We start from the raw sequence: 57,671 nt of genomic DNA, 5'->3' as shown, positions 1-57,671 counted from the left end.
ACAAGTAGTTAAGCTTGAAACCAAGTTACAAGAGCTAAACCTAAAACGTTTAGATATTGGCCGAAAGTTTAAAAAAGACCACCCTTCGTACCAAGGTATACTTGAGCAAATAGAAGCGGTTGAAAGCCAAAAAAAAGAGCTTGTAGGTGAGGTAGGTAATCTGCCAGAAACTCAGCAAGAGTTATTACGTTTAAAACGCGATGTTGAAGTAAGTAACCAAATTTACACCTTACTGCTTAGTAAAACACAAGAGCTTGATATAGTTCGTGCAGGCACTGTAGGTAACGTACGTATAATTGACTACGCCGAGGTAAACACCAGCAAGCCAGTTAAACCTAAAAAAGCATTAATAGTCGTAATGGCGACTATGCTAGGCGGTATGTTAGCTGTGGCTATAGTGCTTATACAAAAGGCAATGCACAAAGGCGTTGAAGACCCTGCAGAAATTGAAGCACTAGGCTTACCGGTATACGCAAGTGTACCGCACTCAGATTATCAAGATAAACTAAGTGGTTTTGCCGAGCGAGCCCGCAAAAACAAAGTTAATAAACCTAAAAGTATACTCGCGCTCGATAATCCAGCCGACCTAGCAATAGAGGCACTACGTAGTTTGCGTACCAGTTTGCACTTTGCGATGATGGAAGCTAAAAATAACATTATTGCTATATCGGGCCCAAGCCCAAGTGTGGGTAAATCATTTATATCGGTCAACTTAGCTTCAGTACTCGCACAAAGCGGCAAAAAAGTACTGATTATTGATGCCGATATGCGTAAAGGCTACTTACAAACCCAGTTTGGTTTAAAGTGGGATGATGGCTTAAGCGATTACCTATCAGGCCGTTTAAACCTAGAGCAAGTTACTAAACCAACTAAAGTTGAGGGCTTAAGTGTTATTACGCGCGGGCAAATACCACCAAACCCTTCTGAGCTATTAATGCATAGTAACTTTAGTAAATTAGTTGAAGAAGTAAGCGCTGCTTACGACATTATAATTATTGATACTCCTCCAATACTTGCAGTAACCGACCCTGCAATTGTAAGTGCACATTCGGGTACTACCTTACTAGTTGCACGTTTTGGCCAAAACCACATACGTGAAATTGACCTAACCCGTAATCGTTTTGAACAAAACGGCATAGACGTAAAAGGCGTGGTTTTTAACGGTGTTGTTAAAAAAGCAAGTAATGCGTATGGCTATTACGGATACTATAATTACGAGTACAAAAGCGATAAATAATTTATAAGAGGGTCTATTGGTTACTTTTAAATGGAAGTATAAAAACGAGCAATTACAATGATATAGTAATTGCTCGTTTTAATTTAGGAAAGTGTTTAGTACGTATGTGAATAACTTTGATATTAAATTACTAAAACCGGTCTTAGCAGTCGATTGTAGCTACTAACCGTCTGTTATTAGTTTTTATTAAATGCACCTTAGTATGTAGCCATGCAAAATAGCTGTTTTGATGATAAGTAGATGTGGCACTACATTGTCCTAGCCACCAGTTAAGCCATTAATCTGACGTATATGCAGTTTGGAGTTACTATTCTTTAAATAGTAGTAAAGTCATATGTAAAACATTGATGTAAATAGCATTGAATCAGGGGGATGTGATAATGGTTGAGATTGTTAATGAAAAATAATAAAGAAATATTCAAAAATTTACTCAGTTTTGGATCTATTGATGTTTTAGGATTGTTGATTCCTATCATTACGATGCCTATTTTGACAAGGGCTTTACAACCAGCTCTATATGGTGAGCTAATGCTTTTTTTTATGGTGATGATTTTTGGTCACACTATTATTGATTATGGAACGCAGTTTACAGCTGTCAGGGTTTTATCTAAAGCGCGAAAAAAAAAGAAAACTATTAATTTCCTTTATACAAAATACCAAGGTCTGAGACTTTTTTTAGCGGGAGTATATTTTAGTTTAGCGTCGTTATATTGTTTGGTATTTGAACTTGGAAATTTAGCCAATTATATTTACACATTTGGTTTTGTGTATTTGTTAGGTTATGCGCTTACCCCTATTTGGTTTTTTCAAGGTATGGGAGATACTGTGCCTTTATTGAAAGTATCATTGGCAATAAAAGCCATACACCTGCTAGTAATAATTTCATTTGTCAAAACATCAGAAGACATTATTTACCCGGTATTATCTATGACAGTACCGTTGCTTGCAGGTGGGGTTTTACTTGCATTATTTGCGCAGCGTAAATACGGAGTTGGTTGGCCTATATTCAATTATGTTGCTTATGATATTAAAAATGGTAAGGATGTATTTATAGGACTACTAGCGCCAAATTTATATAATTCTCTTCCAACTATAATTTTAGGCACAATCTTTCCACTTGCACAGTTTGCTCAATACGCAATAGCTTCAAAGCTTATATCAGTCATATTTACCGTTCAAAATGTTATATCTAAATCAATTTATTCTACAGTAGCAATGTCCAAAGTAAGTCAAGTAAAAAAGTTACTAACTTTGAACTTCGTTATTTCAATAATACCGATTTTAGGTGTGTTTTTATTCGGAAAAACAATAATCACAGCTTTGTTGGGCGCTGCTTATGAAGATGCTTCTAAGTACTTTGTTGTGTTGAGTATTGGTGCTTTGTTTCTAGGGTTATCAAACGCAATCTCTATTGGTTATTTTTTGCCTAATGGTTTTGATAAAATATACAGAAATATATCAATTCGTGTCTCTTTAATTTCAGCGCTCGTTGCAATTATTGCTATTCATTTTTTTGGTCTAATGGGGGGGGCAGTTTCTTTAACTTTTGCGCGAGCTCTTTTTTTATTAGACTATAGCATCTGCTACATTGCTCTAAAAAGAGAAGATAATAAATTTTAAATTTGCATTGAATAGAGTGAAAGCATGATTAATAAACACACCTCAAGCGAGCCTGACTTTTCATTAAAAGCAGATTTGGCTGGTGAATTCCCGATTTATTTATTTTTATCTGATGATAAAAAGGTACTTTTATACAGTGAATCAGTAAATGCATTGTTTAATGATGGTCAAGTTAAAAAAAATATTAATATATCCAATTGTGGAATTTCTTTTTTACTTCAAAGCGGTGTAATACCTCCGCCGAGAACAGCTTATAAAAATATTTTTATTCTTGGCATTGGCGATAGAGTTAGAGTCACTTCAGTAAATGGAACTATTAACTTAGATTTTGATCACGACTTTCCTTTTATCAACGCAAATCGTTCGACTGAGCAAGATATGTTGCCCAACGAAGACTTAATTCTTGAAATGTTAGCCGAAGCCACAATAAAAAGAATTAACACCTCTAAACCTACCTTCCTGTTTCACAGCGCAGGTAAGGATAGTAATAGTATAGCTTTAGCTTTGGCTGAGGCTGGTTGGCAAAATCGTGTGACGTTAATTACACATAAATCAAAGGGGGAGGTAGATGAGAGTGACGTTAGTGCTGGAATAGCTAAAAAACTCGGTTTTAAACACCGTATATTGTATGAAATAGATCGATTAGAAAATACACATAAGGCTGCTTTAGAAGAATATTTTAGTAATTCCCCATTTCCCTGTACCGATAATGTAGCTTTGGCATATCCTTTATACGCGCATCAATTGCCAGAGCTCAGAGATTCAAACATTATTGATGGCGGTGGTAATGATAGTCATATGATGACACCTCCATCTAAGAGAGAATTAGATATTTTTTTATTATCTAAGTTCCTTCATCATGCAAGCTTTTTAAGGAGTTTTGTTAAATCTGAGAGTTTATTATCTGCACTTCTCAAGACCCCCGCAGAAAGGTGTGGCGTTACAGGGCTAAGTTATTCCGACACAAAGAAGGTGTTTTCAGCGTCGAATAATGTATACCCATACTGGAAGGGGAAAAGTAAGTTGAATAAAAATAGAGATATGATTGATTTCAGAACAAGTGTTCTAACACCAATTTTAGCCTCAGAGTTACATATTAGGAAAGCTAGAAATTTCGCAGACTCAATAAACTCGAATTTAATTTTACCTTTTGCTAACCAGCAAGTGGCAAGATACTTCTCTAACATGCCAGAAAAGTTTTTATTTGACCGCAAAACCTCAAAAAACAAGCTTGTTTTGCGTGAAATGCTAAAAAAACGTGTAGGTCTTGATTCTGATGCATTAGGTAAACTTGGTTTTAGCTATGACTCACAAACACCATTGTTAAATAATTGGGATTGGTTTTTGGCAGAGATTACACGGTGCAGTTTGTGGGAATGTGAAAACTTACTAACTTTGATAGAGCGTCTCAAAGCAAACATGCTTAAGAATAATAAATACTCGGTATTTTCAGGTCGATTGATCTATCAAATATATTTATTGTCTGCTTGGTATAACAGAAATAAGTATTTAAATAGTTAATTTCATTAGCTTAAGTTTCTGTTTTAAGTTTTTCTGATATTTAACTTTGTGTCAAATTCAAGAGAGTCCATATGAATAGTTCGTTACCAAAAGTCTATCATTTTGTTTATAATTATTGGGATTACAGTGGTGCTACAAAGCAGGCTATGAAACTATCTGCAGAGTTAAATATGAACAACTTGTTTGTTAACTCCCAATTTAGAAAAGTACCAAGTCAAAAAAAACATAAAGACATAATTGATTTGCCAATTAATAAATTATTTAGATGTGTTTTTTTATTCTTTTTTTTCGTTTTTAAAGTGAAGAAAAATGATATATGCCACTTCCATGGTTTCCATAGTTTAGCTCTTTTATTGGCTACGGCTTTAAATAAAAAAACGTATTTAAAGTGCACTTTAGAGGGCGTTGATGACTTACCCTCTTTGCTTCGAAGAAAAGTATTATTTGTTGACTTCATATTAAAGCGAGTGAATAAAATAAATTCTTTAAATGTAAAGATAGATAAACTGAATAGGTCTGTAGGTCTATACAACGAGAAGTTGGTATTAATTCCTAATGGCGTTAATTTACCTGAAATAACTAAAAACAATGAGAGAGATAACTTTTTTATTTGCGTTGGTGCGGTAATTTCTAGAAAAAATGTTCTTGGTATTTTAGATTACTATTATACACACTACGAAAAGCTTAGTTCTAAATTATATATTATTGGCCCTAAAGATATTAGTATTAGTGAATTTGAAATGGATTATTACTCAGACTGTAAGGAGTTTATTGTAAAAAGAGGTATGAATAATGTAGAGTTCCTTGGTGTCATGAATGCTATAGAGCTAAGTGATTACTATTCTAGAGCTTTAGGAATGATTTTTTTCTCAGAAAAAGAAGGCACTCCTAATGTGGTTTTAGAGGCGTTAAGCTATAACTGTCCCGTAATTTATAAAAGCTCAGATGAGGTTGTTTCTTGGGTTTTAGATTCAGAACTAAGCGATACTCTATGTTCTTGGAAAGCTCCAACACCAAGAGTTCTAAAATCAATTTCCGAAAGTGGTAAGCTTAGGATGCAAGCAGAAAAATTCGATATCAAAATAATCGCTCAGAAAACACAAGAACTTTATGATTCGTTGTAGTCTGATTAAATTAGCCAGGGGCTGTTATGAGGTTTGAAAAAGGCGATAATCTTAAAAATAGAGTTTATTGTTTCGTTATTTTTGCTTCTATTTTTGCTTCGAGGTTAAATTTTGATATCGGTATATCAATTCAGTTGTTTCATATCATTTTTATATTTTTATTAGCAAGTGCTCTGTATGTTGTACCTAAAAAGCTCCTTGTTGATGAGTTCCTACTCTTAATTTTTTATATTCTCTTTTCATTTACGGGAATTAATGCGATTGAGCCATCACAAACATTGATTATGATTTTAGGCTTAGGGGTAGTAATAAATTATTCATTAATCTCCCGTTGTTTTTTTACTAGATTAAGTTTGGCTAATTTGTTAAATGTTTTTTCTAAGGTTGGAAAACTTATTTTTTGGCTTTCAATTTCACTTTACTTACTAGGCTTTTGTTTCTTTTTCCTTTTTGGTCTAAATGAAGGCGAGAAGTTTTTAGGTGTGATGATAGAAAAAGGTATCGTGAGAGCTATAGGTATAAGTACAGATCCAAATTTTTTATCATTAATATCTTTAGTTTTTGTATTTTATTTTTTAGATTCTAAAGACAAAAGATTGTACGCTTATGGTTTTATAATTCTTATTTTATTATCACTTTCACGAGGTGGTATGGCTTCACTTCTTATCGGTGGGGTGGTATATATTTTAAGAAGCGATTATAAAAAAATAATTTATTTAGCATTAATAGTATCGATATTTTTTATAATATCTAAATGGATACTCGATTTTGATATTATAAATGTAGTGCTAGAAAAAAGGATTTCAGGGTTAGAGAACGGTGGTGGACGTTTTGATATATGGAGCCAAGGTTTGCATATATTTAAAGGTAACGAAATATTTGGAATAGGTATATTTCAATTTAAAACATATAACATATTATACTTTTCAGATATACATTATCTACATAATACGTATTTTGAAGTTTTAATCGAAGGTGGAATAATCGTTTTTTCAATATTCATCTTATCAATCGCATGTTTCTCTAAAAAATTCTTGTTTCTATATTGTTATGATAAAAAGTCACTTTGGATTTTTCCTACCATAATATCCTTTTTTGTTTGTATATTTGGCTTGTCAGCATATTCGAGTCCGATTCTATATACATTTATTGCTTTTATGAACTCCGTATATTTATTAAATACACCAGCGTCAAGATAAAGGAGACCCTTTTGCTTACAATTGCTATATCGACAATGATGAATAATTACAACAAAACGATGGAGAGGCTAATAAAAGTAGCAAATAGCTTTCCTAATATAAACTTTTTAATAATCTCGCAAAATGAAAATAGTAATAGTCAATATAAATATCTTGAGAACTTAAAAGTTATCAAAAGTGATTCAATAGGTTTAAGTCGAAGTAGAAATATAGCACTAGATATCATTAATAAAGGTTGGCTTTGGTTCCAAGACGATGATTTTGAGTTTGATGAAAGTGGCCTAAAGCGTTTGACGAATGAATTATCGCATTGTAAGGATGATATTTTTCTAACACGTATAGGCTCTTTGGAAAATAAAGAAAAGATGTATAAGAGCTATGGACATTATGAACGTCACTCACTGCTAAACTCTGTTAAGGCTTCATCTATAGAGATAATTGTAAATACTTCCTTTATTGAGCAACATCGAATATCGTTCGATATTAGGTTTGGTCTAGGTACCGATTTACCTTGTTGTGAAGAAAATAAGTTTTTACTTGATAGCTTCCGATGCAAAGCTGTTGTTTGTTACTCAAGTTATGTAACTTGTTACCATACAACAATACTTGAAAATAGAAATGTAGATTACTCTAAAAACTTAATAGCAAAAGGTTTTTTTCTGAATTTTTTACCAATATATATATCCTTACCTCTTATGCTCCGCTGGTCACTTAAAATTAAAACAAATTTAAGCTCTTTAAGTAACTTTAAGTTGTTGTGTATTGGATACCTGAAAGCCGAAAAAAATTAATAGGCATTAAAATGAAAATATTGTATCTCCACCAATACTTTGCTACGCCCGAGTCAAATGCTGGAACACGATCTTATGAAATGGCCAAACGATTAGTTAAAAGTGGTCATGATGTTACATTTATTACTAGCTCGGCTTATTTTTCAGATAACTACAATCTAAACCATGGTTGGAACCTTATAAATATTGAAGGTATAAAACTACACGTTCTACATCTAGCATATTCAAATAAAGATAGTTTTTTTAAGCGAATTTTAAAGTTCATCAGATTTTCAGTAAGCTCGACAGTCAAAGCTTTTTCAATAAAAGCTGATGTTGTTTTTGCCACAAGCACCCCCTTAACTATTGCAATTCCCGGAGTGATTTACTCTAAGTTTAAGAAAAAGCCTCTAGTATTTGAGGTTCGTGATCTTTGGCCTGAACTGCCAGTTGCTGCAGGTGTCATAAAAAATAAATTCATAATTAAATTTGCAACATGGTTAGAAAAATATACCTATAAAAACTCAAGCAGGTTGATCGGTCTTTCACCTGGCATGTGCGATGGAATAATAAAACACGGTATTTCGCCTGACAAAGTGACCCTTGCTACCAATAGTTGTGATACGAGTTTGTTTGATGTTAGTGAAGATGTCGGCATTGATTATTTGAAATCTAAGTTAGATTTTGTTGATGGCAGAAAGCTTATTGTATATACCGGCACGTTCGGTTTAATTAATAAAGTAGGATACATAGTACATTTAGCAAAAGCAGCACAAAAGTCTTATCCTAATTTATGTTTTGTTGCAATTGGCGACGGTATGGAAAAAGATAAAGTGATTAACGAAGCAAAATCGCTAGGCGTATACAATGAGAATCTATATTTTCTTGACCCAGTGCCCAAAACAGAAATTGTTAGTTTGTTATCTGCTGCTGATTTATCTTTATCATTATTCGGTCCTGTAAAAGAAATGTGGCATAATTCTGCAAATAAGCTGTTTGATGCATTAGCTTCAAAAACGCCCATCGCTATTAATTACGGTGGTTGGCAAAAAGACTTCATTAAAGAACACAAATGTGGCTTAGTTTTAGAGGCGGATGATTACAAGGCATCCAGTGCGCTTATTAGTGACTTCCTTGACAGTAAATCTGATTACGAAATAGCCGTGAATAGCTGTAAAACACTAGCTTATGAACATTTTTCTAGAGACATGATGGCTACAAGAGTCGAAAAAACGCTACAGGATGCTATTAATGATTAAGTATCTTTTTGACTTAACGGTTTCAATAATTGTATTTTTGATTTTACTTCCAGTTATATTACTGGTTGCTGTGCTAATCAGAATAAAATTAGGTTCACCTATTTTATTTACGCAAAACCGCCCTGGTTTACACGGTAAAGTATTTAAAATGATGAAGTTTAGAAGCATGCTCGATGCCAAAGATAAGCACGGTAACTTGCTTCCAGATAACGAAAGAATGACTAAGTTTGGCGCTTTTTTACGCTCAACTAGTTTAGACGAGCTACCTGGTTTGTTTAATGTTATTAAAGGCGATATGAGCTTAGTTGGGCCTCGGCCACTATTAGTACAATATTTACCGCTGTATAACTCAGAACAAGCTAAACGCCACAATGTAAGACCTGGTATAACAGGTTGGGCACAAGTTAACGGGCGTAATGCAATTGGCTGGGATGAAAAGTTTAAGCTTGATGTATGGTATGTAGAAAATCAAAGCTTCCTACTCGATATGAAAATATTACTGTTAACGGTAAAAAAAGTTTTTATAAGAGAGGGTATCAGTGCTGATGGGCACGTAACTATTGAGCCTTTTAAAGGCTCTAACAATGACTAAGCCAGCTGTAAAAACGTTGGCTATTTTAGGGGCTAGTGGCCACGGTAAAGTAATAGCTGATATTGCAGAGCAACTAGGTTTTAGTGTTAGCTTTTATGATGATGCATATCCTAATAAAAAAAACATAGAGCATTGGCCTGTTATAGGTACATTTTCAGATTTACTTAATGTACCTAGCACCAACATAAATGTTGCTGTTGCTATAGGTCACAATAATACTCGAGAAGTAAAAATAAAAACGCTAGCCAAAAATGGCTATACACTCCCAATCCTAATACACCCAAGTGCAATTATAAGTAAATATGCTCAAATAGATTTAGGGTCTGTTATAGCTGCTAACGCTGTTATTAACGCTTTCGCAGTAATAGGCCGTGGCTGTATAATTAATACTTCAGCTATAATTGAGCATGATTGCAAAATAGATGACTTTACGCATATTTGTCCAGGTACAGCATTAGCTGGCGGAGTTAGTGTTGGACGAAGTAGCTGGGTAGGTATTGGAAGTAAAGTAAAACAACTTATTAATATTGGCGACGATACATTAATTGGTGCAGGTAGCTTAGTTGTCAAAGATATACCATCTGGTGTAATTGCTTATGGCTCTCCTTGCACTAAAGTTTCAGATAATAGTTAAGCTTTTTTTAAATCTTATAGGAATTGCATGTTAAATACCCCATTTTCCCCATGGCCTAGCTTTACACAAGAAGAAGCCGATGCAGTTAGCCGCGTTATTTTATCTAACAAAGTAAATTATTGGACGGGCACTGAAGGCCGTGAATTTGAAAAAGAATTTGCAGCATGGGCTGATAGTGAATATGCCATAGCGCTTGGTAATGGCACTTTAGCACTTGATTTAGCACTTAAAGCCTTAGATGTAGGCGCTGACGATGAAGTAATAACTACGCCTCGTACATTTTTAGCATCTGCGTCAAGCATTGTTACTGCGGGCGCAGCACCGGTATTTGCTGATGTTGATTTAAATAGCCAAGCAATTACAGCCGCTAGTATTAAAGCAGTACTTACACCGAAAACAAAAGCGGTTATTGTTGTGCATTTAGCAGGTATGCCTGCTGAAATGGACGAGATAATGTCATTGAGTAAAGAGCATGGTTTTTATGTGATAGAAGATTGTGCCCAAGCTCATGGTGCTAAATATAAAGGTAAGTCTGTTGGCAGTATTGGGCATGTTGGTGCATGGAGTTTTTGTCAAGATAAAATAATGACCACTGGCGGCGAAGGCGGCATGGTAACCACTAACTCAAAAGAGTTATGGTCAACTATGTGGAGCTATAAAGATCACGGTAAAAGCTTTGATGCTATTTATAACCGTGAGCACCCACCAGGATTTAGATGGTTGCACGAAAGCTTTGGCACCAACTGGCGCATGACTGAAATGCAAGCTGTGCTTGGTCGCATACAATTAACACGTATGAGTGATTGGACAGCAAAACGCCAAGCATATGGTGCTCAGCTAGACGAAGCCGCAAGAGGCTTTAGTAGTATTCGCTTAGTGACAGTGCCAGAGCATAGCGAGCACGCAGAATATAAACATTATATGTTTGTTAAACCTGAGCAATTAGCAAAAGGTTGGAACCGTGACCGTATTGTTAATGCGATTGTAGAGCGCGGTGTACCTTGTTTTCAGGGCAGTTGTTCTGAGGTGTATCTTGAAAAAGCATTTGACAACACACCATGGCGCCCAGAAAAACGTTTACCTAATGCTGTTGAACTAGGTGAAACGTCAATCATGTTTTTAGTACACCCAACGCTTACTGATGCCGAAATAGCCAAAACAACCCAAGTAATCGAAGAAGTCCTTAGTCTCGCAACAAAATAGGTTTGCATATAGTTAGTTAAATAAAATGCCCACTAACAAGTAAAGAGGTCGCTACGCTTTAGAAATTAAAGCGGTTTAGCGGCCTTTCATTTACTCTTGTTTGCTGCTTTTTATGTTGTATATTATTTTGGCTAATAGCTGAAGATTACTCGCCATAACTATTATTTGTGAAACCTAGCACCTTAATTATAAAAGGAACTGTCAGTGGATAGCTTTATACGCTCTATTTTAAATGCATCTCGTGCTAAAAAACGCCTTATTACTTTGTTTATCGATACGTTATTTATTGTAATCGCTTTTTGGTTAGCCCTTATTGTAAGGCTTGATAGCTTTGAACCACTGCAGCGTTTAGATAATTGGCTTTTATTAGCAGTGTTGATACCTGTAAGTTTATATACATTTATAAGTTTAGGTTTGTACCGTGCAGTACTTAGGTACATGAACTCTCAAGCCATTTGGGCAATAGTATTAGGTACAATTATAACTACAGTTAGTTTGGTTTTAATTGCCTTTTTGATAGGTACAGATATACCCCGTACTATGCCGTTTATATTTGCTTGGCTTTGTTTACTAACCGTAGGTGGTGCCCGTGTATTGGTGCGTGCAATTATAGGTAAAATGACTACGAATAAAAAAGAGTCTGTTATCATTTATGGAGCAGGCTCTGCAGGGCGACAACTAGCCACGGCTTTAGGTGCTGGCCCTGAGTATTTTGTTAGTGCATTTATTGACGACGATGCTACTAAACATGGCTCAATAATTCAGGGTATACCTGTCGTATGTTTTAAAGGTATTTATGAACTGATAAATAAACGTAAAGTTAGTAAAGTTTTATTAGCATTACCTAGCGCAACACGTGCCCGCCGTAAAGAAATACTAGCCCAATTAGAGCCATTAACAATTAAGGTACTTTCAATGCCAGGAATGGCTGATGTTGTAGAGGGCAAAGCTAAGCTTGCTGAAATAACAGAGGTAGGTGTTGAAGATTTACTAGGTCGAGATCCCGTAGCCCCTAAAATGGATTTAATGACGGCTAATATTACTAAAAAAGTGGTTATGGTAACTGGTGCAGGGGGTTCTATTGGCTCAGAGCTTTGTAGACAAATAGTTAAACTAAAACCTACTAAATTAATTTTATTTGAACAAAGTGAGTTTGCTTTATATTCAATAGAAAAAGAACTCAACGAGTATATTTGTAATAATGCTTTAGAATTAGAGTTAATTCCTATAATGGGTTCTGTTCAGCGCATTAACCGTCTTGAAACAGTAATGAAAACCTTTGGCGTGCATACCGTTTATCATGCAGCGGCTTATAAGCATGTACCGTTAGTTGAGCATAACGTTGTTGAAGGTGTACGTAATAATGTGTTTGGTACTTATTATAGCGCCAAAGCAGCAGTTAATGCTGGCGTAGAAAATTTTGTACTTATATCTACCGATAAAGCAGTTCGTCCTACTAATGTAATGGGGGCGACTAAACGTATGGCTGAATTAGTACTGCAGGGCTTAACGCAAGAGCAAGGTGTTAAGCACAAAACACGTTTTTGTATGGTGCGCTTCGGTAATGTACTTGGTTCGAGTGGCTCTGTTGTGCCGCTATTTCGCAGGCAAATAAAAGAGGGCGGCCCAATAACGCTCACACACCCAGATATAACACGCTTTTTTATGACTATTCCAGAAGCTGCTCAACTAGTAATACAAGCAGGCGCTATGGGTAAAGGTGGTGATGTATTTGTGCTTGATATGGGCGACCCCGTTAAAATTAAAGATCTTGCGACTAAAATGGTCCGACTTTCTGGTTTTGAAGTTAAAAGCGACACTAATCCACATGGTGATATCGAGATTAAGTGTACGGGCTTGCGCCCTGGCGAAAAGCTCTACGAAGAACTATTAATTGGTAATAACGTAGGTGAAACAACACACGAGCGCATAATGACAGCCACTGAAGTTATGCTGCCGTTAGCAGAGCTTAACGTGTTTATAGAAGCGTTAGATATTGCGTGTCATAACTTTGATCATGAAACAATCCGTCAATTGCTGTTAGATGCACCCACTGGTTTTAACCCAACTGATGGTATATGTGATTTAGTTTGGAATGCTAAGGCTAAAAAGTTAGTTGAGGATGTCGCAAAAGGTAATATAGTTAACATAAACAGTTAATAATATAAACAGTACAAGTGCGAAATAAGCCCCATCTAAAGTTTACGTATTTTGTAGGTGAGGTTTTATACCTCGCTTTTAATGAGGTTAAATAACATAAGAATGAGGAAATTAGCATCTACTACTTGGTGTATATTTCAATATGTTCATCCTGCTCTTACTTATATTATTCTGCAAAAAATATTTAGTAATACATTCGATATTACATTCTAGCTAAAGTCTTTTAGCTAGAGCCTAATTTATAACTCTGATAGAATCATTTTATTACTTATTAACTAACCTTAAAGGATTAATATGAAAATTGCCGTAGTAGGTACAGGCTATGTAGGCCTTTCTAACGCTATGTTGCTAGCACAACACAATGAAGTGGTTGCATTAGATATAGACGAACAAAAAATAGCGCTATTGAATGATAAAAAATCTCCAATAGTTGATACCGAAATTAGTGAGTTTTTAACTCGCAGCGACTTAAATTTTACAGCGACTACCGACAAAGTAGCAGCCTATAAAAATGCAGATTTTGTAATTATTGCCACACCCACTGATTACGATGTTGAAAATAACTACTTTAATACAAACTCTGTAGAGGCTGTAATTAAAGATGCCACAGCGCATAACCCAAATGCAGTTATGGTCATTAAATCGACGGTACCTGTTAGCTTTACGCAAGGTATAAAAGAAAAACTCGGCATTAATAACTTAATATTTTCGCCAGAATTTTTACGTGAAGGCAAAGCGCTACACGATAACTTATACCCATCACGTATTGTTGTTGGTGAGCAAAGTGAGCGCGCAACTGTGTTTGCAAGCTTACTTAAGCAAGGCGCTATCAAAGAAGATATTGAAGTACTTTTTACCGACTCAACAGAAGCCGAAGCTATTAAGTTATTTTCTAACACTTATTTAGCAATGCGTGTCGCTTATTTTAATGAGCTTGATAGCTACGCTGAAGCACATGGCTTAAACTCTAAGCAAATTATACAGGGTGTTAGCTTAGACCCTCGCATTGGTAGCCATTACAACAATCCATCGTTTGGTTACGGTGGTTACTGTTTGCCAAAAGACACTAAGCAACTGCGTGCAAATTATGCAAATGTACCTAATAACATTATAGGTGCAATTGTTGATGCTAATACGACACGTAAAGACTTTATTGCAGACTCAATAATAAAGCGCAGCCCTAAAGTGGTTGGTGTGTATCGTTTAGTAATGAAAACTGGGTCTGATAACTTTAGAGCCTCTGCCATCCAAGGCATTATGAAGCGCATTAAAGCTAAAGGTATTGAGGTAGTAGTTTACGAACCAGTACTAGAAGAAAGCGAATTTTACCACTCTCGCGTAATTAAAGACCTAAATGAATTTAAGCAAATATCTGACGTTGTTGTGTCTAACCGCATGGTTGAAGAGCTCAGTGATATTGCTGACAAAGTCTATACTCGCGACTTATTTGGTAGCGATTAATAAACAAAGTTTAAAGGCTAAAGATTAAAGGTTAAAGATTAAAGATTGAAGATTAAAGACTAAGTTATAAGTTAAAAACTTAAGCAGATTTATATTGGGGGCGTTGTGCAGTTTGAGAACTTAAATGTATGGCAACGCTCTGCCGATTTAGCTTGTGAAGTTTTTATTTATTTTAAGGCAAGTAAGCAATTTGGTTTAAAAGATCAAATTACACGCTCTGCATTATCAATTTCATCAAATATTGCTGACAAAATTGCAGGAGCAAATTTTGAACGCACTTGTGCGGCCTCGTAGAGGTGAGATGAAGGGATTCATCGAATAACGTTATGAGAGAAAGACAGCTAAAGATTACTGCCGTTTTCTCTCTTACTCTAAAGGTAGTTGTGGTGAGCTTCGCTCACAAATATATATTGCCTTAAAAATTGGAGAGGTTGATACAAAAACAGCAGAAATCTGGATAGAAGAGTCTAGGCAGTTATCAAAAATGATATCTGCCTTAATGAAAACTATTGAAACTTGGGATTAGGCTTTTAGTCTTCAACTTTCAACTTTCAACTTTCAACTTTATCAGCTTAAAAATTAGGAAATTATGAAATATTTAGTAACGGGTGCTGCTGGTTTTATTGGCGCGGCAACATGCCAAAAATTGTTAGCGGCTGGCCATGTAGTAGTCGGCATTGATAACCTTAATGACTATTACGATGTAAATTTAAAACTAGCTCGTTTAGCGCAGTTTGAAAGCCATGAAGCATTCACATTAATTAAGCTTGATATAAGTGAACGCCCAGCAATGAGCGAGCTATTTAAAATACAGCAGTTTGATAAAGTAATACATTTGGCAGCGCAAGCAGGTGTTAGGTATTCAATAGAAAACCCTGATGCTTATGCTGATTCTAATTTAGTAGGGCATTTAAATGTACTTGAAGGGTGTCGTAATAATAAAGTTAAGCACTTGGTTTATGCTTCATCTAGCTCTGTATATGGCTTAAACGAAAAAACACCATTTGAAACGACTGATAGTGTTGATCACCCAGTGTCGTTTTATGCTGCTACTAAAAAAGCGAATGAGCTAATGGCGCATAGCTATTCTCATTTATATAGCTTACCTACAACAGGCTTACGCTTTTTTACCGTTTATGGCCCTTGGGGTCGTCCAGATATGGCACCATATATTTTTACTAAAAAAATACTTGCCGGCGACACTATTGATATAAACAACAATGGCGATATGTGGCGTGACTTTACTTACATTGATGACATAGTCGAAGGCGTTGTTCGTGCTGCTGATGTTATACCTGTTGCAAATCCTGATTGGAGGGTTGAAACAGGTTCGCCAGCTTCTAGCTCTGCTCCGTATGCGGTTTATAATATTGGTCACGGTAGCCCAATAAACCTAATGAAGTTTATTGAAGCCATTGAGGCTGAATTAGGCACTGAAGCTAAAAAGAACTTCCGTGAAATGCAAGCCGGCGATGTTTATAAAACTTACGCTGATACTACAGATTTATTTAATGCAACAGGCTACAAAGCGCAGGTTGGTGTTAAGCAAGGTGTGAGTGAGCTTATTAAGTGGTATAAAGACTTTTATAAATAAAGGTTACAACTTGTAAGTCATTTAAAAACACTGTTTCAATTTGAGACAGTGTTTTTTTTTGCTTAAATAAAGTTAAGTGAGATAAGCGCGAAGTAAATTCGCATCTACAGTGTGTACATATTTTGTAGGTGAGGTTTTATACCTCGCTTTTGGTAAAGTTAGGTTAGATGAGTGCGAAGTAAATTCGCACCTACAGGGGGCATATATTGTAGGTGAGGTTTTATACCTCGCTTTTGGTAAAGTTAGGTTAAATAAGCGCGAAGTAAATTCGCACCTATAGGGTATTAAAAATTAGCAAATACACCTAACCTAGCAAATGTTTCCCCGTATACATCCTTTCCTTGATACAGTTCAGCTCCCCAACTTTTTGCGCCCATTATTGGTTTACTCAACTTATGCGTGTATGCCGTTTGTAGTTCGTAACTTGTTTTATAACTATCGCTCTTATTTTCAAGCATGCGAATAGTGGTATTTAAGCTTTCTATATTATTTAATTGCCAATGCCAATTTACGCTCATAGATTTAGCTGGAGTGTAGTCTGTGTAGTCGTGCTCATCACCCGCCCAGTGGCCAATTACATTGCCAGAATTACGGTTACCATCTAAGTAAATGCTATTCTTGTACCAGCCTTTTTGCCAGTTACTGTGCTCAAAACGTAAGCTGTGGTTGTTAGCAATAAAAGGTAAATAAATACCAAAGCTATATGCATTATTGCGAGAGCCACCTAATGTGTCTTCAAGTGCTACTTCACCGTATAACTCATAAGGCAGTGCATAAATACTGTTATTATAAGCAAAAGTAATTGAGCCTAGTTGATCCCCAAGCTCAAAGTCTGCATCAACTTCATCCGCATCAGAGCGAGTTATATTATCTTTGCTCCCAGGAGTAAAAAAACCTTCAGCAAAGTCTTTTAAAGTAACTGTTCGGGGGCCTCCGCCAAACTGCATTAAACGGCTTAAGCCTATTGTTAAATTATCGGTTGCAGCAAAACTCGTATGTAAACCAAATAAGTAAGGCTTACCTGGTTTGTACTCGCGAATAACGCCTGTCTGCTTAGTGCTTTCAAGAATTCCACGTTGCTCTGTCATTTTACTAATAAACATATCGTAACGAATATTAAAGCTGGTTATTGGCTCTACATTACTAAGCGTTATAGAAGGCGTTGTTTTAGCTTGTGTACTTAATAGCATGGCACTGTCGTTAAATGGTGAGTACCAATGCTCTCGGTAACCTACATCTAACTGCGCGTATTTATTACCAAGGTAAAAAAAGCTTTGTGTAGGTAATATTTCGTCTTCGTTGGCTATGCCTACAACACTTACACCAAAGTAACGCCCGAAGTTAGCGTAAGCGCCGCCTTCAACAATTAAGTTGGTTTTAGTAGTTTGGCCGCGTTGGTTAGGCAGTGTTTTATCTTTTGTGCCAGCAGCAAGTGTTACTTTTGCAAATGTGCCCGCATCGCTTTGAATATAGGGGCTAAGTTGGTACGAAAGTGTTTGATATAGTTCTGGGTATGTATGCCTTACTGTTTGCAGTACTCTATAAATATCGTGAGCTTTATAAGGCTTGCTCATAATATGGGTGTTTTTACTTACGGCTAAAAGTCGTTGTACTTGGTGCTCAAGTTCTGGGGCTTGATTTAAAGGTAAGTAAGGAGACACGCCACCTTTAGCAACAGCATTTGCACTGATTGCCATCCCGATAAACAGTGATATTTTTTTGAGCATAATTATTCCGTTAGCAAAAATTTGTTTAAGTAAAAACGTTAACGCGAGGTTAGCAATAAACGCCTAAGTAAGGAAGAAAAAAGCGATATATTAGTGGGGATATATAGGAGCAAGCTATCATTCGCGAGTGATAGACTATTCGTTAAATTCGAGCGCATTCTTGCATGTAGTGTTTTGCTATAAAGCAGGCGGTGAACGCATTTAATAAGTTATACCTACAAAAAATAGATTTATAAGTTATTTATTCACAAAGAGGTTAAGAGGGCGCTGCGCTTTAGAGAAGTAAAAATACATAATTACTATTGTTTTAATGTTTTCTCATTTACTCCTCTTTTGCTTCTCTTTGTGCAATAGGGTTTTAAGTAATTTATTCACAACAAAGAGGCTAAGAGGGCGCTTCGCTTTAGAGAAGTAAAAATACATAATTACTATTATTTTAATGTCTTCTCATTTACTTCTCTTTGTGCAATAGGGTTTTAAGTAATTTATTCACAAAGAGGTTAAGAGGGCGCTGCACTTTAGTGAAGGCAAAAGTAGGTAATATAAATGTTTAAAATTGCGTTTTTACGTGAGTAAGAGCGGCGCTTACCGGTAAGGTTTTATACCTCACTTTAAAGCCTTAATAAACAAAAAAAACCGATGGTGCATAGTACCATCGGGGTTTTTTTAATCGTTTTAGTAAACTTAAACTTTAAATTCGTCTACCGACAAGCGAAGTTCTTCAGCAAGTTTTGCTACTTCTGAACTTGAGATATTAGTTTGGTTTGCGCCTTCGGCTGTTTGCTCTGCAATGGCTACAATCGACTCAAGGCGTTCGCTAATTTCTTGTGCTACTTGTTGTTGCTCAAGTGCTGCAGTCGAAATTTCTTCACTTACGTCGTGGGCTTGCGAAACCGCAAATGTAATCGAATCAAGTGCGCTACTTGCTAGGTCGGTTTGCTCAACACACGATACCGCACGTTGCTTACCTTTGCTCATTGCCGTTACGGCAGCTTCAGCGCCTGTTTGTAGCGATTCAATCATTGATTGTATCTCTTGGGTTGACTCTTGAGTTTTACTTGCTAGAGAGCGTACTTCATCAGCTACAACAGCAAAGCCTCGGCCATATTCACCAGCTCGCGCAGCTTCAATTGCGGCATTTAGTGCAAGTAGGTTAGTTTGATCCGCTATTCCGCGTATTACATCTAAAATGCTGCCTATTGATGCGCTATCTTGATGCAGTTTATTAATGACTTGTGAGGCGTCGTCTACTTCACGTGCTAGCTGTTCAATCGTAGCTTTATTGTTATTCGAAATACCTTTAACGCGTTCAGCTTCTTTATCAGCATTTTTAATTTCGCTAAGCGCTTGTTGAGCGCTGTTACTAACTGTTTGCGATGTACTGCTCATTTCGGTTGTTGCAGTAGCTGCTTGTTCAACTTGTGCTTGCTGGTTACGAATTGCTTGGCTTGATTCTGAGGTAATGGCCGATGTTTGCTCTGATGCTGCTGCAAGCTGAGTAGAGCGCGAAATAATACCTTTAATTAGGCTGCGTAGGCTGTCAATTAGTGTATTACAACTTTTAGATAGTTCGCCAAACTCGTCTTTAGCGCTGTCATCTAAACGTTGTGTCATGTCGCCACTGGCAACAATATCTAAAATGCGATTAACTTCGGCAAGTGGTTTAGTAATACGGCTAACAGTAATAATGGCAATCACAATTGCTAAAAGAGTGGCTATAACCATGCCAACCCACGTCCATAAATTAGCTGAGTCTACATCGCTGCGCACACCTTGTTGCAATTTAAACGCAACGTCACTCGCTTGATTAACTAGCTCGTCAATTTGGTTAAGTGCCATTTTGGTGGCTTGCTCTGACTGTGCAAGCTCTGATTGCGTAAGCGTAATCGAATCAATTAAACGTTTTTTGTTTGCTGCTAAGCTGTTACTGCCCTTTATGTTATTTTCTAAAATATCAACATATTCTTTTAGGCTTGAATATAAGTCGCTATGCGTTTGCTCTATTGCTGGCTTAATTAAATCAACGGTGCGTACTACTTCTTCAAGGTAATACGTTTGCTCGTTTTTAACAATATCGAGAGTGTTAAGCGTTTTAACAGTTAGCATGTCGGTGCTGTTACTAACTACCGACATAAAGTTGTTTTCTAAATTATTTGCAGCTTGATAAGCGCGAGGGTGGTTTTGTTCAAATCCGTCAATGTCGATAATATCGAGTACAACAGAGTTAGCATCTTCTGCACTTAGTTCTATGTTTTCTAATTGTGCTTTTAATGCTTTATTTAATGCTAGTTGCTTGCCTTTATCTGCTAATAAATTTTCAACGGTGCTTAAAAAGCTTAAATAAGTTTTTTCTACATTTTGGCTGCTTTGATTAAGTGCAGCATCGTTTTTTACTACGTCTTGAAGTTCACGGTGCAGCGTGTTGAATTGCTGTTTTTGCTCAAGGACTTGTGCTTTTATTGGCGCAAGCTCATTGGCTGATGTCGTGTAAAAGCTCGCTTGTGCGGCTTTACTCATTAAAATAAATTCAGCTTGTAGCTCAGAGCTTTTATTTAATGCTGGGAGTGATAGTTGGTTCACTTTTTGAGTGGAACGGTCAATATTTGCAATTTTTATTAAGGAATTACCACCAATTATTAATAATAATAGTGTGATAAATATAAAACCACCCCAAATACGCTGGCTTACTGTCAGGTTCATAAGATTTCCACTCAAAAAGTACTTCAATTAAGACTTATCGGCGTTTGTACCAATAAGTTAAGTAATTAAAATCAATTACTTTAATTAATTTTAACTATTAATTGATAAATCTAACAGATGTATTGTTTTTTTTCAGTTTATTTAGACGAAAGGTGGGAATTTTCTACAATTACTTTTTTAGTACTCAGCTCCATTAGGCTCATGGTGTTACCCCATACGCAGCCTGTATCTAGGGCGTGAACCCGTGAATTACCTGTTCTACCTTCAAGTGCGGCCCAGTGGCCAAAAATAATATCGTGTTTAGATTTAGCTATATTGGGGTGGTTAAACCAAGGCGTGAGAGTTTCGCTGTCGGTTATTGCACCCTTTGCATTAAGCTCGAGTTTGTTATCACTTGTTAAAAAACGCATGCGGGTAAAGTAATTAACTATGTATCTAAACTTTGCAAAGTCATCAAGGGTGTTAGACCACCTAGCGGGGTGAGCCTGGTACATGTGTTCAAAAAACGCTTTTGCGTTACTTGATTGATAACAGCTTTGTGCAAATTGAGCTTGTTTTAGCGCATCTTCAACAGACCAATCAGGGTTTAACCCCGCGTGAGATATAAAGCAGTTATGTTTTATAAGCTCTAATGCCAATGGCTGGGTTTGTAAAAAAGCGATGTAGTTAGCCAATTTAGGGCTTTCAAATATTGGGTTTAATTTATCTTTTGGATTAGTGGGTTTGTTAAGAAAGTAGCAGGCAACCATGTGAAGGTCGTGATTGCCTAAAGTAATGGTCATGCTATTTTGATGTTGGTAAATATAGTCTAAGCAGGCTAGGGAGTCAGGCCCGCGAGCAACTATGTCGCCAACTAAATATAGGTGATCTTTACTTGGGTTAAAATCAACCCGTTGTAAAAGGGTGTTAAATTCACTAAAACACCCTTGTAAATCACCTATCGCATAATCTGCCATCTAAGTGCTTAATGCAAAATGTTAGGGCAAGCCAAACGAAACACATTAATAGGCGCCTGAAACTCAGAGCCAAACTCGTTGCGTAACGTGTAATGGCCTTGCATAGTGCCTACAGGTGTATCTAAAATTGCACCGCTGGTGTATTTATAGCTTTCGCCTGGGCCAATATCTGGCATTTCGCCAACAACGCCTTCGCCTTCAACTTCTACTTGTTTGCCATTTGCATCGGTAATTAACCAATAGCGGCTCAGTAATTTTGCACTGCATAAACTATGGTTTTTAATTGTTACCGAGTAAGCAAATACGTATTTTTCAAGCTCAGGTTGAGATTGGCCTTCTACGTAAAATGTTTCTACAGATACCTTTACAGGCGATCCAATGTTACTGCTTGTTGTCATAAATCCAGTTAGCTATATCAATAAATTGTTGTAAAGATAAGCGCTCAGCACGCAGCGTTATATCAATGCCAATGCTAGTTAGTTCTTCTGCGGTAAGTAAATTACCTAAACTATTACGTAGCGTTTTGCGGCGCTGGTTAAATGCTTCTAAACACACGGTGTTTAAAATTTTAACGCTTTTTGCTGTACGTTGCTCTGGCTTTTTAGGTATTAAACGAATAACAGCAGAGTCAACTTTTGGCGCTGGTTTAAAGCACTCAGGTGGTACTTCAACAACCGGCATTGCATTACAGTAGTATTGAGTCATTACGCTTAAGCGGCCAAATGTTTTACTACCTGGGCCTGCTACCATGCGTTTTACTACTTCTTTTTGAAGCATAAAGTGCATGTGCTCAATATGATCTGAAAATTCAAAAAGGTGAAACAATAACGGTGTCGAAATATTGTAAGGTAAGTTACCAAACACTTTTAATTTTTTGTCATCGCGAACCAAGCTTGCAAAGTCAAACGTCATTGCATCGCCTTGGTTAACGGTTAATTTAGGACCCAAAAATGGGTGTTCAATTAATCGTTGTGCTAAGTCTTTATCTAATTCAACAACCGTTAAATGGCCGCTTAAGTCGGCTACTGGCTCAGTAATTGCGCCAAGGCCGGGGCCAATTTCTACTAAGTTGTCTTCTGGTTTAGGATCAATCGCAGAGACTATTTTATCGATGATAGATTCATCAAATAAAAAGTTTTGCCCAAAACGCTTACGAGCGCGGTGTCCTAAATGTACTTTATCGGTCATTGATTTTGTGCTTTTTCTTGGGCGAGCTTAATTGCTTCGCGGATCGCTAATTCAAAACTGCCAACGTCAGCTGTACCAGTCCCTGCTAAATCGAGAGCAGTACCGTGGTCAACTGAGGTGCGGATAAATGGTAAGCCAAGGGTAATATTTACCGATTTACCAAATCCTTTGTATTTTAGCACAGGTAATCCCTGATCGTGATACATAGCAAGTACTGCATCTGCTTCAGATAGGTATTTATGTTGAAATAAGGTATCGGCCGGTAGTGGGCCAATTAAATTCATCCCTTCGCTTCTAAGTATTTCAAGCGTTGGGGTGATTGTTTCTATTTCTTCACGGCCTAAATGGCCATCTTCACCTGCATGTGGGTTTAAGCCACACACTAAAATACGTGGTTTTTCTATCCCAAACTTAGTTTGTAAGTCGTGATTTAAAATACCCGCTACTTTAGTTAAGCGCTCAGGAGTAATGGCACGCGACACATACGCAAGTGGAATATGCGTGGTTACAAGTGCAACGCGTAAACCTTCAGTTGCAAGCATCATAACCACATCTGCAGTATTTGATTGCTGCGCAAAATACTCAGTGTGTCCGCTAAATGAAATGCCCGCTTTGTTAATAATGCCTTTGTGAACAGGGCCCGTAACAACCGCATCGAACGTGCCATCCATGTTTTTTTCGCTTGCTATACGCAAGGTATCTAACACGTATTGGCCGTTACCGTCGTTTAGTACGCCAAGCTCTACATCCGCACCTAAATCAACCTGATGAATATACAAACTGCCCGCAGGTGCTGCTATGGCGGGGGCATTATCATCAAATTCAATTAAATTTATTGTTAAGCCTAAATGCTTTGCACGCTCTTTTAATAGTTTGCCATCAGCAATCGCTATAAGTTGAGCGTCCCACGCTTGCTGAGCAAGCGTGAGTAGCAAATCTGGGCCAATACCGGCTGGTTCACCCGGTGTAATAGCAATTCTTAGAGTCATATTTATTGGTCTATAGGGAAAATTTCAACGTGAGCTTGCTCGCGCATTTCTTGCTGCCAGTTAAAACTTTCTTCCTTAAATTTACGGTTAAACAACATGCCATGAGCACGGTTACGTTTAGCTAGTTCAGTTTTATCAGCTACACGTTTGCCAAGTAACTGCACAATATGCCAACCAAACTGTGTTCTAAACGGTTCGCTTATTTCATTTTCTTTAAGAGAAAGTAATGTATCTTTAAACGCAGGTACGTAGGTAGTTGGATCTGTCCAATCGTACTCGCCACCTTTAAGTGCAGAGCCAGGATCTTCTGAGTACTCTTTAGCAAGTTCACCAAAGTCGGCTGTTCCTGCACGTAAGTCTTTCGCAAAGCCTGCAAGCATTGAGCGTGCTTTTTCTTCACTTAAAATAATTGAAGGTTTAATAAGTATATGGCGTGAACGTACTTCAGTTGTTTCTACAACTTGTAGACCACGAACGTCTTGTACTTTAATGATATGAAAACCAGCACCAGAGCGAAGTGGGCCAACAATAGCGCCTTTCTTTTGGCCTTTTACTGCTTCAGCAAAAAGCGATGGCATTTCGTTAATGCCCATGTAACCAAGTTGCCCACCTTCAAGTGCTTTAGAGCCGCTTGATGATGAAATAGCAATACGCTTAAACTCTTGGCCATCGTTTAATAGCTCAATAACTTTATCTGCACGTGTTTTTGCATCAGCAATTTCGTCAGCTGTCGCATCGTTAGGGATATCTATTAAAATATGACCAATGTCGTACTCTTCAGCACTTTGACCTTGGGTTTCCATAATTTTTAAAAGGTTATCAACTTCTTGTTCGCTAATATAAATACGACGATCAACACTTGCACGTGTTACTTGCTGCGTTGTGATTTCTTTACGAATTTCTTCACGGTAAGCTTGAAAGCTTTCGCCCGAACCTTCAATAGTGCGGCGTAAGTCGGCGATTGTTCCGCCTTGCTCTTTTGCCATGTTAGCGAGAGTTTGATCGAGTTGGCTGTCTGAGATTTGTAACCCCATACGATCAGCCATTTGCATCATAAGCGCTTGATTAACTAAACGCTCTACAGCTTGTACACGAAGTGTTTCATCTTTTGGTAATTGCTGGCCTTGTTCTTGTGCTTGCTTTTTAACACGATCAATTATGGTGTCTACTTCGCTTTTTAAAATTACGCCTTGGTTTACAACGCCAATAACTTTATCTATTTCTACTGGTGCAGCCATTACACTTTGACAAAGGCTGGCACTTAAAACTGCTGATGTTAATAATTTTTTTAAATTCATATTCTTTTTACTACTCTTGCTGATAGTACTCTAGTTACTAAGAAAATACGGTCTACGATAGCCAAAAATACCTTGTTGTAATAATTTTTGTGCATCATAACGGCTTTTACTGCCAAGTCCTTTTAATACAAAATTCAAACTAATACCTGAATCAAAAGTTGCTTGTTCTTGTCCTATTGACTGATTTAAATCAGTTTCAATTTGGCGATGGCCAGTAATTTGGATAGCCCAACAGCATGATTCATACTGTAATCCGCTCAATACTTCGATACTTCTGTTGTTTTCAAGATCTCGATGATAGCTCGCAATAAATTGCCATTCGTCGCTAATAGGAATACTTGTAAATACACCTGCTTGCTCGATTGTATTTCCTGAGACATCATTTGCATAGCGATGGTTCAATTGTACTAGCTGATTATTATCACCTTTATAATCAAGCGTTACATTTGACTGTACCATTTGCTTGCCATCTGTATCATATTGAATACCTCCAGCGAGGTACCAACGGCGGTGCCAATGTAACATGGTTTGAGCTGCAAATAGTGCATTATAATTAGTGTCTGAGTTTAAGCCTTGCTCTGTTGGCTTGGCATCGTCACTTAAATAAAATATTTGGCCCGCACTAAAGTTAAACACTTCTTCTTGTTTTTTATCAAATAAGCGCGTTGTAGCACCTAAAGTAAACTGATTAGCAGCTGCTATACGGTCAACACCCGAAAAGCGCACGTCTCTAAATAAACCATAATAATCATCTTGCAGTTTGGTTGTATCAAACAAGCCAATATCTGACTGATCTTTATTAGGTGTATATAAATACTGAATTTGCGGTTCTAGTGTTTGTATACCATCTTCAAAAAAGTAAGATGCGTCACGCTCAAAATTAAGCTGAGAGTACAAACGTACTTTTGGGATAGTACGCGATACAGTATCGCTGTATTGCGTGCCGGTTAAGTTTCCGCTTTGCTTATAATTAGTTTGTAATAAGCTTACTTCAGACAAAAATGACCACGCATGCGTAGCGTAGTTGTAGCGTGCTTTTGGCTCTACGTGTACACGAGTTGCGCTGTCTATGGCCACTTCTGATGAATCATTAGTAAAATGACTAATCTCGCCCGACACACTAAAGTCAAAATTATCAAAACGCCAAGGCGCTGTTTGCGTAAAATTAACTTGCGGTATAGCAGTGTAAGACTCTAAGTGATCGCCCAGTACTTCAAAGTTTTGTACTTTAATATCGGTGCGCCATGTTTCACCCAAATGAGTAAGTGAACCGGTACGATACAACTGAGTATCGGTTTTACTTGCGTAATTTGAGCTTAAATCGGTGATGTAGTTATCATCGCTTACATTGGTTACATCAACGTTTGCGCGCCAGTTTTCACCTAGGTAGCTTTGTTGTTGCCAATGAAACATGTAGCGTTCATTCAAATCTGGCTCAGAATCATCACTATCTAAGTATTCAATCCCTATTAAGCCTTCGTGTTGCTCTGTTAGGTATCTAAATTCGGTTTGTAATTGCAGCCCTTTGTTAGACATATAACGAGGCGTAATAGTGGCATCAAAATTAGGTGCAATATTTAAATAGTACGGCGTAATTGTTTCAAGACCGTATTTGTCAGAGCTTGAAATAGTCGGGGTAAGTAAACCTGATTTACGGCGTTCATCCAGCGGAAATGTAAAATAAGGTAAATACAAAACCGGTGTATCGAGAATGCGTAATACGGCGTTATATGTTTCGCCCCAGCCTTCTTCGCGTGAAAGGTTTATTTCGTCAGCTTCAATTTCCCACACTGGAGTGTCACTTGGGCAAGTAGTAAAGCTTGCATTCATGAGTAATAGGCCAGACTGATTAACAGTGAGCTTTTCAGCGCCGCCTTTACCTTGTTGTTCGGTTAGGCTGTAGTCGGCGCCTAACAAACTGACTTCTGAATTATTTAAATCGGCATTTAATCCGGTGCTGTTTACTTTACTTACGTAGTCTTGATAAGTAATTGGCCCCGTTGCATTTAATAAACCACGCTGTTTGTCTATCAACGCAGTTTGTGCGGACAAACTCATCTTAAGGGTGTTAATATCAACATTGCCGGTAAATTCAGCGCTTTGAGTGCCAAGTAGCTCAACATCATCAGCTTGGATATCAACTTCACCAAGGTTAAGGCCTTCAAGTGGTTGCCAAGCTCTGGTTTGCATTGAAATGCCACAAAGGTTGTGTGCCAGTTCAGTTTCGGCAAGCGATGGTGCGCTAACTACGCTTAGCATCAATATGCCCCAGGTTTTGCTCATTTATCGACCTTAATACTTTGTGTTTAATATAATATACACATAATAAAGGAAAATAATGGCAATTACAGTAATTGACCTATAAAAATAGATATCTAATAAAATGACACGCTTTGAGAATTTACAACAATTTATAAACACACACCTTAATGCCAAGTCGCATACTTTAAACGCGATCACGGGGGATGCTAGCTTTCGCCGTTATTATCGTTTAAATCACGATAATAAACATTTAATAGTGATGGACTCAGATCCAAAAAAAGTGAATAACGAACCTTACATTTCGCTAAACCAGGTGTTTGTTGAGCAAGGTTTTTTACTTCCCACTATTATTGCAAGCGATGAGAAACAGGGCTTTTTTATTCTCAGTGATTTAGGCAGTACGCACCTAGCTGACATGCTTGATGATGCAAATCGCACCGAGCATTATCAAGCATTAATTAGTTTAAGTGCTCAGTGGGCAAAAACGCCCACAGCTTCTGCTATGCAAGCGTATAACGAAGATTTTATAAAGCTAGAGCTTGATATATTTAGCCAGTGGTTAGTAAGCGACTTTATTAATGAGCCACTCAGTGCAGAACAAAAAATAATGTGGCAAACAAGTTCAGAGCTATTAATAAAGGCGATGCTTGAGCAACCTACGGTTACCGTTCATCGTGATTACCATAGCCGTAACATTATGAACAGTAACGACCAGTGGGCCATTATAGATTATCAAGATGCTGTACGCGGGCCGCTTTGCTACGATTTAGTATCGCTACTGCGCGATTGCTACTTTAAATTGCCAGAGCAAGAATTAACAAGTTTACTTGATTTTGCTTATCAAGAATTTACAGTTCAAAATTTACTGACTAACACTTCATTCGATGAGTTTAAATATTGGTTTGATTTAACCGGATTACAGCGCCACTTAAAAGCTGCGGGTATATTTTGTCGATTGTATTTACGCGATGGTAAAACAGGTTATTTAGATAATATTTTACCGACGCTTGATTACATTATTGAAGTAGCAGCAAATTACCCAGAGCTTAAAGCATTGAGTGAGTGGACAAAAAATACCATAGTGCCAAAAGTGACTGAAAAGTTAGCAAAGGAGCGCTCATGAAAGCGATGATTTTAGCTGCAGGGCGCGGGCAAAGAATGATGCCGCTTACGCAAAATATGCCAAAGCCAATGTTAAAAGTGGCAGAAAAACCACTTATTGAGCATCATATAAATAACCTTAAAGCAGCCGGCATCACCGATATTGTAATAAACCTTGCGTGGCAGGGTGATAAAATAAAAGACTACTTTAAAGATGGCAGTCAATTTGGCGTAAATATACTTTATAGCCAAGAAGTTGAAGGTGGCCTTGAAACGGCCGGCGGTATTATTGAAGCGTTACCGCTGTTGGGCGACTCGTTCATTGTAATAAATGGCGATGTATACACCGACTATGATGTAAGTGCGCTAATGCAACTTCATTTACAACCCGGTGAGGCGCACATAGTGCTTATAGAAAACCCGCCACACAACCCAGATGGCGACTTTGCATTGAGCCATTTGCCGGGCGAGAGTCAAAAATATACCTTTTCGGGGATTGGCCGGTATCAGGCTGATTTTTTTAAAGGATTAACGCAAGGTATTCGCCCTTTAGGGCCTATTTTACGTGAAAAGCTAAATGAACATTTAGTCTCTACTGAGCTCTATATAGGGCAGTGGGATGACATTGGTACACCAGAGCGTTTAAACCAATTAAACACGCGCCTTGAGGCGTAATAACTCAATTTTTAAGAAGGCAGTATTATAGATGTGGGGAAAAATTCTCGGTTTTTGTTTTGGCTTTATGTTTGGCAAAATATTTGGTGCTATTTTAGGTTTATACCTAGGACATTTATTTGATAAAAGCTTAAAAAATAACTTTGATAAAGCAGGCGGCTTTTCTAGCTTATTTAGTGGTGACGATGTTAACGAGCGCCAAGCTTTATTCTTTTCAAGCTGCTTTGCTGTAATGGGGCACATTGCCAAGTCGAATGGCCGAGTGAGCGAAATACACATAAAAGCGGCTAACTTGTTCATGGATGAAATGGGCTTAAAGGGGGAAGAGCGCCGCGAAGCACAACATGCATTTCAGTCAGGTAAAGAGAGCGACTTTTCACTTAAAGAAACAGTACATGATTTTAAAGAACGCTTCGCTAAACGAAACGATCTAATACAGTTGTTTTTAGAAATACAAATTCAAATGGCGTTTTCTGACGGGGTATTAGCCGAACAAGAAAAGCAATTATTAGCAGAAGTAAGTAAACAGCTAGGCATTTCTAAAACACACTTTGCATTTGTATTAAAACGTTATCAAGCTGAGTTTAACTTTAGAAAGCAACAACAGCGCTTTAATCAGCAGCAACAAAGCCAAGGTCAAAGTAGTAGCTACCGTGAGGGTTCTGGCCATCATGTACCGCCAAATAATAATATGAATCGTGCGCAAGCATTGGCGTTATTAGGCTTAAATAGCGATGCAACGCAGCGTGATATAAAAGTAGCGTACCGCAAACTTATGTCGCAACATCATCCAGATAAATTAGTATCGCAAGGCTTACCAAAGCATATGATGGAATTGGCAGTTAAAAAGAGCCAAGATATTCAAGCCGCTTATGAGTATTTAAAAAAGTCGGCGTAAAAACCCGTCTATTTCTTTTGTCAGGCGTGCGTGTTGATCGGGTTGATCGCGCAGGCCAAACAATTGGCGTTGGCGGTAATCAAATTTTGCATTTCGGTTAACCCAGCGCTGACGATTTTTAAGGCTCATTAAAATGTCTGTGCTGTCATTTGCGTAGTAAATATCAAGCAAGGCGGGTGTAACAAGTGACGCTGTTTGGCTCAAATTTTCGTTACGTTTAGTATTAGGTAGATAACTGCTTAAACTTATAAACGCATCTAGTCTCTCATCTGGAAAATCTGCATAGTACTCCAACAACACACCCGCACTTGTGCCTTGTGCAATAACCACTATATTACTCGAATCTTCCATAGCGGTTTGATACAGCGCATTAAACCGAGAAATGAGATTTATTTTATAGTCATCAAGTATGTCGTCAGTTACTTTTTCAATTGCATTAACGTAATGAGGCTCATCTTTGATTTTTGCAGGCTGTGATTGTGCGTTTGTTGCTGTGTCGGGTGATGCAGGCTCATCGGCTTTACTAGGCGCTGTTTCTGCTTCATTAGGCGTAGCTTTGGCCATTTTACTTGCTTGCCAATCAATGTCGGGCACTGTCATTGCGTAGGTGCTGTAACCTAAATTATTAAGCTCTTTGCGCAAGTAGTCCATACCTGAGTTATTGGTAGGTGAAGAATGCCAGTCGGGTATAAGTATTACGATACCTCTAAAATTACTACTCATATATTCGCTGTAAAGGCTTAAAAATTCCGTTTCACCCGCTAATATTGGCTTTATTTCATCACTTGGAAGTAGTCGCTCAATATCGCTATTTTCAATACTTGATAAACTAGGTGGGGCAATATGTTCAGCCGCGCTGATGGGGTTAGCTAAAAGTAGCGCACAGCTGAGCTGTATATAAAAAGCTGCCTTTAAAAACCGTGAAAATAGCATAACGCACCTAACTAATGACAATTAGTTAGGTATCGGCAAGGTTATCTAAAAGTTTAATAATTTACGAAGTATTTGCGCCGGTTAAAATTCTGGCTCAGCTTCAAAAGTAAGTACTTGCTCAGTTACGGGGTGCTTTAATTGCAGTATTTGTGCATGTAACTGTAAGCGAGGAGCCGCAGCAAGTGCCTCTTTATGGGCGTAAAGTCTATCACCTAAAATAGGATGACCAAGGCTTGACATATGCACACGTAGTTGATGCGAGCGACCAGTGATGGGGGTTAGTTCTACACGGGTTGCATCTTCTTCACGCTCAAGTATTTTAAAATGCGTAAGTGAAGGTTTACCTCTGTCGTGATCAACCATTTGTTTAGGGCGATTAGGCCAATCACAAATAAGGGGTAAATCTACTGACCCTGTTTCAGCTTCAAGGTGTCCGTATATACGTGCTATGTAACGTTTAGCTGTTTCGCGCTCTTGAAACTGCATACTTAAATGTCTGTGCGCGGCTTTATTCATGGCAAGGCACAGTATGCCAGAAGTCGCCATATCTAAGCGGTGCACTATTCTCGCTGTTGGAAAAACACGATTAACACGATTAATTAAGCTGTCGGCATGTTTAGGATCTTTACCTGGGACAGTTAATAACTCACTTGGTTTATTAACTATCAGTAAGTCGTCATCCTGAAAAAGTATTGTTAAATACGGACTCATAGGGGGATTGTAGTTAACTAACACGGCCGACCTTAGTAATTTTGAAGGGCGCTATTTTAGTAGAGCAAGCCAACAGGCTCAAGTAAAAGTTTGGCTATATTGTTTTAGTTAGGGCGTGTTGAACGTTGGTGGTTGAATTTGCAGTAGTATGTTTGGTTTTTAGGCAAGACAGAGCCTATGTAGTGTGGTTATTCCCCATCATTAGGCGATAACGCAGCATAAATGCCAAACATGCTCTGCCCTTTGGGTTCTTTCTAGGGGCGATTAACTCTTTGTTGCTCGATTTTTACTTAGCCCACTAGGTTACAAACCTCGCGCCGCGATTAAATCGCCCCTAGATTGAACAAATTTCAATCCACAAAGTTCAACACGCCCTAGTATATCCAAACTTAGGCTCCTTTGAAGCGCTTTTATAACTTAATTTCTTCGGGTGTTAATAATCGATATTCACCACTGGCCAAGTTTTCATCTAGGGTAATCCCCGCAATCTGCTCGCGATGTAGCTCAACTACTTTGTTATCTACCGCGTAAAGCATACGCTTAACTTGATGATACTTTCCTTCACTTATTGATAAACGCAGTCCGTAATTAGCAAGTCGTTCGGCAATTGCTGGGCGGGTTAAATCTTTTTCGTTATGCAGCATGACACCTGTACGTAATTGCTCAAGTGCTTCATCGGTAATCGGCTCTTGAGTTTCTACTAGGTAGGTTTTAAATTTATTGCTTTTAGGCGACGTAATTTTATGTGACCAATCGCCATCATTAGTAATAATAACTAACCCTGTAGTATCTATATCAAGACGACCTGCCACGTGAAAGTCGCTCATATTTGGCTCATCAAGTAAGTCAAAAACGGTTTTATGTAGCTCATCGCTGTTAGCGCATACATAGCCAACAGGTTTATTTAGCATGTAATAGCGCTTACCTAAAAATATCAAAGGCGTACCTTGGTGCAGTACTTCATCTTGTTGGGCTAGCTGAAAATTATGTGATGTGATTATTTCGCCATTCACGCTTACTTCTTTTCGCTTAATACTAGCACGAGCTTGGGTGCGCGGTATTTCAGCTAAGTGGCTAATAAATTTATCTAAGCGGCAAGGGAATTTCATTTTGGTTCACATTTTTAGTCGGCTACAATGGGCGCGATTATAGCCGATAGTGAAATACCATGACAGTGCACAGCACACAAATTTTAAGCCTTTACCAAGCAAAAATAGACACAGGTGAACTGTGTTTTGATGCTGCGCAGCAAAATGCGGTGGAAGCTTTAAATACGCTAAGCGAGCAACTTCAAGCTCACACATCATGGTGGCAAAAAGCGCCCTTAATAAAAGGCATTTATTTATACGGACCCGTAGGGCGTGGTAAATCCATGTTAATGGATTTATTTTATAAAAACCTACCTATTGAGCAAAAGCAGCGGCTGCATTTTCATCATTTTATAGCACAAGTGCATACCCAACTTTCGCAGCTACAAGGTCAAAAAAATCCACTTATTCTAATTGCAAAACAGTGGGCTAAAAATATTCGAGCACTGTGTTTTGACGAGTTTTTTGTGAGCGACATTGGCGATGCCATGATTATGTCCAGATTGTTCAATGCGTTGTTTGAACAAGGTGTTGTGCTGGTGGCCACATCGAACGCAAAGCCAGAGCAGCTTTATTACAACGGCCTGCAACGAGTGCGATTTTTACCTACGATTGATTTAATTAATAGTCATTGTCATATAATTAACGTGGCAGGGGAGGACGATCACCGCTTTAGATATGGTAAAAACAGCCGTCACTATTTTATTAATTTACCTAAACACGATTTTAAAAATGAGTTTTTAGCTTCGTATCCAGTAGTAACATGTAGCAATACAATTACTGTGCATGGCCGCGATTTACCCTATTTATTAAAAGCAGATAATGCCTTGATGATTGATTTTATGGCGTTATGCTCAGGCCCGCGTAGTGCTAACGATTATATGTTTTTAGCAACCAAATTTGATGTGTTATATGTATCGAACGTGCCGCAAATGGGTGCTAAAGCAACGGGTAAAGTTATTGTTCACGGTATAGAAGATAGTTACCAACGCGAAAAACAAACACTTGATGAGCACACATTTGACGACGAAGCACGGCGGTTTATTGCCTTAGTAGATGAATTTTACGATTGCCATAAATTGCTGGTAATAAATGCGCAAACCGACATTGAACATTTGTACAAAGGTAAAAAGTTGAGCTTTGAATATGCACGCACGCAATCACGCATAGTCGAAATGCAAAATTGGTAACGCTTTAATATATATTGTAAACGAGCTTGCTCACGCGAAAAGCGCAGCGCCTTCTCAACCTCTTTGTGAATAAATTACTTAAGATCTTATTGCACAAAGAGAAGTAAAAGAGGAGTAAATGAGAAGACATCAAAACATAGTAATTATGTATTTTTACTTCTCTAAAGCGCAGCGCCCTCTAAACCTCTTTGTGAATAAATCACTTAAGATCTTATTGCACAAAGAGAAGTAAAAGAGGAGTAAATGAGAAAACATAAAACAATAGTAATTATGTATTTTTACTTCTCTAAAGCGCAGCGCCCTCTAAACCTCTTTGTGAATAAATTACTTAAGATCTTATTGCACAAAGAGAAGTAAAAGAGGAGTAAATGAGAAAACATAAAACAATAGTAATTATGTATTTTTACTTCTCTAAAGCGCAGCGCCTTCTCAACCTCTTTGTGAATAAATCACTTAAGATCTTATTGCACAAAGAGAAGCAAAAGAGGAGTAAATGAGAAGACATAAAACAATAGTAATTATGTATTTTTACTTCTCTAAAGCGCAGCGCCTTCTCAACCTCTTTGTGAATAAATCACTTAAGATCTTATTGCACAAAGAGAAGTAAATGAGAAGACATAAAACAATAGTAATTATGTATTTTTACTTCTCTAAAGCGCAGCGCCCTCTTAGCCTCTTTGTGAATAAATCACTTAAAACCTTATTGCACAAAGAGAAGTAAAAGAGGAGTAAATGAGAAGACATAAAACAATAGTAATTATGTATTTTTACTTCTCTAAAGCGCAGCGCCCTCTAAACCTCTTTGTGAATAAATTACTTAAAACCTTATTGCACAAAGAGGGGTAAATGAGAAAACATCAAAGCATAGAAATTACGAGCTTTGCTCGTCACAGCCAGCAAGCTGTGCTTATACAAGTAAATTTAACCACGGTGTTAAACTTACCCTTCTTGGCGCACTATATTCTCAAGGGCGCGAATATTAGTAATTAAGTCCTGGCGTTGTGGGTTGGCTTGTAATGCTTTTCTAAGATGCTTTAGCGCACTCGGGTAGTCTTTAGAATCGATCGCTATTTGCGATAATCCAAGCCACGCCGATAGTTGGTAATCAGGCAGAGCTTGTGCACGAACATACATAAGTTTAGCTTGGGTGAGTTGGCCTTTACTACGATATATACTTGCTAAACTAAGTAGGGCATCACCTAAATTCGGGTTTATTTTAAGTGCGTTATTTAAGCTTTTAAGAGCACGTTTAGTATTACCCTGTTGCATAGCAATTTGTGCGCTGTATACAGAAAACTGCGCTTGTTCATCACGGGGTAGCTGCTTAGTTAATCTTTTTGCGCTGCCTATTAGCTCTTTAGCTAAATCCCATTTTTGTTGAGATACAAGCCAGCCTAAAGTTTGCATCGTGGTATTAATAACCTCAACTTGCTGCTGTTTAGTGGCGTGTTTTAAACCTTGCTTTAATAAACTCACAGCGCGTTCAGTGCTGCCTTCACTTAAATGCAGCTGGGCTGCTAAAAGCTGGTTGCTGGTATCTTTAGGGTTGAGTTTTAAGGCCACTTCAATAGCAGCAAGCGCTTGCTTTTTTTGATCAAGCTGTAATGCTATTTGTGCACGTTGCAGCCAAAGTTCAGCTTTATCAGGGCTTTTATTAAGTAATTCTTTTAGTAATGCACTTGCCTGACTTAAATCACCCGATTCAATTAACGCAAACAATAGACCTTGTTGATATTGGCTTGTTTCTGGCGCTAGCATTAGCGCTTGGCGGTAGGCCGCTACTGCGCTCCAAGGTTGGCTGTGCTGCACGTGTATATAAGCAAGTTGCGCATAACTTTGTGCGTCAGCTTGGCCAAGTTCAATACTGTGAACTAGGTGTGTTTGTGCTTTGTCATACTTTGCTTGTTGCATGTATAAAAGGCTCAAACCTTGGTGTGCTTTTACTAAATCAGGTGAGGCTTTTAAACACGCTAAGTAAGCTAGTTCAGCGTTATTAAAGTCTTTTGTTGAAAGCAGTACTTGTGCACGTAATAAGTTTAAAGCAGTGCTATCTTCGCTTATATCACGGCCTTTAAATAGCGCCGCAACTTCACTGTAATTACCTGCTTGTAAAAGTGGTTGCACTTGGCGAGCAAAACCGCGCTCGGTCGGTTCAATAAGGACCTCTGTAGGGCCTAGTAATTTATTATTTATAGCCAACTGCCATGTTGGATCGCTAGGCGATAACGTTACTTTTAGTGGCGCACTTTTTAATGGCGTACTAGCAGCGCTTGCATGCACGCTACTTACACCTAATAAAGGGAGTGAGCACATTAAAGTAGTGATAACTGCGCGAGTTAATGGTTTTAGCGTTTTAAATATATTCATATTTTTCATTTTAATAGGCTTAAGGTTTAAATTCGATTGGCCAAATAAAGCGAGCGCGTACGGTTTCACCTTCTTTTTTAGGTGCACTAAAGCGGCTTTGTTTAATAATTTTGTCGATAGCTGGTTTAAGTTCAGGGTATGGGTTTTGTACTACCTCAATTAAACTTAACTTGCCACTTTCATCAATAAATACATCGAGTTTTACAGTAAATACATCAACACCTCGGCGGGTTAAGCTTTTTGGTAAAACGGCCTTGACGGGAGTAAGTAAAGTGGGGAGACCATCGAGTTGATTTAAGCTAAATGCATCCCAATTTACACTCATTGATTGCCATTGTGGCGCGCTTACTTTTACGTTGGGTGTATCGGGTTTTACAATACTTAAATCACTCTTTATCTTAATTTTTACGGCTTGAATTGACGCGCCTGCACCTTCTACCGCTAAGCTTTGCATTGGCTCACTTGTTTGCTGTTGTGATATTGATGGAGGTGGCGGAGGTGGCAGTGCCACCATGGCAATCTCACGTACAACCACTTTGTCTTGTATATGCTGTTCAGCAAGTTGCCCAAGCCATAAAAGCAGTAATGCAGCACTAAGCACAATGAGGCTAAGGCCAAATGCAAACAGCGGATGGCGATTGTTTTTTGTTTTTTGAAGCGAGTTAATCGTGTGCATACTATTGCTTGGTCGCTAAGTTAACTTGCGCCGCGCCTGCCAGCTTTGCTTCGTCAATTACTTGAACAAGTAACTCAGTAGGTACTGTTTTATCAGCTTGAATAACCACAGGACGTTGTTGCTGTTTTAACATTTGCTCGACACTACTACGCACACCAGCAACACCAATTTGGCTGCCATCAAAAAATACTTGTTGGTTGTCGGTTATTGCTAAAAATATAACTTGCTGCTCAAGACGACTAGCCGATACGGCTTGTGGTTTATCAACCTCAACGCCGCTTTCGCGTACAAATACGGTTGTAACAATAAAAAATATTAGCAATATAAATACCACATCAAGTAGCGGCGACATATCGATATGTTGCCCCGCTTCTTGCTCTAGCTTGTGCTTTAAACGTGATTGCATAGTGTTACCCTAACTGCTTACTTAACGTATGTAATTTAGGATTACGCTGTGAATACGCTAAATACGCTTGCATTAACCACGCAGGAATAGCGCACACAAGACCCAATTGAGTTGTTAGTAATGCGTCACCAATGGCGTCACTCATTAACTCATTATGGCCCAGCGCCATTACTTTAAATGTATCAAGCAAACCAACAATGGTGCCTAATAAACCAAGTAGCGGAAGCGCTGCAGTTAAAATAGAGCTAACTTCTTGCCAATAACCTTTGCGCTGCGCTTGGTATTGTTTAAGGTGCAGTAAGTCATGAAAAATCAGCTGGTATACAAATAAAGCGAGTAAAAGAATACACCAGCAAATAGGGTTACTAACGATTTTCTCAAACATTGGTTTCTCCTTTCTCTAGTTGACTTAGCTGTAATGCAAAGCCTTCTAGTTGGCTGTAGTACGCTTTTGCTTTACGCGATAACAGTGCATTTAATACCAATGCAGGGATGGCAACGACTAAACCCAATTCGGTTGTTATAAGTGCTTGTGCAATACCGCCCGATACAACTTCTGGGTCGCCTGAGCCAAACAAAGTCATCATTTTAAATGTTTCGATCATGCCGCTAACAGTGCCTAATAACCCAAGTAGTGGGGCTACTGCAGCCGTAACGGCAATAGCGCCAATAAAGTTATCGAGTTTATGCTTATCATGAATTAACTGATTAAATAATTGATCGTCTCGTACTTGGCCTTTTTCGCTTTGCAGCGTTAAGTTAAATAGCTGCTGCTGCATGCCTGCAAATTCACTGCTATTTTCAGCTTTAAAAAATTGCTGTAATTGCATTTGAGAGTGCATTTTAATTTTACTTAAACGCAGTAGTTGTGCGGCTTTTAATAGCGCAATGGTTAGTGCAAAGCAGGCAAATAAAATAATAGGGATAGCCCATAAACCGCCTTTTTCTAGGTGTTCAAGCGGACTTTCTTGTTGGGCTTGGCTAGTTACTAAGTGCGTTAAACTAGGGTCGAAAGTAAGTAATGTAGAGCCTACACCGTTTTGCTTTAAAGTATTATCGAGTGGGTTATCGTCACTTGTTGATTGTACTAACGCTACTTTTAATGCATTAGATTCATCATCTAAATTTAATAAACCCATAAGTTTAGGTGTTTGCGTACTAAACCATGCAACAGGCCCGACTTGAAGGGTATTAGCTTGGCTTAATTCGCCATTACTTAGCACAACCGATTGTTTTTTTAACTGTGGATAAAGTGCCTGCTCTTGATTATTAATTAGCGATACAACACGGCTTAATAACTCGTTTTGGCTATTAGCCGACTCGTTGCTGCTAGCACTATTGCTGGTATTTTGGCGTACAAAACGGCTAAGTAAGTTTAATTGATATTGCTGCTGCTGTTGCCAAGTGTCTAATCGGGTTTGTAACTGATCAAGGCTTAATGTGTTTTCGTCAGCTAGGCGGCGATTAACGGCTGCTTGTTCGCGTAATTTACTGAGCGATTGCTGCTTGGTAAAAATTTGCTTTGCAAGGATTGCTTGCTCTTTTGAAATGCTATTTTGAGTTTTATTTAGAGTACGCTGCGCTGTTTTAATATCACTTAAAATACTTTGCTTAGCATCATCACTGCTAGCTGCAAAAGATATGTTTGCACTAAAAAGTAAAACTGTGGCGCTAAATACTTTAATTATGCTGTTAGTCGCCATTATTTAGCCCCTTGCTGGTTTTTATTTACATAACTTAATATAGGGAGTGTTACCCAATCAGCAGCGCGCTTTTTTTGCTGTACAGCAATACCCAGTGCAACTTGTTCTGCATTAATGCTTGGATCAAACTCCCACTGCCAACCTAAATCACTTGGAAAACCAATACCTACATAACTTAAGTCTTCGCTTACAAACCATGCTTGAGCTGCACCTAAATAAAGCTGCTTAACCCATACTTCTTGCCCGTCAGGGTGTTTAATAGCCATTTCGTGAATAGAAATACGTTGTTGAAAATCATTAAGTAGAGTCAGCATTTTTAGTGCTGTTTGTAGTCTGTCAGTTGTACTGAGTTTTGAATCGCTTAAATCACCGGCGTTTTTCCAACTACTCAAAAGTGGCGGGGGGAGTTGCACTTGTAATGAAAGTAATTGCCCAGAAATACGTGCTAGTTGATCATTTAATTGCTGTTGATCATTTTCAAGCTCTGATTGCTGAGTTACAAGCTGTTCGCGTTTTTGGGCAAGCTCACTGGTGCTTTTTTTTCTACGCTGATTAAGCTCGCTAAGTTGCTGCTGCTCGGCATTAAGAAGCGTTAAGGTTTGCTCCATACTGCTTTTTTGTTCAAGCCAATGAGTATTTAATTCTGTGTTTTGATTTTCTATTTGTAGCCATTTATTAACGAGTTGTTCTAGCTCACTAACAGTGTCGGCTTTTACTGCCATAGTGCTACAAAGCGCGATAACTACGCTAATTGGTTTAATTAAGCTTCGCATTACTTAACAACAATCCTGAAAGTTACGACAAGCAATTACAAGGACGTAATTACTGTTAATTTTTAAGTGTGTATACAATATAGGAATTCACATAACAATGCAATTGATAACAGTTATCGTTTACATTGCTTTGTTTGAGTGGTAGGATTTCGCCGAAATTAAATATGTACCTTAAATTAACAATAGTTAAGTGCTTAATAAAAACTACGGAGTAACCATGAGTAAGCCATCGAATAAAGGAAATGCGTACGTGAAGCCAATTGCAGCGGTTGTTACAGCTACGCTTTCAACTTGGGCAAGTGCACAGGATGTTCAAGAACTATCGGTAACCAAAGCAGAAACTAAAACTGAGTCTAGTTATGTTGTAGAAAAATCAACCTCGCATAAATACACTCAACCGCTACTCGATACAGCTAAAACGGTAACAGTAATCAACCAAGCGGTAATGAAAGACAGAAACGTAGATAGCCTACGTGATGCTTTGCGTAATGTTTCAGGTATTTCTTTAGCAGCAGGTGAGGGTGGCTCACCTACTGGCGATAGCATGTCGATTCGTGGTTTTAGTGCAACAAATGATATTTTTGTTGATGGTATTCGCGATGTTGCAGGTTACACACGTGATATTTACAACATTGAAGCCGTTGAAGTTGCAAAAGGCCCAGGCTCTGCAGTTTCTGGTCGTGGCGCAACAGGTGGTAGTGTTAATTTAGAAAGTAAAAAGGCGAAGTTAGACAACTTTAACGACGTTTCGCTACGTTTAGGTACAGAAAACGATTACCGTGGTCGTTTTGATACTAACATTCAAGTAAACGACACAAGCGCACTACGTATTAACCTTCTTACTGATAAAGGTGATGTTGCAGGTCGCGATCATGTTGAAAACGAAACAAATGCTGTTGCGTTTGCATTTGCAACAGGGCTTGGTACAAACAGCCGTTTTGATTTAAACCTAGAGTATCAACGCCAAGACAATTTACCAGATTATGGTATTCCTTGGGTTTACAGTGATACGCCAGTAGCTGAACTTGCAGATAGTGCACGCTCACCTTCTCCTGTCGACTTTGATAACTTTTACGGTAATATTTACCGTGATTACGAAGATATTGAAGCTTACTCAACAACAGCTCGTTATGAGTATGATTTTTCTCAAAATACTACGTTACGTGTGCAAGGTCGTTTAGGTAAAGTTAAGCGTGAGTCAGTAACAACTGCACCGCGTTATTTCTCGGTTACAACAGACACTGATATTACCTTTGCAGATGAAAAAACACGTGATACTGAAAATTCACTTGCTGCACTTCAAGTTGATTTAATTGGTAACTATGAATTTGCTGGCTTTACTCACGACGTAGTAGTGGGTGTTGAACTTGCAAACGAAACGTTTACACGCCATAACTTTGTTGCAACTACGCCTGATAACCTAATTGAAGATGGAATACGTAACGACTTATACAACCCTGATGCAACAATTGCATTTACGGGTGTGTACGGCCGTGATGGTACAAGCATTGAAGCTAAAGCTAAAAACCAAGCTATTTATGCATTTGATACAGTGACACTTAACAAGCAATGGGAAGTTACAGGTGGAATTCGCTTTGATAGCTTCACTACGGATTATCACAACGATTACAATGACCCAAGCGCTTTAATTTCTACAAGTGACGATTTATTTAGCTGGAATGCCGCTGTAGTTTATAAACCTACAGAAAATGGCAGTGTATATTTAGGCGCAGGTAATTCATTTAACCCATCGGCTGAAAGCCTAACGGTATCTACGCGTTCAAATGCAGCTGATTTAGACGCAGAAGAAAGCCGTAGTTATGAATTAGGAACTAAATGGAGCCTAATGGATGGCCGCCTGCAAACTAATGCTGCACTTTTCCGTACTGAAAAAACCAATGCCCGTACTGATGACCCATTTGCAGATAGCTCAAGTGACGAAATACTTGGTGGTGAACAGCGCGTTCAAGGTTTAGAGCTTTCAGCAACGGGCCTAATTACTAAAGAGTGGACTGTAATTGCTTCATACACTTACCAAGATAGCGAAGTAACAGAAGCATTAGGCGACGACGCAACTCAAGTTGGTAACGAGCTTGCGCGTACGCCTAAAAATAGCGCAAGTGTTTGGACTACGTACGATATGTCGGATAAGTTATCGTTTGGTTTAGGTGCGCAGTATGTAGGTGAGCGTTACAACGGCACTACGTCAACACGCTCTCGTGCGCCAGGTTATACTATTTTTGACCTGATGGTTGCGTATGACATATCAAAAGATTTGAGCCTGCAGCTTAATGGTGAAAACCTAGGTGATAAAGATTACGTTGATCAGTTAGGTGGTGGACACTTTGTACCAGGTGATGGTCGTAAGTTTAGTTTAACAGCGAGCTACTCTTTTTAATTTTAAAAGAAATTAAAAAATAAAAGTAAGCATAAGGGCAGGCCTATTACCTGCCCTTAATTATTTGATGAAAATGTGAGAGGGCGCACATGATAGTTAAAATTCCAGAGCTATTAACGAAAGAAGAAGTGGCGTATTGCCATGAGGTTTTGCTTAAAGCACAGTGGGCCGATGGCAGTATTACCGCAGGTCATCAATCAACCAAAGCAAAAAATAACTTACAGCTACCTGAAAATAGTCCTGAATGCCAAGAGCTTGGCGATATTATTATGGCAGCACTTGCGCGTAGTAATTTGTTTATGTCGGCAGCGCTTCCTGCAAAAATTTTTCCTCCGTTATTTAATTGCTATCAAGGCGGGCAATCGTTTGGTGTGCATGTAGATAATGCAATTAGACAAGTGCCGGGTACGCCAGTAAAAATTCGTACAGATGTATCAATGACGTTATTTATTAATGACCCTGAAGACTATGAGGGCGGTGAACTTGTTATTGAAGACACTTATGGCTCACACAGTGTAAAGCTGCCCGCAGGCAGTATGGTGTTATACCCTTCAACGAGTTTACATCGTGTAATGCCTGTAACGAGTGGGCGCAGATTAGCCTCATTTTTTTGGCTGCAAAGCATGGTAAACAGCGATGAAAAACGCGGGTTATTGTTTGATTTAGATATGTCGATTCAAAGTTTGCGCAGCAAAGTAGAAGATAGCCCAGAGATTATTCAATTAACAGGTGTATACCATAACTTACTAAGACAGTGGGCACAGACATAACGAATATACTCGTTATTAAATATTGGGTATAAGTATTTAAATATAAGTAATTAAAAGCTGCGCTTTTCGCGTGGTAAGCGCTACGCTTACAGCCAAAACTTAACGCTGTAGTTAAATTACCTGTAGACGCGCAGCTTGCTGGCGTGACGAGCGAAGCTCGTAATTTCTAGGTTTTGGTTTCTTCTCATTTATTCCTCTTTTACTTCTCTTTGTGCAATAAGGTTTTAAGTGATTTATTCACAAAGAGGCTAAGAGGTCGCTGCGCTTTAGAGAAGTAAAAATACATAATTACTATGTTTTATGTCTTCTCATTTACTCCTCTTTTACTTCTCTTTGTGCAATAAGATTTTAAGTGATTTATTCACAAAGAGGCTAAGAGGGCGCTGCGCTTTAGAGAACCCAAAATACATAATTACTATTGTTTTATGTCTTCTCATTTTCTCCTCTTTTACTTCTCTTTGTGCAATAAGGTTTTAAGTGATTTATTCACAAAGAGGCTAAGAGGACGCTGCGCTTTAGATAAGCAAAACTACATAATTTCTATGTTTTCTCACTTGCCGTTTTTACTTAACCCTTATAACCGTTAGGGTTATTTGACTGCCAGCGCCAGGTATCTTGCATCATTTCATCAATACCGCGCACTGCTTCCCAACCTAGCTCTTTAAGGGCTTTTTCTGGCGCTGCATAACACGCTGCAATATCACCAGGGCGGCGAGGTGAAACCTGATAGGGTACAGCCTGATCGCTTGCTTTAATGAATGCATTAACCATTTGTAGTACAGAGTAACCATTACCAGTGCCTAGGTTATAAACTAATGCACCCGTACTGCTGGCTATTTTATCAAGCGCTTTTAAATGACCAATCGCTAAATCTACAACATGTATATAGTCGCGCACACCGGTGCCATCAACTGTGTCGTAGTCATCACCAAATACAGCGAGTTGCTTTAATTTACCTACCGCAACTTGTGCGATAAAAGGTAAAAGGTTGTTTGGAATACCATTAGGATCTTCACCAATTAAGCCCGACTCATGTGCACCCACTGGATTAAAGTAACGCAAAATAGCAAACGCAAAGCGCTCATCTGATTTAGCGATATCTTGTAGCATCATTTCAACCATTAGCTTTGACGTACCGTATGGGTTGGTAGTGCCGCCTACAGGGAAATCTTCTTTGATTGGTAAGCTTGCTGGGTCGCCGTAAACCGTGGCTGACGAGCTAAATACCAATTTAAATACACCTGCGTCGCGCATCGCATCAACAAGTGTAAGCGTACCTTGAACGTTGTTTTGATAGTACTCAACTGGCTTTGCAACCGACTCGCCTACTGATTTTAAACCCGCAAAATGTATAACACTATCAACCGTGTGTTTTGCAAATACAGAATCTAAAAAGGGTTTATCGAGAATATCGCCCTGGTAAAAAGTGGCTTCTTTACCTGTTATATTTTTTACGCGCGCAAGTGATTCTTGTGATGAGTTACTTAAGTTATCAATAACAACAACATCGTTACCTTGCTGTAAAAGTTCTAAAACAGTGTGCGAGCCAATATAGCCTGCGCCACCGGTTACTAAAATAGTCATGAAAGCTCCGTGGGTACCTTTTATCAATTAAGTTAATTTCACCATAAATAGAGGTGATTTACATGTTTTATCTGTAATTTATATGATTTTAATCGTATTTTTTTGATATCAGCACATTAAATACTTTTGATTACATTTTGTGCAAAACAAGTAACACTTGATTCGTAAGATTAAGTTATAGTTAATAAACAAGTGCTAAAATAGCTTTAGTAATAGCTAATGCTAGGTTTACTCCAATCCACACTTTTGTGATTGGTTACCTCTTTGGAGAAAGATATGAATTTAGTTAAAAAAATAGCAACAACAATGTGTATCGCATTACCTGCGCTTGCCCATGCTGGTGAGTCTGTTGTTAAATGGAATGACTTTAATGATTATCGTGATGTGCGAGCGTCTAACCAAGCTAAGGGCTCGTATCACAAAAGTATTGCGGCAAGTTTTGAAAAACATATGTCTAAATTAGCTGAGCAACTACCAAAAGATTATAAGTTAAACGTAGAGTTTACTGATTTAGATTTAGCGGGAGATGTGCGTTATGGTGGTATGGAGGAAATTCGTGTAGTAAAACCAATATACTTTCCACGCATTAAGCTTAATTATTCGTTAACCGATAACGACGGTACAGTGCTTAGTAAAGATACTGATGTGGAGCTCAAAGATATGGGCTTTATGGATAAAATTAAAATGGGCCGCGACGAATCACTATATTACGAAAAACGCTTATTAACAGAGTGGTTTGGTGAGCAAATATTACCAAGTTTAGATTAACTTAAAATAAAAATGCCGCTAAATAGCGGCATTTTTGCTTTTTAATCTTTACTTAAAAGTAGCTAACAGCGTGAGTATTTGTTGTAACTTAATAACGGTTGTTTTAAGTTTTTCTTCATCAAAACCATCGTTAGATAAGCTTTCAACGTCAGCGGCTACGTCAAGAACATACGGCTTAAAGCGTTTAGCTTCAAAGCTAAAACCAGCATCTTGTGCAAATAAGGCTTTAAATTTGCCATGGCCTTGCTGTTGTAGTTCATCGAGTTTTTTGTCGGCATCAAGCGCCTGACGATAAACAATTTTTAAATTAGTATTGAGTTGTTCAATAATTGAATCCATGGTTTTCCTAAAGCTTTGTACTGCATGGCCGACATAATACTTGGATTACATTTAAAAGTCAGGTTTGTTATATGAATATATCAGGCACAAGTTTACCCGCTGTTTCTGGCTCAGGCCAAGGCAGTGAGCTTTATAGCGCTGCTTTATCTAAAAAGCAGCAACTAGCAGATGGCGCAGCAGCACTTGCACTTATTGAAGGTGCTGCACAATCGTCAAGTGCACAAACACCGGCTAAGTCGGTAACTGCATCATTGGGTAACAACGTAAATATATATGTTTAAACTAGGGCGTGTTGATCTTTGCGGATTGAAATTTGTTCAATCTAGGGGCGATTAAATCGCGGCGCGAGCTTTGTAACCTAGTGGGCTAAGTAAAAACCGAGTAACAAAGAGTTCATCGCCCCTAGGAAGAACCCGAAGGGCAGCGCATGTTTGGCATTTATGCTGCGTTATCGCCTATTTATGGGGAATAACCACACTACACAGGCTCAGCCTTGCCTAAAAGCCAAACATACTGCTGCAAATTCAACCATCAAAGGTTAACACGCCCTAACTTAAGATCGATAGGTGTTTTACTTTTTTGACCACCTATTTCTCTAACTAATTTAGGCACTAAAAATCCAGGCAGGGCTTTTAATAGCTCTGCCATTATTTTTATAGCGTCTTCTTCGTTAATATCAAAGTGGCTGGCCCCTTCAACTTTATCGAGCAAATACAAATAATACGGTAATACGTCTGCGTCAAATAACGCTTCGCTTAAATTTATTTGCGCATCGAGCGTATCGTTCACATCTTTTAAAATTACAGCTTGGTTTAAAAGCGTTACGTTTGCTTGTTTAAGCTTTTGCATAGCTGCTTTAAAATCAGCGTCTATTTCATTGGCGTGGTTTATGTGATTAATAAAAATAATTTTTAATGGCGATTTTGCTAATCGCTCACATAACTCATCGGTAACTCGCGTCGGTATAACTACTGGTAAACGGCTATGAATTCGCATTCGTTTAATTTGTGGTAATTGCTCAAGCTCATCTAAAAACCAACTTATTGCATCGTCTTTGGCCATCAGCGGATCGCCACCACTTAAAATCACTTCGTTTATATTGGCATCAGATTTTATGTAGCTTAGTGTTTCAAGCAGGCTTTTTTTATTAAGTTGGTTTTCTTGATACGGAAAATGCCTTCTAAAGCAGTAACGGCAATTTACAGCACAGCCGGTTTTAAACATCACTAAAACACGCGATTTATACTTATGTAAAAGGCCTGGTTGGTCGTTATCTTGCTCAAGTAGGGGATCTTTATTAAAACCCGATTTAGTCAAAAATTCTTGATGGCGTGGCATAACTTGTAGCAAAAGAGGATCGTTTGGATCGCCTTTGCGTATTTTTTTTATAAAAGGGATAGGCACGCGTACCGGAAATAAACTACGGGCTTTTAGGTCGTTTTCATGGACTTGGCTCGATAAACCGACCATTTCAAGCAAGGTTTTTGGGCAGGTAACTACATTTGCTAATTCTTTTTGCCAGTTTTTATGCAAATTTGCTTCATTTCTTTGTATCATTGGCATGTAGATTACTCGAAAAAATATAAATAGAGGAAACGATGGCGAATTATAGCACCAACGAGTTCAAGGGCGGCCTAAAAATTATGATGGACGGCGAGCCTTGCAGTATCTTAGAAAATGAAATGGTAAAACCTGGTAAAGGCCAGGCGTTTAACCGTGTTCGTATCCGTAAACTTATCTCTGGTAAGGTGCTTGAAAAAACCTTTAAATCGGGTGAATCAGTTGAAGGTGCTGATGTAATGGATACTGATTTAGCGTATCTATACACAGACGGCGAATTTTGGCATTTCATGAACAACGAAACATTTGAGCAAATTGCTGCTGACGAAAAAGCACTAGGCGATGCAGTAAAATGGTTAGTTGAAAATGATTTATGCACAATTACATTATGGAACGGCAGCCCTATTGCTGTTACACCACCTAACTTTGTTGAGCTTGAGATCACTGAAACAGATCCTGGCCTTAAAGGCGATACAGCGGGTACTGGTGGTAAACCAGCAACGCTTAGCACAGGTGCTGTAGTACGAGTTCCATTATTCGTACAAATTGGCGAAGTAATTAAAGTAGACACTCGTAACGGTGAATACGTAAGCCGTGTTAAGTAAGCTTTAACATTGTTTATAAAATCCCAGCTTACGCTGGGATTTTTTTTGGAGAAAATATGTCAGCAGATCTTTGGGCCCCAAGCGCAAGCATTGAAACACTAAAGCAACGCGCAGCGATATTACGTAGCATTCGTGAATTTTTTTATGCACGTGATGTTTTAGAAGTAGAAACGCCAAGCTTAAGTGCTGCCAGTGTAACCGATGTGCACTTAGCTAGTTTTAATACCAAATTTGTAGGTCCAGGGCATGCTGGTGGGCTTCCTCTATTTTTACAAACATCTCCAGAGTTTGCCATGAAACGCTTGTTAGCAGCAGGCTCAGGCGCTATTTTTCAGCTTTGTAAAGCATTTAGAAATGAAGAAGCGGGTAGCCATCATAATCCAGAATTTACAATGCTGGAATGGTATCGCCCAGGCTTTGATGAATTTGCACTTATGGATGAAATGGATGAGCTTATGCAGCTTGTTTTAGGTGTCGATCCTGCAACTAGACTTACCTATCAGCAAGCGTTTGAACAAGCACTCGGACTTGACCCGCTAACCGCAAATATAGAGCAATTAAAGCAACTAGCGTGTGAGCAGGGGTTTGCTGATATAGCCCAAAATGAAACGCATAAAGATACCTTACTGCAATTATTATTTTGTATGAAAGTGGAGCCCACAATAGGACAAGATAAGGCATGTTTTGTTTATCACTTTCCAGCTTCTCAAGCGGCACTAGCTCAAATTTGTGAACACGATACACGTGTAGCAGGGCGCTTTGAGCTTTATTATAAAAATATGGAATTAGCGAATGGCTTCAACGAACTGACAAATGCCAGCGAGCAAGCTAAACGTTTTAATGAAGATAATGCATACCGCGCAGAAAATGGTTTAAAGCAAGTGCCAATGGATACGCGTTTAATTAAAGCGCTGGAGCATGGATTACCACAGTGCGCTGGTGTTGCAATGGGGATTGATAGGTTGGTAATGCTCGCAACAAACAAAGAGAAAATTAAAGACGTAATTGCGTTTGATGTGCAAAGAGCGTAATGCTTAGCCTGTAGGCGTGCAGCTTGCTGGCGCGTTAAAGTAATATTTGTAGGTGCGAATTTATTTCGCGCACGTGTAACTTAACTTTATAAATAAGCGAGGTATAAAACCTCACCTACAATAAACATCAACCCCAACAACATACGCTAAGCCTGTAGGTGCGAATTTATTTCGCGCTCATGTAATTTAACTTTATAAAAAGTGAGGTATAAAACCTCAACCACAAATAAAAACACCGCGTTTAATTTAAACGCGGTGTTTTTTATTGCTTGCTGAAAGCTTTTAGTTGAAAGCCAACTGTTATACCTTACAGATTAAGCGTAAACGTAACACCTGCTACACGAGGCTCACCGAGTTGCGTATAGGTATGCGTTGCGTAACCATCTTGTGGATCGTTACCAAACTCAAAGCCACGTGTAGGGACTGTCTCATCAAACACGTTACGAGCCCATGCGCGAACTGCCCACATGTCTGCTTCGTAGCCAAAGCTTAAATTAACTAAGTTGCTGCTTGGTGCTTGTGAGTTATGACTGTCTGAGAAGTAGTAATCGTCCTTACCTTCAACACCAACCATGCCGTAAAATGCGTTAGTAAAGTTGTAACGTGCAGTAAACGCATACTGGTATTTAGGTGACTGTGCTTGTTCGCGACCGTCTTGATTTAAGCCTGATTGTGTTACAAAGTCGTCAATTTCAGTGTTTAAGTAACCAGCACTACCTGTTAAAAATAGATTATCAGTTAGTTGGTAACTACCTTCAACTTCAAGTCCGTAGTTGCTACCAGAACTTGCGTTATCAACATAACCGGTAAATTGCTGACCTTCTACTTGCCATGCTTTTAACTGAATATCGTCGCGGTGCATGTAAAATGCTGCTAAGCGAAGTGTAAATTTGTCATCAAGTGATGAACCTTTAACACCAAATTCGCCGCTCCATAAATATTCAGGGTCAAAACTGGTGTGTTGCTGGAAAAAATCAGCGCTTAGGTTTAAGCCTTCATCTTTTGCTTTAGCCAGTGCTTCTGAGTTAATACCACCGGCTTTGTAGCCACGGGTGATGCTGGTGTAGATCATAGTGCGATCAATTACTTGATATTCAAGTGCTATTTTACCGCCAACCATTACATCGTCAGTATCTTGTATAAAGCCATTGCTATCGGTGTAGTCGCCTTGGTATTGCTCTACACGTAAACCTGTAATTAATGTTGTTTTAGGGCCAATTGGAGTCGCTACTTGACCATATACTGCAACGTTACTCGTTTCGTAAGTTGAAGAGAACGGGCTTGCTAACCATGTGTACTGGCGCTCTAAATCAACATCACGGTTTTGGTAATAAATACCCGCAACCCAGTTACCTGTTTTAGAATTAAATTGTAAATCTACAGACTGATCGTCGCGATCGCGGCTGTATAAATCAGTTGAGCTGTATCCATCTGGATGTAAGCCAGCAGCACATAACTGTGGTTCACTTGTATCGTTACATACCCAGTCTTCGTCAAAGCTATAAAGCAACTCGGTATCAATAGCCGACAGGTTTAAATTTACATCAAAAGCGTCAAAACCCGTGTAAGTATTATTAACGCCTATAGCGTAGCTTTGTTGATTATCTTGTCCTGGTTCATCGGCAACACTATTGCGGCTGTTATCAAGCGTAAACGCATCATAGCCGTTGTTTATATCAATATAGTGCAGGTTTAACTCAGTATTTAAATGCTTTGTAAGCTGGCTGTTTAATTTAAAACGGGCTACTTGTTCGTCTTGATTTTGTGTTTCGTCATTTAAGTACAGGTTATCTACGTAACCGTCTGACTTTCTACGAAAGTAGCTAACGCGTGCGCTAGTGTCATCTGTTAAGCCAGTGCTTGCTGCAATGCCTGCTTCGCGGGTGTTGTATGTGCCAGCACCTACTTGTAATTTTAAGCTTGGATCGCTTGTGGCTTTAGCTGAACCCATTTGGATCATACCGGCCATACCGTCTGCGCCAAAGCGTGTACCTTGTGGCCCACGATAAATTTCTACTTGGTCTATATCAAATAATAATGAACTGCCACCAAGGCCAGAATAGTTAATACCATCAATAACTAAGCCTACAGATGGATTAATAGGGTCTACAAATTGTGAACGAAGTCCCACGCCACGAATTTGAATATAACGACCGCGCGACGCACCAGATGCAAAATTTACATTGGCGGTACTGCCTAACATTTCGTCTAAGTAACTTGCACCACGTTGATTAATTTCATCTTCGCTGAATAAGCTCGCACTCGCGCTTAAAGTTTGAATGCTTTCGCGCTGAAAATCGCCAGTTACAACAATTCTTTCTAGGTCGCTATCATCAGCGTTAGCTGCAATTGGTGCACCAAGCAGCGGTAAAAGTGCGGCAGTAATTAAAGACAAACGTAAGTTCATTGGGTTACTTAACTCCATTTTAGGGACTCGTATGGTAGCAATTATTTAAACACATGTGCTATAAACGCGGCAATTATACGTTAAATAATCAGGATTAATAATATGACCTTTAAAGTTGACTTCAAGGTACGTGATTACGAATGTGACTTACAAGGTATCGTAAATAACAGTGTTTATTTTAATTATTTAGAACATGCTCGACATGAGTTCTTGTACGCACACGGTATTGATTTTGCTCAGTTAGCAAAAGATAAAATTAACCTAGTCGTGATGCGCAGCGAAATGGATTATAAACATTCACTATTACCAGGTGATGAATTTTATGTGGCTGTAGAGCCGCAGCGTATTAGTCGTTTAAAATTTGCGTTTAAGCAAACGGTCATACGTAAAAGGGATGAAAAAGTAATGCTCAATGCACTGGTTATAGGAACGTCTGTTAATGAAAAAGGTAGACCGTTTTTACCAGAGCAAATAGATAACGTATTTAAAACTACAACTTAGTACTTAATCGCATAACTTTTGAACTATCATAGAACAAAAATTTACATTTAAAACATGCATTTTTAACGGATAAAGGGCATAAATATTGTTACAATTACATTAATTAGACAATTAGTTAGTAGTAGCATGAAATTAGCAGCAATACCGATGCTTATAGTCGGTTTATGTGTTGGTTGCGCATCAACAGGGACGGTTACCAGTGAGCAGCTTAAATACACCCAATGGCAATTATCACGTGTTGATGGTTTAGCAATTCCACCTTCGTTTAATGCATCAATGAGCTTTATTGAAGCACTGCAAGTAAACGGTTTTGCTGGCTGTAACAAATTTTTTGGTGAAGGCTCGCTTGAAGAAAGTAACCTTACCGTAAGTAAATTAGGAATGACGCGCAAGTCATGCGGCGAAGAGCTTGATGAGTTTGAGCAGCAGTTATTACAAGCCTTAAAGCAAGGTGCAGAGCTTAAAATGCAAGACCAGCAATTAGTCATGCAAGGCGAGCAAACATTTGTGTTTATCCCTAAATAATTTTAAGTTTTTGAAAAACAGCCCCTTGCGGGCAGTTTTTAACTGACGTACACTCAGCGCAGATTTGTTGAATAATATCTTCGAATCGACGAACAAAATTTATATATCAATACTTGTCGGAGTGCCAAAGCTAAGTAATTAGTTTTTGGCTGAGATCGCGAAAGCGGGATCCGTGAACCTGATCAGGTTAATACCTGCGTAGGGAACAAGCTGCCTAAAATGGGACGCTTGTGCGTCTTTTTTTATGCGCACAATAAAGTGATTTATTTTTTAGGCTGCAAAGTAGCATGTACGCTACTTTACGATCTTTCTCTATTCCTCGGAATATCTGACAAGACAACCCTTAAGCAATGAGGCAAGTCATGTCAAATACTACAAATAAAGCGTCACGCCGAGAAACTCGTGCTGCCGCGTCTGAATATATTTATAACTTAACGGGTCAACCGTTCCCAAATTCTCATAAAGTATACGTTGAAGGTACTCAACCAGGTGTGCGTGTTGGTATGCGTGAAATCACGTTAAGTGACACGTTTATTGGCGGCACAGATGAAAACCCTGTTTATGAGTCAAACGATCCGCTTCGTGTTTACGATACGTCGGGCCCGTATACCGATCCTAATTTTAAACTAGACGTGCGCAAAGGCTTACCAAAATTTCGTGAACAATGGATTGAAAACCGTGGTGACACCGAAATTTTAGAATCAGTGACGTCGCAGTTTTCGCAGCAGCGCATGGCAGATGAAGGGTTGGATCATATTCGCTTTGATCACCTTCCAAAAATTCGCCGTGGTGTCGCTGGTAAAAACGTAACGCAAATGCACTACGCACGCCAAGGGATTATTACCCCTGAAATGGAATACGTAGCTGTTCGTGAAAATATGGGGCGTGCAGAAATCCGTAAAGAATTACTTGCCGCGCAGCATAAAGGCGAGTCGTTTGGTGCGAGTATTCCTGAATTTATTACCCCAGAATTTGTACGCGACGAAATAGCCCGCGGTCGCGCTATTTTACCAAATAATATAAACCATCCAGAAACAGAGCCTATGATTGTAGGTCGTAACTTTTTAGTAAAAGTTAATGCCAACATTGGTAACTCATCGGTTAGCTCATCTATTGAAGAAGAAGTAGAAAAAATGGTGTGGTCTACCCGCTGGGGCGCAGACACCGTGATGGACTTATCAACGGGGCGTTACATTCACGAAACGCGCGAATGGGTTGTACGTAACTCGCCTGTACCTATTGGCACAGTACCGATTTATCAAGCGCTTGAAAAAGTAAATGGTGTGGCTGAGGATTTAACGTGGGAGATTTTCCGCGATACGCTTATTGAACAAGCCGAGCAGGGTGTTGATTACTTTACTATTCATGCGGGTGTACTGCTTCGCTACGTACCAATGACGGCTAAACGTGTAACCGGTATTGTGTCGCGCGGTGGCTCAATTATGGCTAAGTGGTGTTTAGCGCATCACAAAGAAAACTTTTTATACACGCACTTTGAAGACATTTGCGAAATTTTAAAACAATACGATGTGTGTTTTTCATTAGGTGATGGTCTTCGCCCAGGCTCGATTGCTGATGCCAACGATGAAGCGCAGTTTAGTGAGCTGCGCACATTAGGTGAACTGACTAAAATTGCGTGGAAACACGACGTACAAGTATTTATTGAAGGCCCAGGGCATGTGCCAATGCACATGATTAAAGCCAATATGGATGAGCAATTAAAGCATTGCGACGAAGCGCCATTTTACACTTTAGGCCCGTTAACGACCGATATTGCACCAGGGTACGATCATATCACCTCTGGTATTGGGGCGGCCCAAATAGCATGGTACGGCTGTGCAATGCTTTGTTATGTAACACCTAAAGAGCATTTAGGCCTGCCAAATAAAGAAGATGTAAAAGAAGGCTTAATTACCTACAAAATTGCAGCGCACGCCGCCGATTTAGCAAAGGGGCACCCAGGCGCGCAAGAGCGCGATAACGCGCTATCAAAAGCACGTTTTGAGTTTAGATGGCATGATCAATTTAATATTGGTTTAGATCCAGAGCGTGCTCGTGAGTATCACGACGAAACCCTGCCGCAAGAATCAGGCAAAGTGGCTCACTTTTGCTCTATGTGTGGCCCTAAATTTTGCTCTATGAAAATTAGCCAAGAAGTACGCGATTACGCTAAAGATTTAGAAACACGCGGTATTGATCCAAATGACGCTGGCGAGGCTATTGAGATCAAAATGATTGATGTAGAAGCCGAGATGAAAGCTAAATCTGCCCAGTTTAAGCAAACAGGCTCAGAAATTTACCACAAAGCGGTATAGCAATAAGTTAGATACAGATGTAGGTGAGGTTTTATACCTCGCTTCTTTAAACATTGAAGAAGTGCGAGTGAGTTCGCACCTACTAATAACTGCTTTTGGAGGTTTTATGTTTTATAACATTGCTGTGGTGGGTTTTGGTTTAGCAGGGCGCTTAGCTGCCCTTGAGCTAAGTAAGTTGCATCATGTAACGGTGTTTGAAGCTGACGATGAGCAAACCCCAAATAGCGCCGGTAAAGTGGCTGCAGCAATGCTTGCCCCGCTGGCTGAGTCGGTATTGTGTGAGGCTGATTTAGCTTTAATGGGTCTTGATTCAATGAAGCGCTGGCCAGAAATAGTGAGTGAACTTGAGGGGGATGTGTTTTTTCAGCAGCAAGGCACATTGGTCGTTGCGCATCAGCAAGATAAGGGCGACCTACAAAGCTTTACTCAGAGAATAAAGCCCATAGCAGGGCACAGCGCTCAGGCATTGAATGCTCAGCAAATAGCGCAGTTAGAGCCAGAGCTTGCTAATCGGTTTAACCAAGGTCTATTTTTACCCTGCGAGGGGCAAATAGATAACCAAGCCTTTTATAAAGCAAGTTTTACCATGCTCAACAAGCGCAAAGTTAAGTGTGTGTTTAACCAGCGCGTAACCATTAAAAACGGCGAAATAAATAATCGACCATTTGACTACATTATAGATTGTCGTGGGCTTGGTGCTAAAAGTGATAAACCGCTTAGAGGTGTGCGCGGTGAAGTCGCAAGGCTATATGCACCTGAAGTAAATTTAACGCGACCTGTGCGTTTAATGCATCCGCGTTACCCAATTTATATAGCGCCTAAACCTAATCATGAATATGTAATTGGTGCGACCGAAATAGAATCGCAAGATAGCGGCGCCGCAACAGTGCGATCAACTCTTGAGTTACTTTCAGCGGCTTATACCGTACACAGCGGATTTGCCGAAGCACGGCTACTTAATATTCAAACCGGATTACGCCCTGCATTTAGCGATAACCGTCCAGAAGTATCACAAGTTGGTAGTGTAATTAGCATTAACGGCTTATATCGTCATGGTTATATGCTGGCACCGGCATTAGTGGCGCAAGTAGTTTCACGAATAGAGTGAGAATAAAATGAACATTACAATTAATGGCGAGCTACTTAATGTTAATAGCAAAGCACTCGTCGAGGTACTTCAAAGTTTTGGTGCGGTTGCGCCTTTTGCTGTGGCTGTTAATGGCGAATTTATTCCACAAAGTCGGCACAGTAACTATGTACTTAATGAAGGCGACAGTGTTGAGTTGCTGTCACCCATTCAAGGCGGATAAAGCTCATGCAAACTAAAGACTGTTTAACTATTTATGGTGAGCAAGTAAATAGCCGTTTATTAATAGGCTCTGCGCTTTATCCGTCGCCCGATATTATGACCCAATCGATAGTCGCCTCTGGTGCTGAAATTGTTACCGTGTCGCTTAGGCGCCAACAAAGTGCAGCAGCCGGTGATGACTTTTGGCAGTTAATAAAAAATACAGGCTTAAAAATACTGCCTAATACCGCCGGGTGCCACAGTGTTAAAGAAGCCATAACGCTTGCAAAAATGTGCCGAGAGGTATTTGCCACCGATTGGATTAAGCTGGAGCTGATTGGCGATGATTATAATTTACAACCAGACCCTTTTACGTTACTTGAAGCCACAAAAATATTGATTGATGATGGCTTTAAAGTATTGCCTTATTGCACCGATGACTTAGTACTTTGCCAGCGCTTAAATGAGCTAGGGTGTGAGGTGCTTATGCCGTGGGGGGCGCCAATAGGCACCGGTAAAGGCTTGTTAAATAGCTATAATTTAAAAACTATTCGAGAGCGTTTACCCGATACCACATTAATAGTAGATGCTGGTTTAGGTTTGCCATCGCATGCCTGCCAAGCACTCGAAATGGGGTATGATGCGGTATTATTAAATTCAGCCATTGCAGGGGCGGGCTGCCCAATTACTATGAGCCGCGCATTTAAAGCCGCAGTTGAAGCAGGGCGCTTTGCATATCAAGCAAAAGCAATGCCTGAAAAAGACGTTGCAGCCCCATCAACCCCAACAATGGGTATGCCATTTTGGCATCAGCAGTGAAGGAAAAAATATGAATAACGTAGTGTGGACAATTGCCGGATCTGATTCGGGCGGCGGTGCAGGCATTCAAGCTGATATAAAAGCAATGCAAAGTTTTGGTGTACATGGCTGCACGGCAATTACGGCGCTTACTGCACAAAATAGTTTAGGCGTAGAAGCTATTAATGCGGTGTCTACCGATATTATTGAATCGCAGTTACTAGCGCTTGAAAAAGACATGAAAGCCAAAGTTATAAAAATTGGCATGTTAGCCAATGTGCAGCAAATTCAGCTGATCAGCGAACATATAAGCCACTATAAAGCTAAGTGGCCTGTGCCTCCCGTTATTGTATATGACCCTGTTGCGATTGCCTCAAGCGGTGACTTACTAACAGAAGAAGACACCGTCAGTGCAATAAAAGAATGCCTACTGCCGCTGGTGGATGTAATAACCCCAAACACCCACGAAACACAGTTATTAACCGGTGTGTATTTAATTGGCCCGGCTGCAATAAAAGAAGCGGCTAATAAGCTATTAAGCTGGGGGGCAAAAGCTGTTGTTATTAAAGGCGGGCACTGGGATTACCCAAGTGGCTACTGCATTGATTATTGTATTGATAGTAATACGCAAAATGGTGAAGAATACTGGTTAGGCAATCAAAAAATACAAACCCCGCATAACCACGGCACCGGATGTAGCATGGCTTCGGTCATTGCTGCGTGTTTAGCTAAAGACTACCCATTAAAAGATGCCTTTATTTTAGCTA

At 38.9% G+C, this 57,671-nt stretch carries 52 protein-coding genes, 1 pseudogene and 1 riboswitch (2 of these 54 cut by a window edge); of the genes and pseudogenes, 32 read left to right on the top strand and 21 right to left on the bottom strand.

Going from position 1 to position 57,671, the window contains the following annotated elements; genetic code table 11:
- The 15 genes and pseudogenes from H5117_RS04550 to H5117_RS04485 form a co-directional block, all read left to right on the top strand.
- On the top strand, nucleotides 1–1,237 hold the 3' portion of the coding sequence (locus H5117_RS04550; RefSeq protein ID WP_182736280.1) for a polysaccharide biosynthesis tyrosine autokinase. Its footprint begins 1,013 nt before the window's first position; only the last 1,237 of its 2,250 coding nucleotides appear in the window; its start codon lies beyond the left edge, outside the window; the stop codon is at nucleotides 1,235–1,237.
- Between the two features lie 396 nt (nucleotides 1,238–1,633).
- A complete protein-coding gene (locus H5117_RS04545) occupies nucleotides 1,634–2,857 on the top strand; it encodes a lipopolysaccharide biosynthesis protein (RefSeq protein WP_182736279.1) in 1,224 nt (407 codons plus the stop codon).
- Nucleotides 2,858–2,881: 24 nt separating this feature from the next.
- On the top strand, nucleotides 2,882–4,378 hold the full coding sequence (locus H5117_RS04540; RefSeq protein WP_182736278.1) for an asparagine synthase-related protein: 1,497 nt from the start codon (nucleotides 2,882–2,884) through the stop codon (nucleotides 4,376–4,378).
- 71 nt (nucleotides 4,379–4,449) lie between these two features.
- Nucleotides 4,450–5,502, top strand: coding sequence for a glycosyltransferase family 4 protein (locus H5117_RS04535; RefSeq protein WP_182736277.1), 1,053 nt, complete (start codon nucleotides 4,450–4,452; stop codon nucleotides 5,500–5,502).
- 26 nt (nucleotides 5,503–5,528) lie between these two features.
- Entirely contained in the window at nucleotides 5,529–6,701 is a 1,173-nt protein-coding gene (locus H5117_RS04530) for an O-antigen ligase (RefSeq protein WP_182736276.1), read from the top strand.
- 11 nt (nucleotides 6,702–6,712) lie between these two features.
- Complete coding sequence (locus tag H5117_RS04525; RefSeq protein WP_182736275.1) at nucleotides 6,713–7,492, top strand: glycosyltransferase; 780 nt, start codon at nucleotides 6,713–6,715, stop codon at nucleotides 7,490–7,492.
- Between the two features lie 11 nt (nucleotides 7,493–7,503).
- Nucleotides 7,504–8,730 (top strand): glycosyltransferase family 4 protein, encoded by a 1,227-nt coding sequence (locus tag H5117_RS04520; protein ID WP_182736274.1) that lies wholly within the window; start codon nucleotides 7,504–7,506, stop codon nucleotides 8,728–8,730.
- Nucleotides 8,723–9,322: a sugar transferase gene (locus H5117_RS04515; protein ID WP_310737161.1), complete on the top strand. Its 600-nt coding sequence runs from the start codon at nucleotides 8,723–8,725 to the stop codon at nucleotides 9,320–9,322. Before H5117_RS04520 ends, H5117_RS04515 begins: the two co-directional genes overlap by 8 nt.
- A complete protein-coding gene (locus H5117_RS04510; RefSeq protein WP_182736272.1) occupies nucleotides 9,315–9,956 on the top strand; it encodes an acetyltransferase in 642 nt (213 codons plus the stop codon). The genes H5117_RS04515 and H5117_RS04510 overlap by 8 nt, the downstream gene beginning before the upstream one ends.
- Nucleotides 9,957–9,983: 27 nt before the next feature.
- Entirely contained in the window at nucleotides 9,984–11,159 is a 1,176-nt protein-coding gene (locus H5117_RS04505; RefSeq protein ID WP_182736271.1) for a DegT/DnrJ/EryC1/StrS aminotransferase family protein, read from the top strand.
- A 204-nt stretch (nucleotides 11,160–11,363) separates the two neighbouring features.
- Nucleotides 11,364–13,319: a nucleoside-diphosphate sugar epimerase/dehydratase gene (locus tag H5117_RS04500; RefSeq protein ID WP_182736270.1), complete on the top strand. Its 1,956-nt coding sequence runs from the start codon at nucleotides 11,364–11,366 to the stop codon at nucleotides 13,317–13,319.
- A gap of 294 nt (nucleotides 13,320–13,613) precedes the next feature.
- The gene (locus H5117_RS04495) at nucleotides 13,614–14,780 is read left to right on the top strand and encodes a nucleotide sugar dehydrogenase (RefSeq protein WP_182736269.1); all 1,167 of its coding nucleotides are present in this window, start codon (nucleotides 13,614–13,616) and stop codon (nucleotides 14,778–14,780) included.
- A 105-nt stretch (nucleotides 14,781–14,885) separates the two neighbouring features.
- Nucleotides 14,886–15,074 carry a four helix bundle protein gene (locus tag H5117_RS20825; RefSeq protein WP_310735804.1) on the top strand — a complete coding sequence of 63 codons (189 nt, stop codon included), beginning with the start codon at nucleotides 14,886–14,888 and terminating at the stop codon, nucleotides 15,072–15,074.
- Between the two features lie 43 nt (nucleotides 15,075–15,117).
- Nucleotides 15,118–15,306, top strand: a pseudogene (locus tag H5117_RS20630) (four helix bundle protein); the annotation flags it as partial.
- Between the two features lie 63 nt (nucleotides 15,307–15,369).
- Nucleotides 15,370–16,374: an NAD-dependent epimerase gene (locus tag H5117_RS04485; protein WP_182736268.1), complete on the top strand. Its 1,005-nt coding sequence runs from the start codon at nucleotides 15,370–15,372 to the stop codon at nucleotides 16,372–16,374.
- A 284-nt stretch (nucleotides 16,375–16,658) separates the two neighbouring features.
- Here the strand turns inward: H5117_RS04485 and H5117_RS04480 are convergent, their stop codons facing one another.
- The 8 genes from H5117_RS04480 to lptD form a co-directional block, all read right to left on the bottom strand.
- The gene (locus H5117_RS04480) at nucleotides 16,659–18,101 is read right to left on the bottom strand and encodes a capsule assembly Wzi family protein (RefSeq protein WP_182736267.1); all 1,443 of its coding nucleotides are present in this window, start codon (nucleotides 18,099–18,101) and stop codon (nucleotides 16,659–16,661) included.
- Nucleotides 18,102–18,785: 684 nt separating this feature from the next.
- Complete coding sequence (locus tag H5117_RS04475) at nucleotides 18,786–20,801, bottom strand: methyl-accepting chemotaxis protein (RefSeq protein WP_182736266.1); 2,016 nt, start codon at nucleotides 20,799–20,801, stop codon at nucleotides 18,786–18,788.
- A 137-nt stretch (nucleotides 20,802–20,938) separates the two neighbouring features.
- Complete coding sequence (locus H5117_RS04470) at nucleotides 20,939–21,757, bottom strand: symmetrical bis(5'-nucleosyl)-tetraphosphatase (protein ID WP_182736265.1); 819 nt, start codon at nucleotides 21,755–21,757, stop codon at nucleotides 20,939–20,941.
- An 8-nt stretch (nucleotides 21,758–21,765) separates the two neighbouring features.
- Nucleotides 21,766–22,155: a Co2+/Mg2+ efflux protein ApaG gene (gene apaG, locus H5117_RS04465; RefSeq protein WP_002960839.1), complete on the bottom strand. Its 390-nt coding sequence runs from the start codon at nucleotides 22,153–22,155 to the stop codon at nucleotides 21,766–21,768.
- The gene (gene rsmA / locus H5117_RS04460; protein ID WP_002960838.1) at nucleotides 22,139–22,945 is read right to left on the bottom strand and encodes a 16S rRNA (adenine(1518)-N(6)/adenine(1519)-N(6))-dimethyltransferase RsmA; all 807 of its coding nucleotides are present in this window, start codon (nucleotides 22,943–22,945) and stop codon (nucleotides 22,139–22,141) included. Before rsmA ends, apaG begins: the two co-directional genes overlap by 17 nt.
- A complete protein-coding gene (gene pdxA, locus H5117_RS04455; RefSeq protein ID WP_024589800.1) occupies nucleotides 22,942–23,934 on the bottom strand; it encodes a 4-hydroxythreonine-4-phosphate dehydrogenase PdxA in 993 nt (330 codons plus the stop codon). Before pdxA ends, rsmA begins: the two co-directional genes overlap by 4 nt.
- A 2-nt stretch (nucleotides 23,935–23,936) precedes the next feature.
- Nucleotides 23,937–25,232, bottom strand: coding sequence for a peptidylprolyl isomerase SurA (surA, locus tag H5117_RS04450; RefSeq protein WP_149602106.1), 1,296 nt, complete (start codon nucleotides 25,230–25,232; stop codon nucleotides 23,937–23,939).
- A 30-nt stretch (nucleotides 25,233–25,262) separates the two neighbouring features.
- Nucleotides 25,263–27,515 (bottom strand): LPS assembly protein LptD, encoded by a 2,253-nt coding sequence (gene lptD / locus H5117_RS04445; RefSeq protein WP_182736264.1) that lies wholly within the window; start codon nucleotides 27,513–27,515, stop codon nucleotides 25,263–25,265.
- Between the two features lie 100 nt (nucleotides 27,516–27,615).
- Between lptD and H5117_RS04440 the strand changes: the two genes are divergently transcribed.
- From H5117_RS04440 to djlA, 3 genes are read left to right on the top strand one after another with little or no spacing between them, the layout of a single operon-like run.
- Entirely contained in the window at nucleotides 27,616–28,617 is a 1,002-nt protein-coding gene (locus H5117_RS04440) for an aminoglycoside phosphotransferase family protein (protein WP_182736263.1), read from the top strand.
- Nucleotides 28,614–29,270: an N-acetylmuramate alpha-1-phosphate uridylyltransferase MurU gene (gene murU, locus H5117_RS04435; protein WP_182736262.1), complete on the top strand. Its 657-nt coding sequence runs from the start codon at nucleotides 28,614–28,616 to the stop codon at nucleotides 29,268–29,270. The genes H5117_RS04440 and murU overlap by 4 nt, the downstream gene beginning before the upstream one ends.
- Before the next feature lie 31 nt (nucleotides 29,271–29,301).
- Nucleotides 29,302–30,168 carry a co-chaperone DjlA gene (gene djlA, locus H5117_RS04430; protein ID WP_182736261.1) on the top strand — a complete coding sequence of 289 codons (867 nt, stop codon included), beginning with the start codon at nucleotides 29,302–29,304 and terminating at the stop codon, nucleotides 30,166–30,168.
- Here the strand turns inward: djlA and H5117_RS04425 are convergent.
- The 3 genes from H5117_RS04425 to rsuA all read right to left on the bottom strand — a co-directional run bounded on the left by H5117_RS04425 (nucleotide 30,151) and on the right by rsuA (nucleotide 32,921).
- Nucleotides 30,151–31,101, bottom strand: coding sequence for a DUF3530 family protein (locus tag H5117_RS04425; RefSeq protein ID WP_182736260.1), 951 nt, complete (start codon nucleotides 31,099–31,101; stop codon nucleotides 30,151–30,153). The genes djlA and H5117_RS04425 overlap by 18 nt on opposite strands.
- An 81-nt stretch (nucleotides 31,102–31,182) precedes the next feature.
- Nucleotides 31,183–31,836: a bifunctional tRNA pseudouridine(32) synthase/23S rRNA pseudouridine(746) synthase RluA gene (rluA, locus tag H5117_RS04420; RefSeq protein WP_182736259.1), complete on the bottom strand. Its 654-nt coding sequence runs from the start codon at nucleotides 31,834–31,836 to the stop codon at nucleotides 31,183–31,185.
- 386 nt (nucleotides 31,837–32,222) lie between these two features.
- Nucleotides 32,223–32,921 (bottom strand): 16S rRNA pseudouridine(516) synthase RsuA, encoded by a 699-nt coding sequence (rsuA, locus tag H5117_RS04415; protein WP_182736258.1) that lies wholly within the window; start codon nucleotides 32,919–32,921, stop codon nucleotides 32,223–32,225.
- A gap of 59 nt (nucleotides 32,922–32,980) precedes the next feature.
- On the opposite strand from rsuA, the gene zapE reads away from it, so the two are divergent.
- Nucleotides 32,981–34,090: a cell division protein ZapE gene (zapE, locus tag H5117_RS04410; protein ID WP_182736257.1), complete on the top strand. Its 1,110-nt coding sequence runs from the start codon at nucleotides 32,981–32,983 to the stop codon at nucleotides 34,088–34,090.
- 939 nt (nucleotides 34,091–35,029) lie between these two features.
- Here the strand turns inward: zapE and H5117_RS04405 are convergent.
- From H5117_RS04405 to H5117_RS04380, 6 genes are read right to left on the bottom strand one after another with little or no spacing between them, the layout of a single operon-like run.
- Entirely contained in the window at nucleotides 35,030–36,457 is a 1,428-nt protein-coding gene (locus tag H5117_RS04405) for a lipopolysaccharide assembly protein LapB (RefSeq protein WP_182736256.1), read from the bottom strand.
- Nucleotides 36,458–36,476: 19 nt separating this feature from the next.
- Complete coding sequence (locus H5117_RS04400; RefSeq protein ID WP_182736255.1) at nucleotides 36,477–37,133, bottom strand: energy transducer TonB; 657 nt, start codon at nucleotides 37,131–37,133, stop codon at nucleotides 36,477–36,479.
- Between the two features lies 1 nt (nucleotide 37,134).
- Nucleotides 37,135–37,539, bottom strand: coding sequence for a biopolymer transporter ExbD (locus tag H5117_RS04395; protein WP_036981164.1), 405 nt, complete (start codon nucleotides 37,537–37,539; stop codon nucleotides 37,135–37,137).
- Nucleotides 37,540–37,543: 4 nt separating this feature from the next.
- Complete coding sequence (locus H5117_RS04390; RefSeq protein WP_002960812.1) at nucleotides 37,544–37,924, bottom strand: MotA/TolQ/ExbB proton channel family protein; 381 nt, start codon at nucleotides 37,922–37,924, stop codon at nucleotides 37,544–37,546.
- Nucleotides 37,917–39,242: a MotA/TolQ/ExbB proton channel family protein gene (locus H5117_RS04385; RefSeq protein ID WP_182736254.1), complete on the bottom strand. Its 1,326-nt coding sequence runs from the start codon at nucleotides 39,240–39,242 to the stop codon at nucleotides 37,917–37,919. The genes H5117_RS04390 and H5117_RS04385 overlap by 8 nt, the downstream gene beginning before the upstream one ends.
- Complete coding sequence (locus H5117_RS04380; RefSeq protein WP_182693001.1) at nucleotides 39,242–40,015, bottom strand: DUF3450 family protein; 774 nt, start codon at nucleotides 40,013–40,015, stop codon at nucleotides 39,242–39,244. The genes H5117_RS04385 and H5117_RS04380 overlap by 1 nt, the downstream gene beginning before the upstream one ends.
- 217 nt (nucleotides 40,016–40,232) lie before the next feature.
- Between H5117_RS04380 and H5117_RS04375 the strand changes: the two genes are divergently transcribed.
- Entirely contained in the window at nucleotides 40,233–42,413 is a 2,181-nt protein-coding gene (locus H5117_RS04375) for a TonB-dependent siderophore receptor (protein WP_154904275.1), read from the top strand.
- Between the two features lie 89 nt (nucleotides 42,414–42,502).
- On the top strand, nucleotides 42,503–43,183 hold the full coding sequence (locus tag H5117_RS04370; RefSeq protein ID WP_002960803.1) for a Fe2+-dependent dioxygenase: 681 nt from the start codon (nucleotides 42,503–42,505) through the stop codon (nucleotides 43,181–43,183).
- Between the two features lie 567 nt (nucleotides 43,184–43,750).
- Here H5117_RS04370 and galE read toward each other — a convergent pair.
- Nucleotides 43,751–44,767 carry a UDP-glucose 4-epimerase GalE gene (gene galE / locus H5117_RS04365; RefSeq protein WP_182694742.1) on the bottom strand — a complete coding sequence of 339 codons (1,017 nt, stop codon included), beginning with the start codon at nucleotides 44,765–44,767 and terminating at the stop codon, nucleotides 43,751–43,753.
- A gap of 276 nt (nucleotides 44,768–45,043) precedes the next feature.
- Between galE and H5117_RS04360 the strand changes: the two genes are divergently transcribed.
- The gene (locus H5117_RS04360) at nucleotides 45,044–45,535 is read left to right on the top strand and encodes a DUF3016 domain-containing protein (RefSeq protein WP_024606381.1); all 492 of its coding nucleotides are present in this window, start codon (nucleotides 45,044–45,046) and stop codon (nucleotides 45,533–45,535) included.
- Nucleotides 45,536–45,583: 48 nt separating this feature from the next.
- Here H5117_RS04360 and H5117_RS04355 read toward each other — a convergent pair whose 3' ends face one another.
- Nucleotides 45,584–45,874 carry a hypothetical protein gene (locus tag H5117_RS04355; RefSeq protein ID WP_002960798.1) on the bottom strand — a complete coding sequence of 97 codons (291 nt, stop codon included), beginning with the start codon at nucleotides 45,872–45,874 and terminating at the stop codon, nucleotides 45,584–45,586.
- A gap of 71 nt (nucleotides 45,875–45,945) precedes the next feature.
- On the opposite strand from H5117_RS04355, the gene H5117_RS04350 reads away from it, so the two are divergent.
- On the top strand, nucleotides 45,946–46,155 hold the full coding sequence (locus tag H5117_RS04350) for a hypothetical protein (RefSeq protein WP_002960797.1): 210 nt from the start codon (nucleotides 45,946–45,948) through the stop codon (nucleotides 46,153–46,155).
- Between the two features lie 250 nt (nucleotides 46,156–46,405).
- On the opposite strand, the gene epmB is transcribed toward H5117_RS04350, so the two are convergent.
- On the bottom strand, nucleotides 46,406–47,431 hold the full coding sequence (gene epmB, locus H5117_RS04345; RefSeq protein ID WP_182736354.1) for an EF-P beta-lysylation protein EpmB: 1,026 nt from the start codon (nucleotides 47,429–47,431) through the stop codon (nucleotides 46,406–46,408).
- A gap of 41 nt (nucleotides 47,432–47,472) precedes the next feature.
- Here epmB and efp point away from each other — a divergent pair, with 41 nt between their 5' ends.
- Both efp and epmA read left to right on the top strand, forming a co-directional pair.
- Nucleotides 47,473–48,039: an elongation factor P gene (gene efp, locus H5117_RS04340; protein ID WP_024596699.1), complete on the top strand. Its 567-nt coding sequence runs from the start codon at nucleotides 47,473–47,475 to the stop codon at nucleotides 48,037–48,039.
- A 56-nt stretch (nucleotides 48,040–48,095) separates the two neighbouring features.
- Complete coding sequence (epmA, locus tag H5117_RS04335) at nucleotides 48,096–49,070, top strand: elongation factor P--(R)-beta-lysine ligase (protein ID WP_182736253.1); 975 nt, start codon at nucleotides 48,096–48,098, stop codon at nucleotides 49,068–49,070.
- A gap of 307 nt (nucleotides 49,071–49,377) precedes the next feature.
- Here the strand turns inward: epmA and H5117_RS04330 are convergent, their stop codons facing one another.
- Nucleotides 49,378–51,495 carry a TonB-dependent receptor gene (locus tag H5117_RS04330; protein ID WP_182736252.1) on the bottom strand — a complete coding sequence of 706 codons (2,118 nt, stop codon included), beginning with the start codon at nucleotides 51,493–51,495 and terminating at the stop codon, nucleotides 49,378–49,380.
- An 84-nt stretch (nucleotides 51,496–51,579) separates the two neighbouring features.
- Between H5117_RS04330 and H5117_RS04325 the strand changes: the two genes are divergently transcribed.
- The 7 genes from H5117_RS04325 to thiE form a co-directional block, all read left to right on the top strand.
- The gene (locus tag H5117_RS04325; RefSeq protein ID WP_024592343.1) at nucleotides 51,580–51,978 is read left to right on the top strand and encodes a thioesterase family protein; all 399 of its coding nucleotides are present in this window, start codon (nucleotides 51,580–51,582) and stop codon (nucleotides 51,976–51,978) included.
- A gap of 126 nt (nucleotides 51,979–52,104) precedes the next feature.
- Nucleotides 52,105–52,503 carry an META domain-containing protein gene (locus H5117_RS04320; RefSeq protein WP_032826923.1) on the top strand — a complete coding sequence of 133 codons (399 nt, stop codon included), beginning with the start codon at nucleotides 52,105–52,107 and terminating at the stop codon, nucleotides 52,501–52,503.
- 107 nt (nucleotides 52,504–52,610) lie between these two features.
- A riboswitch (TPP riboswitch) is annotated at nucleotides 52,611–52,725 on the top strand.
- 140 nt (nucleotides 52,726–52,865) lie between these two features.
- Complete coding sequence (gene thiC, locus H5117_RS04315) at nucleotides 52,866–54,818, top strand: phosphomethylpyrimidine synthase ThiC (protein WP_220491753.1); 1,953 nt, start codon at nucleotides 52,866–52,868, stop codon at nucleotides 54,816–54,818.
- 106 nt (nucleotides 54,819–54,924) lie between these two features.
- Nucleotides 54,925–55,926 (top strand): FAD-dependent oxidoreductase, encoded by a 1,002-nt coding sequence (locus H5117_RS04310; RefSeq protein ID WP_182736251.1) that lies wholly within the window; start codon nucleotides 54,925–54,927, stop codon nucleotides 55,924–55,926.
- Between the two features lie 7 nt (nucleotides 55,927–55,933).
- On the top strand, nucleotides 55,934–56,128 hold the full coding sequence (thiS, locus tag H5117_RS04305; protein WP_002960781.1) for a sulfur carrier protein ThiS: 195 nt from the start codon (nucleotides 55,934–55,936) through the stop codon (nucleotides 56,126–56,128).
- A 5-nt stretch (nucleotides 56,129–56,133) separates the two neighbouring features.
- Nucleotides 56,134–56,925 carry a thiazole synthase gene (locus H5117_RS04300; protein ID WP_182736250.1) on the top strand — a complete coding sequence of 264 codons (792 nt, stop codon included), beginning with the start codon at nucleotides 56,134–56,136 and terminating at the stop codon, nucleotides 56,923–56,925.
- A 10-nt stretch (nucleotides 56,926–56,935) separates the two neighbouring features.
- Nucleotides 56,936–57,671 carry the start of a thiamine phosphate synthase gene (thiE, locus tag H5117_RS04295; RefSeq protein ID WP_182736249.1) on the top strand. The gene runs 800 nt beyond the window's last position, so only the first 736 of its 1,536 coding nucleotides appear in the window; its start codon is at nucleotides 56,936–56,938; its stop codon lies beyond the right edge, outside the window.

The sequence above is a fragment of the Pseudoalteromonas sp. SG45-1 genome (assembly GCF_014164135.1).
Classification (GTDB): Bacteria; Pseudomonadota; Gammaproteobacteria; order Enterobacterales; family Alteromonadaceae; genus Pseudoalteromonas; species Pseudoalteromonas distincta.
This window is presented reverse-complemented; position numbering and strand designations above follow the sequence as displayed.

Coding starts and splice junctions, on each gene's coding strand:
- H5117_RS04385 (WP_182736254.1), bottom strand. CDS start 39,242: ATGGCGACTAACAGCATAATTAAAGTATTTAGCGCCACAGTTTTACTT.
- H5117_RS04515 (WP_310737161.1), top strand. CDS start 8,723: ATGATTAAGTATCTTTTTGACTTAACGGTTTCAATAATTGTATTTTTG.
- H5117_RS04510 (WP_182736272.1), top strand. CDS start 9,315: ATGACTAAGCCAGCTGTAAAAACGTTGGCTATTTTAGGGGCTAGTGGC.
- H5117_RS04480 (WP_182736267.1), bottom strand. CDS start 18,101: ATGCTCAAAAAAATATCACTGTTTATCGGGATGGCAATCAGTGCAAAT.
- H5117_RS04470 (WP_182736265.1), bottom strand. CDS start 21,757: ATGGCAGATTATGCGATAGGTGATTTACAAGGGTGTTTTAGTGAATTT.
- H5117_RS04400 (WP_182736255.1), bottom strand. CDS start 37,133: ATGCACACGATTAACTCGCTTCAAAAAACAAAAAACAATCGCCATCCG.
- djlA (WP_182736261.1), top strand. CDS start 29,302: ATGTGGGGAAAAATTCTCGGTTTTTGTTTTGGCTTTATGTTTGGCAAA.
- H5117_RS04495 (WP_182736269.1), top strand. CDS start 13,614: ATGAAAATTGCCGTAGTAGGTACAGGCTATGTAGGCCTTTCTAACGCT.
- H5117_RS04475 (WP_182736266.1), bottom strand. CDS start 20,801: ATGAACCTGACAGTAAGCCAGCGTATTTGGGGTGGTTTTATATTTATC.
- surA (WP_149602106.1), bottom strand. CDS start 25,232: ATGAATTTAAAAAAATTATTAACATCAGCAGTTTTAAGTGCCAGCCTT.
- H5117_RS04300 (WP_182736250.1), top strand. CDS start 56,134: ATGCAAACTAAAGACTGTTTAACTATTTATGGTGAGCAAGTAAATAGC.
- H5117_RS04375 (WP_154904275.1), top strand. CDS start 40,233: ATGAGTAAGCCATCGAATAAAGGAAATGCGTACGTGAAGCCAATTGCA.
- H5117_RS04540 (WP_182736278.1), top strand. CDS start 2,882: ATGATTAATAAACACACCTCAAGCGAGCCTGACTTTTCATTAAAAGCA.
- H5117_RS04395 (WP_036981164.1), bottom strand. CDS start 37,539: ATGCAATCACGTTTAAAGCACAAGCTAGAGCAAGAAGCGGGGCAACAT.
- rsmA (WP_002960838.1), bottom strand. CDS start 22,945: ATGACCGATAAAGTACATTTAGGACACCGCGCTCGTAAGCGTTTTGGG.
- H5117_RS04505 (WP_182736271.1), top strand. CDS start 9,984: ATGTTAAATACCCCATTTTCCCCATGGCCTAGCTTTACACAAGAAGAA.
- H5117_RS04320 (WP_032826923.1), top strand. CDS start 52,105: ATGAAATTAGCAGCAATACCGATGCTTATAGTCGGTTTATGTGTTGGT.
- galE (WP_182694742.1), bottom strand. CDS start 44,767: ATGACTATTTTAGTAACCGGTGGCGCAGGCTATATTGGCTCGCACACT.
- zapE (WP_182736257.1), top strand. CDS start 32,981: ATGACAGTGCACAGCACACAAATTTTAAGCCTTTACCAAGCAAAAATA.
- rsuA (WP_182736258.1), bottom strand. CDS start 32,921: ATGAAATTCCCTTGCCGCTTAGATAAATTTATTAGCCACTTAGCTGAA.
- lptD (WP_182736264.1), bottom strand. CDS start 27,515: ATGAGCAAAACCTGGGGCATATTGATGCTAAGCGTAGTTAGCGCACCA.
- H5117_RS04350 (WP_002960797.1), top strand. CDS start 45,946: ATGAATATATCAGGCACAAGTTTACCCGCTGTTTCTGGCTCAGGCCAA.
- H5117_RS04530 (WP_182736276.1), top strand. CDS start 5,529: ATGAGGTTTGAAAAAGGCGATAATCTTAAAAATAGAGTTTATTGTTTC.
- murU (WP_182736262.1), top strand. CDS start 28,614: ATGAAAGCGATGATTTTAGCTGCAGGGCGCGGGCAAAGAATGATGCCG.
- H5117_RS04330 (WP_182736252.1), bottom strand. CDS start 51,495: ATGGAGTTAAGTAACCCAATGAACTTACGTTTGTCTTTAATTACTGCC.
- H5117_RS04390 (WP_002960812.1), bottom strand. CDS start 37,924: ATGTTTGAGAAAATCGTTAGTAACCCTATTTGCTGGTGTATTCTTTTA.
- H5117_RS04370 (WP_002960803.1), top strand. CDS start 42,503: ATGATAGTTAAAATTCCAGAGCTATTAACGAAAGAAGAAGTGGCGTAT.
- H5117_RS04325 (WP_024592343.1), top strand. CDS start 51,580: ATGACCTTTAAAGTTGACTTCAAGGTACGTGATTACGAATGTGACTTA.
- H5117_RS04380 (WP_182693001.1), bottom strand. CDS start 40,015: ATGCGAAGCTTAATTAAACCAATTAGCGTAGTTATCGCGCTTTGTAGC.
- H5117_RS04405 (WP_182736256.1), bottom strand. CDS start 36,457: ATGAATATATTTAAAACGCTAAAACCATTAACTCGCGCAGTTATCACT.
- H5117_RS04355 (WP_002960798.1), bottom strand. CDS start 45,874: ATGGATTCAATTATTGAACAACTCAATACTAATTTAAAAATTGTTTAT.
- H5117_RS04520 (WP_182736274.1), top strand. CDS start 7,504: ATGAAAATATTGTATCTCCACCAATACTTTGCTACGCCCGAGTCAAAT.
- thiS (WP_002960781.1), top strand. CDS start 55,934: ATGAACATTACAATTAATGGCGAGCTACTTAATGTTAATAGCAAAGCA.
- epmB (WP_182736354.1), bottom strand. CDS start 47,431: ATGATACAAAGAAATGAAGCAAATTTGCATAAAAACTGGCAAAAAGAA.
- H5117_RS04545 (WP_182736279.1), top strand. CDS start 1,634: ATGAAAAATAATAAAGAAATATTCAAAAATTTACTCAGTTTTGGATCT.
- epmA (WP_182736253.1), top strand. CDS start 48,096: ATGTCAGCAGATCTTTGGGCCCCAAGCGCAAGCATTGAAACACTAAAG.
- H5117_RS04535 (WP_182736277.1), top strand. CDS start 4,450: ATGAATAGTTCGTTACCAAAAGTCTATCATTTTGTTTATAATTATTGG.
- H5117_RS04310 (WP_182736251.1), top strand. CDS start 54,925: ATGTTTTATAACATTGCTGTGGTGGGTTTTGGTTTAGCAGGGCGCTTA.
- H5117_RS04425 (WP_182736260.1), bottom strand. CDS start 31,101: ATGCTATTTTCACGGTTTTTAAAGGCAGCTTTTTATATACAGCTCAGC.
- H5117_RS04440 (WP_182736263.1), top strand. CDS start 27,616: ATGACACGCTTTGAGAATTTACAACAATTTATAAACACACACCTTAAT.
- pdxA (WP_024589800.1), bottom strand. CDS start 23,934: ATGACTCTAAGAATTGCTATTACACCGGGTGAACCAGCCGGTATTGGC.
- thiC (WP_220491753.1), top strand. CDS start 52,866: ATGTCAAATACTACAAATAAAGCGTCACGCCGAGAAACTCGTGCTGCC.
- efp (WP_024596699.1), top strand. CDS start 47,473: ATGGCGAATTATAGCACCAACGAGTTCAAGGGCGGCCTAAAAATTATG.
- apaG (WP_002960839.1), bottom strand. CDS start 22,155: ATGACAACAAGCAGTAACATTGGATCGCCTGTAAAGGTATCTGTAGAA.
- H5117_RS04360 (WP_024606381.1), top strand. CDS start 45,044: ATGAATTTAGTTAAAAAAATAGCAACAACAATGTGTATCGCATTACCT.
- H5117_RS04485 (WP_182736268.1), top strand. CDS start 15,370: ATGAAATATTTAGTAACGGGTGCTGCTGGTTTTATTGGCGCGGCAACA.